56 protein-coding genes and 2 pseudogenes (1 of these 58 only partly in view) are annotated in these 56,079 nt (G+C 60.6%); 40 read left to right on the forward strand and 18 right to left on the reverse strand.

The features are described 5' to 3' along the window. The 5 genes from AWT75_RS10605 to AWT75_RS10620 all read right to left on the reverse strand — a co-directional run. A partial coding sequence (locus AWT75_RS10605; protein WP_153013296.1) for an FAD-dependent oxidoreductase occupies positions 1 to 779 on the reverse strand: 779 nt, incomplete at its 3' end. Between the two features lie 8 nt (positions 780 to 787). Then, the gene (locus AWT75_RS10610; RefSeq protein WP_062789122.1) at positions 788 to 1,603 is read right to left on the reverse strand and encodes a shikimate dehydrogenase family protein; all 816 of its coding nucleotides are present in this window, start codon (positions 1,601 to 1,603) and stop codon (positions 788 to 790) included. Between the two features lie 12 nt (positions 1,604 to 1,615). Then, positions 1,616 to 2,719 carry an FAD-binding protein gene (locus AWT75_RS22150; protein ID WP_239689553.1) on the reverse strand — a complete coding sequence of 368 codons (1,104 nt, stop codon included), beginning with the start codon at positions 2,717 to 2,719 and terminating at the stop codon, positions 1,616 to 1,618. Further along, positions 2,719 to 3,366 carry an FAD-dependent oxidoreductase gene (locus tag AWT75_RS22155; RefSeq protein ID WP_204376956.1) on the reverse strand — a complete coding sequence of 216 codons (648 nt, stop codon included), beginning with the start codon at positions 3,364 to 3,366 and terminating at the stop codon, positions 2,719 to 2,721. Before AWT75_RS22155 ends, AWT75_RS22150 begins: the two co-directional genes overlap by 1 nt. 91 nt (positions 3,367 to 3,457) lie before the next feature. Further along, positions 3,458 to 4,297, reverse strand: a complete 840-nt coding sequence (locus AWT75_RS10620) for a sugar phosphate isomerase/epimerase family protein (RefSeq protein WP_062789123.1) — start codon at positions 4,295 to 4,297, stop codon at positions 3,458 to 3,460. 719 nt (positions 4,298 to 5,016) lie between these two features. On the opposite strand from AWT75_RS10620, the gene AWT75_RS10635 reads away from it, so the two are divergent. Next, entirely contained in the window at positions 5,017 to 6,387 is a 1,371-nt protein-coding gene (locus AWT75_RS10635) for an MFS transporter (protein WP_062789126.1), read from the forward strand. A 23-nt stretch (positions 6,388 to 6,410) separates the two neighbouring features. On the opposite strand, the gene AWT75_RS10640 is transcribed toward AWT75_RS10635, so the two are convergent. Next, on the reverse strand, positions 6,411 to 7,067 hold the full coding sequence (locus tag AWT75_RS10640) for a TetR/AcrR family transcriptional regulator (RefSeq protein ID WP_062789127.1): 657 nt from the start codon (positions 7,065 to 7,067) through the stop codon (positions 6,411 to 6,413). 202 nt (positions 7,068 to 7,269) lie between these two features. Between AWT75_RS10640 and AWT75_RS10645 the strand changes: the two genes are divergently transcribed. The 8 genes from AWT75_RS10645 to AWT75_RS10675 all read left to right on the forward strand — a co-directional run bounded on the left by AWT75_RS10645 (position 7,270) and on the right by AWT75_RS10675 (position 14,413). Further along, a complete protein-coding gene (locus tag AWT75_RS10645) occupies positions 7,270 to 8,376 on the forward strand; it encodes a porin (RefSeq protein ID WP_239689546.1) in 1,107 nt (368 codons plus the stop codon). Between the two features lie 69 nt (positions 8,377 to 8,445). Beyond that, positions 8,446 to 9,846: an MFS transporter gene (locus tag AWT75_RS10650; RefSeq protein ID WP_062789129.1), complete on the forward strand. Its 1,401-nt coding sequence runs from the start codon at positions 8,446 to 8,448 to the stop codon at positions 9,844 to 9,846. Between the two features lie 137 nt (positions 9,847 to 9,983). Beyond that, positions 9,984 to 10,889 (forward strand): LysR substrate-binding domain-containing protein, encoded by a 906-nt coding sequence (locus AWT75_RS10655; protein ID WP_045845032.1) that lies wholly within the window; start codon positions 9,984 to 9,986, stop codon positions 10,887 to 10,889. 104 nt (positions 10,890 to 10,993) lie between these two features. Continuing rightward, positions 10,994 to 11,923 carry an AEC family transporter gene (locus AWT75_RS10660; protein ID WP_062789130.1) on the forward strand — a complete coding sequence of 310 codons (930 nt, stop codon included), beginning with the start codon at positions 10,994 to 10,996 and terminating at the stop codon, positions 11,921 to 11,923. 131 nt (positions 11,924 to 12,054) lie between these two features. After that, positions 12,055 to 12,237, forward strand: coding sequence for a hypothetical protein (locus AWT75_RS22850; RefSeq protein ID WP_239689547.1), 183 nt, complete (start codon positions 12,055 to 12,057; stop codon positions 12,235 to 12,237). Then, positions 12,198 to 12,989, forward strand: a complete 792-nt coding sequence (locus AWT75_RS10665; protein WP_239689548.1) for a TauD/TfdA dioxygenase family protein — start codon at positions 12,198 to 12,200, stop codon at positions 12,987 to 12,989. Before AWT75_RS22850 ends, AWT75_RS10665 begins: the two co-directional genes overlap by 40 nt. Before the next feature lie 377 nt (positions 12,990 to 13,366). Beyond that, a complete protein-coding gene (locus AWT75_RS10670) occupies positions 13,367 to 14,002 on the forward strand; it encodes a peroxiredoxin (protein ID WP_045844923.1) in 636 nt (211 codons plus the stop codon). Positions 14,003 to 14,227: 225 nt separating this feature from the next. Continuing rightward, entirely contained in the window at positions 14,228 to 14,413 is a 186-nt protein-coding gene (locus AWT75_RS10675; protein WP_045844924.1) for a hypothetical protein, read from the forward strand. Between the two features lie 54 nt (positions 14,414 to 14,467). Here AWT75_RS10675 and AWT75_RS10680 read toward each other — a convergent pair whose 3' ends face one another. Together AWT75_RS10680 and AWT75_RS10685 are read right to left on the reverse strand one after the other, a co-directional pair. Next, complete coding sequence (locus AWT75_RS10680) at positions 14,468 to 15,568, reverse strand: PepSY-associated TM helix domain-containing protein (protein ID WP_161937742.1); 1,101 nt, start codon at positions 15,566 to 15,568, stop codon at positions 14,468 to 14,470. Positions 15,569 to 15,649: 81 nt separating this feature from the next. After that, positions 15,650 to 17,758 (reverse strand): TonB-dependent siderophore receptor, encoded by a 2,109-nt coding sequence (locus AWT75_RS10685; RefSeq protein WP_062789132.1) that lies wholly within the window; start codon positions 17,756 to 17,758, stop codon positions 15,650 to 15,652. A 489-nt stretch (positions 17,759 to 18,247) separates the two neighbouring features. Between AWT75_RS10685 and ccoG the strand changes: the two genes are divergently transcribed. Continuing rightward, the gene (gene ccoG, locus AWT75_RS10690) at positions 18,248 to 19,684 is read left to right on the forward strand and encodes a cytochrome c oxidase accessory protein CcoG (RefSeq protein WP_062789133.1); all 1,437 of its coding nucleotides are present in this window, start codon (positions 18,248 to 18,250) and stop codon (positions 19,682 to 19,684) included. 5 nt (positions 19,685 to 19,689) lie between these two features. Here ccoG and AWT75_RS10695 read toward each other — a convergent pair whose 3' ends face one another. Continuing rightward, a complete protein-coding gene (locus AWT75_RS10695; RefSeq protein WP_062789134.1) occupies positions 19,690 to 20,607 on the reverse strand; it encodes an AraC family transcriptional regulator in 918 nt (305 codons plus the stop codon). Positions 20,608 to 20,720: 113 nt separating this feature from the next. Beyond that, positions 20,721 to 21,674 (reverse strand): LysR family transcriptional regulator, encoded by a 954-nt coding sequence (locus AWT75_RS10700; protein ID WP_045844927.1) that lies wholly within the window; start codon positions 21,672 to 21,674, stop codon positions 20,721 to 20,723. A 146-nt stretch (positions 21,675 to 21,820) separates the two neighbouring features. Here AWT75_RS10700 and AWT75_RS10705 point away from each other — a divergent pair, with 146 nt between their 5' ends. The 3 genes from AWT75_RS10705 to AWT75_RS10715 all read left to right on the forward strand — a co-directional run bounded on the left by AWT75_RS10705 (position 21,821) and on the right by AWT75_RS10715 (position 23,978). Further along, positions 21,821 to 22,978, forward strand: coding sequence for an iron-containing alcohol dehydrogenase (locus tag AWT75_RS10705; RefSeq protein WP_062789135.1), 1,158 nt, complete (start codon positions 21,821 to 21,823; stop codon positions 22,976 to 22,978). A gap of 121 nt (positions 22,979 to 23,099) precedes the next feature. Further along, positions 23,100 to 23,402: a DUF1330 domain-containing protein gene (locus AWT75_RS10710; protein ID WP_062789136.1), complete on the forward strand. Its 303-nt coding sequence runs from the start codon at positions 23,100 to 23,102 to the stop codon at positions 23,400 to 23,402. A gap of 27 nt (positions 23,403 to 23,429) precedes the next feature. After that, a complete protein-coding gene (locus AWT75_RS10715) occupies positions 23,430 to 23,978 on the forward strand; it encodes an NAD(P)H-dependent oxidoreductase (protein ID WP_062789137.1) in 549 nt (182 codons plus the stop codon). A 64-nt stretch (positions 23,979 to 24,042) separates the two neighbouring features. Here the strand turns inward: AWT75_RS10715 and AWT75_RS10720 are convergent, their stop codons facing one another. From AWT75_RS10720 to copC, 4 genes are all read right to left on the reverse strand, one after another. Further along, positions 24,043 to 24,234, reverse strand: a complete 192-nt coding sequence (locus AWT75_RS10720; protein WP_045844931.1) for a hypothetical protein — start codon at positions 24,232 to 24,234, stop codon at positions 24,043 to 24,045. 126 nt (positions 24,235 to 24,360) lie between these two features. Further along, positions 24,361 to 25,539, reverse strand: a complete 1,179-nt coding sequence (locus AWT75_RS10725) for an MFS transporter (RefSeq protein WP_062789138.1) — start codon at positions 25,537 to 25,539, stop codon at positions 24,361 to 24,363. 172 nt (positions 25,540 to 25,711) lie between these two features. Then, on the reverse strand, positions 25,712 to 26,593 hold the full coding sequence (gene copD / locus AWT75_RS10730) for a copper homeostasis membrane protein CopD (RefSeq protein WP_204376958.1): 882 nt from the start codon (positions 26,591 to 26,593) through the stop codon (positions 25,712 to 25,714). A gap of 2 nt (positions 26,594 to 26,595) precedes the next feature. After that, a complete protein-coding gene (gene copC / locus AWT75_RS10735; RefSeq protein ID WP_045844934.1) occupies positions 26,596 to 26,961 on the reverse strand; it encodes a copper homeostasis periplasmic binding protein CopC in 366 nt (121 codons plus the stop codon). A gap of 413 nt (positions 26,962 to 27,374) precedes the next feature. Between copC and AWT75_RS10740 the strand changes: the two genes are divergently transcribed. Continuing rightward, a complete protein-coding gene (locus AWT75_RS10740) occupies positions 27,375 to 28,385 on the forward strand; it encodes a GGDEF domain-containing protein (protein ID WP_062789140.1) in 1,011 nt (336 codons plus the stop codon). A gap of 9 nt (positions 28,386 to 28,394) precedes the next feature. On the opposite strand, the gene AWT75_RS10745 is transcribed toward AWT75_RS10740, so the two are convergent. Beyond that, positions 28,395 to 29,753: a PepSY-associated TM helix domain-containing protein gene (locus AWT75_RS10745; RefSeq protein ID WP_062789141.1), complete on the reverse strand. Its 1,359-nt coding sequence runs from the start codon at positions 29,751 to 29,753 to the stop codon at positions 28,395 to 28,397. A gap of 211 nt (positions 29,754 to 29,964) precedes the next feature. Here AWT75_RS10745 and AWT75_RS10750 point away from each other — a divergent pair, with 211 nt between their 5' ends. The 8 genes from AWT75_RS10750 to aroQ all read left to right on the forward strand — a co-directional run bounded on the left by AWT75_RS10750 (position 29,965) and on the right by aroQ (position 37,513). Next, complete coding sequence (locus AWT75_RS10750; protein ID WP_082696048.1) at positions 29,965 to 32,154, forward strand: TonB-dependent siderophore receptor; 2,190 nt, start codon at positions 29,965 to 29,967, stop codon at positions 32,152 to 32,154. Between the two features lie 225 nt (positions 32,155 to 32,379). Beyond that, entirely contained in the window at positions 32,380 to 33,225 is an 846-nt protein-coding gene (efeU, locus tag AWT75_RS10755; RefSeq protein ID WP_062789142.1) for an iron uptake transporter permease EfeU, read from the forward strand. A 35-nt stretch (positions 33,226 to 33,260) separates the two neighbouring features. Beyond that, a complete protein-coding gene (efeO, locus tag AWT75_RS10760; protein WP_082696049.1) occupies positions 33,261 to 34,178 on the forward strand; it encodes an iron uptake system protein EfeO in 918 nt (305 codons plus the stop codon). 109 nt (positions 34,179 to 34,287) lie between these two features. Further along, on the forward strand, positions 34,288 to 34,656 hold the full coding sequence (locus tag AWT75_RS10765; protein ID WP_062789143.1) for a cupredoxin domain-containing protein: 369 nt from the start codon (positions 34,288 to 34,290) through the stop codon (positions 34,654 to 34,656). Positions 34,657 to 34,691: 35 nt separating this feature from the next. Next, on the forward strand, positions 34,692 to 35,972 hold the full coding sequence (efeB, locus tag AWT75_RS10770) for an iron uptake transporter deferrochelatase/peroxidase subunit (protein ID WP_062789144.1): 1,281 nt from the start codon (positions 34,692 to 34,694) through the stop codon (positions 35,970 to 35,972). A 253-nt stretch (positions 35,973 to 36,225) separates the two neighbouring features. Continuing rightward, complete coding sequence (locus tag AWT75_RS10775) at positions 36,226 to 36,795, forward strand: shikimate dehydrogenase family protein (protein WP_239689549.1); 570 nt, start codon at positions 36,226 to 36,228, stop codon at positions 36,793 to 36,795. Between the two features lie 23 nt (positions 36,796 to 36,818). After that, on the forward strand, positions 36,819 to 37,058 hold the full coding sequence (locus AWT75_RS22855; RefSeq protein ID WP_239689550.1) for a Rossmann-fold NAD(P)-binding domain-containing protein: 240 nt from the start codon (positions 36,819 to 36,821) through the stop codon (positions 37,056 to 37,058). 11 nt (positions 37,059 to 37,069) lie between these two features. Then, the gene (gene aroQ, locus AWT75_RS10780; protein ID WP_062789145.1) at positions 37,070 to 37,513 is read left to right on the forward strand and encodes a type II 3-dehydroquinate dehydratase; all 444 of its coding nucleotides are present in this window, start codon (positions 37,070 to 37,072) and stop codon (positions 37,511 to 37,513) included. An 85-nt stretch (positions 37,514 to 37,598) separates the two neighbouring features. Here the strand turns inward: aroQ and AWT75_RS10785 are convergent, their stop codons facing one another. From AWT75_RS10785 to AWT75_RS10795, 3 genes are all read right to left on the reverse strand, one after another. Then, entirely contained in the window at positions 37,599 to 37,799 is a 201-nt protein-coding gene (locus tag AWT75_RS10785; RefSeq protein WP_045844941.1) for a hypothetical protein, read from the reverse strand. 245 nt (positions 37,800 to 38,044) lie between these two features. Continuing rightward, positions 38,045 to 40,483, reverse strand: coding sequence for a two-component system response regulator (locus AWT75_RS10790; protein ID WP_062789146.1), 2,439 nt, complete (start codon positions 40,481 to 40,483; stop codon positions 38,045 to 38,047). A gap of 4 nt (positions 40,484 to 40,487) precedes the next feature. Further along, positions 40,488 to 42,269 (reverse strand): PAS domain S-box protein, encoded by a 1,782-nt coding sequence (locus AWT75_RS10795; RefSeq protein ID WP_062789147.1) that lies wholly within the window; start codon positions 42,267 to 42,269, stop codon positions 40,488 to 40,490. A gap of 511 nt (positions 42,270 to 42,780) precedes the next feature. Here AWT75_RS10795 and AWT75_RS10800 point away from each other — a divergent pair. The 18 genes and pseudogenes from AWT75_RS10800 to AWT75_RS10880 form a co-directional block, all read left to right on the forward strand. Next, positions 42,781 to 44,178, forward strand: a complete 1,398-nt coding sequence (locus AWT75_RS10800; RefSeq protein ID WP_045844944.1) for an amino acid permease — start codon at positions 42,781 to 42,783, stop codon at positions 44,176 to 44,178. Positions 44,179 to 44,208: 30 nt separating this feature from the next. Beyond that, positions 44,209 to 44,403 (forward strand): hypothetical protein, encoded by a 195-nt coding sequence (locus AWT75_RS10805; protein WP_153013297.1) that lies wholly within the window; start codon positions 44,209 to 44,211, stop codon positions 44,401 to 44,403. A gap of 124 nt (positions 44,404 to 44,527) precedes the next feature. After that, positions 44,528 to 46,225 (forward strand): methyl-accepting chemotaxis protein, encoded by a 1,698-nt coding sequence (locus AWT75_RS10810; protein WP_161937743.1) that lies wholly within the window; start codon positions 44,528 to 44,530, stop codon positions 46,223 to 46,225. 1 nt (position 46,226) lies between these two features. Then, positions 46,227 to 46,415 (forward strand): hypothetical protein, encoded by a 189-nt coding sequence (locus tag AWT75_RS21680; protein ID WP_062789150.1) that lies wholly within the window; start codon positions 46,227 to 46,229, stop codon positions 46,413 to 46,415. 277 nt (positions 46,416 to 46,692) lie between these two features. Then, positions 46,693 to 47,283, forward strand: a complete 591-nt coding sequence (gene ssuE / locus AWT75_RS10820; protein ID WP_059285565.1) for an NADPH-dependent FMN reductase — start codon at positions 46,693 to 46,695, stop codon at positions 47,281 to 47,283. Positions 47,284 to 47,297: 14 nt separating this feature from the next. Further along, a complete protein-coding gene (locus AWT75_RS10825; protein ID WP_062789151.1) occupies positions 47,298 to 47,912 on the forward strand; it encodes an aliphatic sulfonate ABC transporter substrate-binding protein in 615 nt (204 codons plus the stop codon). Beyond that, positions 47,888 to 48,232, forward strand: coding sequence for a type 2 periplasmic-binding domain-containing protein (locus AWT75_RS22860; RefSeq protein WP_062789152.1), 345 nt, complete (start codon positions 47,888 to 47,890; stop codon positions 48,230 to 48,232). Before AWT75_RS10825 ends, AWT75_RS22860 begins: the two co-directional genes overlap by 25 nt. 44 nt (positions 48,233 to 48,276) lie before the next feature. Further along, a pseudogene (gene ssuD / locus AWT75_RS10835) lies at positions 48,277 to 49,415 on the forward strand (FMNH2-dependent alkanesulfonate monooxygenase). Between the two features lie 106 nt (positions 49,416 to 49,521). After that, positions 49,522 to 50,217 (forward strand): aliphatic sulfonate ABC transporter permease SsuC, encoded by a 696-nt coding sequence (gene ssuC / locus AWT75_RS10840; RefSeq protein WP_239689551.1) that lies wholly within the window; start codon positions 49,522 to 49,524, stop codon positions 50,215 to 50,217. 7 nt (positions 50,218 to 50,224) lie between these two features. Beyond that, a complete protein-coding gene (locus AWT75_RS10845; RefSeq protein ID WP_062789153.1) occupies positions 50,225 to 51,019 on the forward strand; it encodes an ATP-binding cassette domain-containing protein in 795 nt (264 codons plus the stop codon). Positions 51,020 to 51,042: 23 nt separating this feature from the next. Then, on the forward strand, positions 51,043 to 51,261 hold the full coding sequence (locus tag AWT75_RS10850; RefSeq protein ID WP_045844948.1) for a TOBE domain-containing protein: 219 nt from the start codon (positions 51,043 to 51,045) through the stop codon (positions 51,259 to 51,261). Between the two features lie 224 nt (positions 51,262 to 51,485). Then, positions 51,486 to 52,217 (forward strand): annotated as a pseudogene (locus tag AWT75_RS10855) (methionine ABC transporter ATP-binding protein); the annotation flags it as partial. A 51-nt stretch (positions 52,218 to 52,268) separates the two neighbouring features. Then, positions 52,269 to 52,499, forward strand: a complete 231-nt coding sequence (locus AWT75_RS23835; RefSeq protein ID WP_374556928.1) for an NIL domain-containing protein — start codon at positions 52,269 to 52,271, stop codon at positions 52,497 to 52,499. Further along, positions 52,496 to 53,173, forward strand: a complete 678-nt coding sequence (locus tag AWT75_RS10860; RefSeq protein WP_045844950.1) for a methionine ABC transporter permease — start codon at positions 52,496 to 52,498, stop codon at positions 53,171 to 53,173. The genes AWT75_RS23835 and AWT75_RS10860 overlap by 4 nt, the downstream gene beginning before the upstream one ends. Positions 53,174 to 53,280: 107 nt before the next feature. Then, a complete protein-coding gene (locus AWT75_RS10865; protein WP_153013299.1) occupies positions 53,281 to 54,069 on the forward strand; it encodes a MetQ/NlpA family ABC transporter substrate-binding protein in 789 nt (262 codons plus the stop codon). A 272-nt stretch (positions 54,070 to 54,341) separates the two neighbouring features. Next, complete coding sequence (locus AWT75_RS10870; protein ID WP_045844951.1) at positions 54,342 to 54,887, forward strand: rhodanese-like domain-containing protein; 546 nt, start codon at positions 54,342 to 54,344, stop codon at positions 54,885 to 54,887. A 41-nt stretch (positions 54,888 to 54,928) separates the two neighbouring features. Next, on the forward strand, positions 54,929 to 55,864 hold the full coding sequence (gene epsC / locus AWT75_RS10875; RefSeq protein WP_062789154.1) for a serine O-acetyltransferase EpsC: 936 nt from the start codon (positions 54,929 to 54,931) through the stop codon (positions 55,862 to 55,864). Positions 55,865 to 56,021: 157 nt separating this feature from the next. Further along, positions 56,022 to 56,079, forward strand: the beginning of a protein-coding gene (locus AWT75_RS10880) for a family 2A encapsulin nanocompartment shell protein (RefSeq protein WP_062789155.1). The gene runs 875 nt beyond the window's last position; the window shows 58 of its 933 coding nt (coding positions 1-58); the start codon lies at positions 56,022 to 56,024; the stop codon falls past the right edge of the window.

The raw sequence follows: 56,079 nt of genomic DNA on the forward strand, positions 1-56,079 counted from the left end.
GGGCCGTCCGGCGTGTCCAGCAGCGCACCGCTCACCTTGTCCTGTTCGCGCAGCAACTGGCGCACCGGGCTGGACAGGCGCAGTTCCACCCCGGCTTGCAGGGCCGAGGCCCCCAGCGCGGCGGCCAGCGCATTGCCGTTGACCAGCCGCATGCCACGGCCATGCAGCAGGCAGTCGCGCCAGTAGGCCAGCACGCGCCGGGTGACATAGGCAAAGGAGGCGAGCGAGCGGCTGGCGTTGAGAAAATGACGCAGCTCCACACCGGAGGCAATGCCCATGCCCCATAGCGAAATCACGTCCAGCGGCTTTTTCAGCTGGTGGATGTGCGCGCCCAGCAGTCGGCCATCGAACGGTGCCGCACACACCGAACGCCCGCCGCTGGCCGCCCCGGCACTGTGGCCGTGGAAGTCCGGAATCAGGTTGCCGTCGATGAAGCGCAGCAGGCTGTGGCGCTGGAAGAAGTCCACCATGCGTGGCGCGTGGCTCAGATAGGCATCGGTCAGTGCGGGATCGAAGTCCTCTCCCAGTTCGCTGTGCAGGTACTGGCGCGGCAGGGCCGGGTCTTCGTCTATCCCGGCGGCGATGGCCAGCGGGTTGCGCGGCACCCACAGCCAGCCGCCCGACCAGGCAGTGGTGCCGCCGAATTCGGCTTCTTTTTCCGCCACCACCACCTTCAGCCCCAGCCGGGCGGCGGTGACGGCAGTGGCCAGCCCGCCGGCGCCGCTGCCCACTACCAGCAGGTCGCAGTGCAGGGTGTTGGCTTGTGCTTGCTTGTTCACGGCCAACCTCAGCGCGCCAGCGGACCCTGCGCCAGCAGGAAGTCCAGCATCAGTTCACGCACGGCGGCAAACATGTCGCCCCCCACCACGGTCTGGCAGCCCAGTGCACGGGCGCTTTCAATCAGCGGGGTGACGGCCGGGGCGGTAATCACGTCGCCGACAAACATAGTGTCGTCCAGCTTGCCGGCATCAATTGGCAGCGGGTCGCTGGCCTGCATGCCGGTGGGCGAGGCGTTGATGGCAATGGCAAAGCCGCTGGGGTCGTTGCTGCCTATGCGCAGCTGGCCGGGGAAGCTGGCGTCAAGCCGGGTAATCAACTGGTCGCGGCGGCTGGTGTCGGCGTCGTGGATGGCCAGTTCGCTGACGCCGTTTTCCAGCAGGGCCAGTGCAATGGCCGAACCCGCACCGCCAGCACCCACCAGCAGTGCGCGCTTGCCTTCCGGCTGGCAACCAGCTGCGCGCATGGCGGCTACATAACCGGCGCCGTCACACATGTCGCCGTGCCAGCTACCGTCGTCATTGCGGCGCATCACATTGACCGCGCCCAGGCGGCGCGCCCGGTCGCTGCTGCTGCTGCATTGGGCAAACATGGCGAACTTGTGCGGCACGGTGACGATGATGCCGTCCAGATTGCCCGCCAGGCTGATGCCCTTGACGTAGGCATCCAGATTGGCCGGGCTGACATGGCTGGGCACCAGAATGGCATTACGGCCTTGCTGTTGCAGGGCGGCGCTGACGCCAGCCGGGGATTTCACCTGGGCGATCGGGTCGCCCACGATGGCCAGTACGCGGGTGGCACCATCCAGTTGCAGGGTTTGGGTCATGTTGTGCTCTCCTTATTGGGTAACGGTGACGCGCGTCGGGGCGCGGGTGTGGCGTTGGCTGGCGTGGGTGGCGGCAATGCTGGCAAATACCAGCGCCGGGCCGATGGTGATGCCGGGCGCGGTATACACCCCGCCCATGATGGAATGCATGTCATTGCCCACCGCATACAGGCCGGCAATGGGCTGGCCGTCGAGGCCCAGCACCCGCGCCTGGGCGTCGGTTTGCAGGCCGGTGGCCGCGCCGATGTCGCCCGGATAGAGCCGCACCGCGTAATACGGGGCTTCGGCGAGCGGGCCGATATTGGGATTGGGCTGACCGCGTGAGGGGTCGCCCATGTTTTGCTGGTAGGCGGTTTCGCCACGGTGGAAGTCGCTGTCCACGCCGCTGGCGGCAAAGCGGTTGTTGCGCGCCACGCTGTCCTCCAGCGTGGCTGGGTCCATGCCCAGCTTGCCGGCCAGCTCGGCCAGTGTGTTGCCTGCGCTCAGGTAGCCATCGGCCAGGTAGGGTTCCAGGTTCTTGCCGCCGGGGCGCACCATGCCGATGCCGTACTGGCGCAAGGCGGCAGCATCGCAAATAAGGAAGGCCGGAATGCTGGGCGTGCTGCGGTTGGCTTCCTGCATGGCCAGGCCAAACAGGTGGTAGGAGGTGCTTTCGTTGACAAAGCGCGCGCCACGGGCATTGACGGTAATCATGCCGGGCTTGGCGCGGTCCAGCATGAAGTGCGGAAACACCGCCTGGCTGCCATCGGCACGGCGGCGCAGTGATACCGGTGCCCAGAATGCCGGGCTGAGGCTGCCTTCGGCCAGTTTTGCACCAAGGCCGCGCGCCAGCTGCTGTGCCTGACCGGTATGGCCGGGCGCGCCGGGGCACCAGTCCATCTCTATGCCCGGCAGCAGGCGGGCGCGTTGTTCCGGGTCGCGGTTGAAGCCGCCGCTGGCCAGAATCACTCCCTGATTCACCTTGATGCTGCGGCTGGTCTTGTCCTGGCGCAGGGTGAGGCCGTGCACGCCGCGCTCATCGTGCTGGATGTCGCTGGCCTGGGCTCGCAGTGCCAGCTGCACATTGCCCAGTTTCGACAGCGAATACAGCAGGCGGCCCACCAGCGCATTACCCATCACCAGCCGGGTGCGCGCGGGTAGCTCAGGCGGTCGCTGGCATGGCGCAGCAGCAGCTTGAGCGAGTGCCTGAACGAAGGCAGCGAGGACTTGAGCTTCAGCAGGTGGTTGATGTCGGTGCGGTCCACCATCATGCCGCCCAGCACGGTGAATTCGGGGATGGGCGGGCGCAGTACGGCAAACAGCTCGCCCAAGAGACGGCCATCAAAGGGTAAGGGTTCCAGCGCACGGCCATTGAGGGTGGAGCCGGGCAGGTCGGAAATGTAGTCCGGGTGTTTGGGGTAGGGGCGGAATTTCACCTCGGTGGCGGCTTCCAGCGCAGCCACCGCCGCCGGGCCGGCTTGCAGGAAGGCCTGGCGCAGTGCCGGGTCGGCCCGTTCGCCAATGGCATTGTCCAGATAGCGCGCTGCTTCGGCCAGGGTGTCTTGCGGATTCACCCGCGCGCTATGCAGGGTGCTGGGTATCCAGGTAGTGCCGCCGGACAGGGCGGTGGTGCCGCCCACGTATTCGCTGTGTTCCACCAGCAGCACTTTCTGTCCGGCAAGGCCGGCAAACAGTGCGGCAGCCAGCCCGGCACCACCGGCACCTATGACCACCACATCAAATTCACTGCCTTGTGCAGGCAGGTTTTCCAGTTGCAACAGCATGTCAGTCTCTCCGTATTGCTGTCTTGCGTCCGTTTTGTTGCATAAAAGCAACCAGTCGGTACGTTTTGAGAATTTTTTTTATGGAAGATTGTTACGTGCCAGCCGACTCAAGCGCTGCACCGTAGGTGCGCTGCAATAACTGTTGTGCAGCACTGCGTAGCAGCTTGGCCCGCTCCACGGCACGCAGATGGCCCTTGCTGTGCATCGGCACTTCCAGCGCAATCGGCAGCTCCGGCGGCAAGGCCAGCAGCAGTTCGCCCAGCGCCAGCCCGCCGTGGCCCGGTGGCATGCGCTCGGCGCGGGCCTGGTACAGCAGTTCTTCCATGCTGTCTGGTTTTGCTGCCGGGGCATCGCACAACTGCATGTAGTGCAGGCGCTGGCGCGGCACCTCGGCCAGCATGGCCGGGGCGTCCCCGGCGCGGTCAAAGTGGATGGCGTCCACCAGCAGGGCGGCATTGTCCTGGCCGGCTTGCTCCAGCAACTGCATGGCCATGGCGATGTTGCGGATGTCGGTCCAGGGCATGGGCTCGATATTCATGCTCAGGCCCAGTGGTGCGCCCAGTTCACACAGGCGGGCAAAACTGTCCGCACAGCGGGCAAAGTCCGGGTCATTACCTGCCACCAGTACCTCGTGTGCGCCTAGCCGGGCGGCACTTTCCAGCATGGGCAGATAGCTGGCGACATCCACTTCCGGTTTGAGCCTGAGTATTTCCACATCAGACACTTGCAGGCCGGTGTCCTGCAGGCGCACCAAGGTTTCGCGCAGCAGCGGGCTGTTGCCCAGCATGTCGTGTTGCGGTTCTTCGGCCGTGGCAGGCAGCAGGCGCAGACCGACATGGCTGAAGCCGGCAGCAGCGGCGCAGCTGACCATGTCGGGCGGGGATAGCTCCAGCATGCTGAGGGCAGCAAGGGCGAGCTGGCGTGGTGGCATGAGTCTCTCCTGTGTAGCTGGCGCAGGCGGGTGGGCGTGGTGGCATCCCCCGTGTTGGCCAGTCTGTTTTTCGGTGGCTGATGGCTGGGCAGTATGCAATCGCAAAAAACGGAATGCAATTCAAAAAAATAACTTTGTTTTGATTTTTTGTTTGATGTGCAGTGTCCGGCAGCCATGGCTGACAGGTGGCATGCATGCGCTTTTGCTGTCCGCTTTCAGCCGGAAAATGCAGGACTGGCCTGTATTTGTGGTGTGGCAGGACTCAGGGATTTCCCGCACTGAAACGGGGCAGGGAATGGTGTTTAACTGCTGTTTTCCGGCTGTTGTATTTTTTTAATGTGCTGATTTGGCGTAGGAAAACTACAAAATCAAGGCGCTGGTGCATGCTATGGATATCTGCACATGGATGGGGCGCAGTTATCGTAAATCGGTATAACTGATAGATTTTTTGCGGTATGTTTTGAAGATTCATGCCAAGTCAGAATGCATTCCATGCCCAAGACGCATGGACAAGCATGCCAAGCTCGGGCTGCACCAGGCAGCAAGCAGTGCACGGCCGGACCGGCCAGTCATCACAGGCAGACTCCTCCCCTCAACAGGAAAGAAGCTGGCAAGGGACAGTAGCTTCAACGGCCTGCAGCTGACCGGCAAGGGCAGGGCAGATAGCAAGAACAACAAGGCAGCGATTGATAGTCAGCGCTGCAACAGGAGACAAACAGATGAGTAACGCCAGCAATGTCATCAATGTTCGGTCATTGATCGACGATCGTCCCATCAACCGCTTTCAGTGGCTGGTGGTGTTTTTTGGTTTCTGCATTATCGCGGCCGACGGTTTTGACGTGGCCATCATGGGTTTCATCGCCCCGGAACTCAAACGCCTGTGGCATGTGACCAACCCGCAGCTGGCGCCGGTGCTCAGCGCCGCGCTGGCAGGTCTCACGCTGGGTGCGCTGTTTGCCGGCCCGCTGGCAGACTATCTGGGTCGCAAGGTGGTACTGGTGTTGTCGGTGTTCTTCTTCGGTTTCTGGACGCTGGTTACCGCCACCTCGACCGACATTACCCATCTGGTGATCTTCCGCTTCCTCACCGGCCTTGGCCTTGGTGCAGCCATGCCCAATGTCGGCACGCTGGTGTCGGAGTTTGCGCCGGAACGCCGTCGCTCCTTCCTGGTGACCGTGGTGTTCTGCGGCTTTACCGTGGGTGCAGCCGGTGGTGGCTTCCTGTCGGCGTGGATGATTCCGCACTTCGGCTGGCAAAGCGTGCTGATTTTCGGTGGTGTGCTGCCGATTGCCGTATCCATCGCGCTGTTGCTGTTCCTGCCGGAATCCGTGCGTTTCCTGGTGGTGCGTAATGCCCCGGCCGCCCGTATTGCCAAGATCGTGCAGCGACTGGCACCGGACCTGTCGATGAAGGACGCCAGCTTCACCATGGGCAATGCGGATGCCGCGCCCAAGGGCAATTCCATCCGTACCGTGCTGTCGCGTCAGTACCGCTTTGGTTCCTTCATGCTGTGGCTGGGCTATTTCATGGCGCTGTTCGTGGTGTACCTGATGGGCAGCTGGATGCCGACGCTGGTAAAGGAATCCGGTTACACCCTGGCGGATGCTGCCTTCATTGCTGCCTTCTTCCAGTTTGGCGGCCCGGCAGGTTCCCTGTTCATGGGCTGGTGCATGGACCGTGCCAATCCGCACAAGGTGCTGGCCATCACTTATGGTCTGGGTGCGGTGCTGCTGTTCGGCTTCACCTCGGTAGCTCATGAACTGCCACTGCTGTGCGCGCTTACCTTCGCCGTGGGCTTCTGCTTCAACGGTGCCAATACCGGCATGAATGCACTGTCTGCCGGCTTCTACCCCACCGCAGCACGTGCCACCGGTTCCAGCTGGATGCATGGTGTGGGCCGTATCGGTGCGGTACTCAGCGCCTTTGCCGGTGGCCAGATGCTGGCCTGGGGCTGGACCTTCTCCCAGGTCTTTGCTGCCCTGGCGGTTCCTGCCGGCATCATCGTGCTGTCGCTGCTGCTGAAAAACCTGGCCAGCAAGGGCTTGCCGGTACAGCCGGTGAGTGCTGCCAGCAAGGCCATGCACCACTGATGACAAGCTGACGGGCTGCGGACTCAGTCTGCCGTCCGCTCCAGATAGGCCAATACCGTATCAATGATGATTTGCCGGTGACGGCTGGCGTGTTCGGGCTGGGTGAGATCCCGTCCGAACAGGCTGGCAAAAGTGTGGCGGTTGGATACGCGATAGAAGCACAGCGAGCTGATCAGCATGTGGACGTCGATGGCATCGGCCCGGTCATGGAATACCTTGTCGGCAATGCCACGTGTGAGGATGCCTTCCACCACCTCGATCACACTGCGGTTGCGCTGGCGGATGATGTCCGAGTCGGCAATATGCCGCGCCTGGTGAATGTTTTCGATACTCACCAGCCGACAGAAGTCCGGATGATTGTGGTGGTAGTCGAAGGTGAAGCCGGTGAGCAGGGCCATGGCCTCGCGCGGTGGCAGGCCTTCCAGCTGCAGCTGTTTTTCGATATCGCGGATTTCACCGTATACCCGTTCCAGCACGGCGATGTACAGCTCCTTCTTGCTGTGGAAGTGGTACACCACCATGCGTTTGTTGGTATTGGACTGCTCGGCGATATTGTCCAGCCGGGCACCGCTGAAACCGTGCTGGACAAATTCGGTCTGGGCCGCTTCCAGAATGCGCTGGCGCATGCCTTCGGGGTCGTTCTTGCGTCGGGTGGGCAAGCTGGGGCTGTCTGTGGACATCAAAACCGGATACCAATGAAAGGAGAAGTGGCAATAAAGGCTGAATCTGCCCGCTTTTGATGACAGATGTCAATCTGGCGACAGCCGTCGTTCGGAGCGGGGAGCGCAGGACAGGGTGGGGCCACTTGCATGGGCCACGCCCGCATTGAGAATTAATTTTAAATAAATATGAATCTGTGAATAAACAGAACTGGAGATAATCGTGAAACACAAGACCCAATTGATGCTGCTGGCTTCCCTGTCCCCGCTGCTGGCCAATGCCGCGCTGGCGGACGATTCCACGGTCACTATTTATGGCCGCATCCATGCCGACTTTGAAAACACCAAGTCCGGCGCAGCCAGCACGGCGTTTTCCACCAACAAGGTGCAAAACGACACCTCGCGCATCGGCTTCAAGGGCAGTGAAGACCTGGGCAACGGCCTGAAAGCCATCTGGCAGGTGGAATCCGGCGTAGCCATCGATGACGGTTCCGGCACCGGCTCCAATACCTGGGCCGGTCGTGAAAGCTTCATCGGTTTGAGCTCTGCCCAGTTGGGTACGCTGAAGGCCGGTAACTTCCTGGTGGCCATTGACGACCTGCACTACATTGCCGGCAACAGCTTCCAGTACGCCACCGGCATTTCCAACGATGCCACGCTGTGGGCCAACGGCGGCAGCCTGGCCAGCGGCGGTTTTGATGTACGCGCCGGTAACTCGGTAAGCTATCAGACGCCCAAGTTCAACAATGTCACCGCCCGCATCCAGTATTCGCTCACCACGGGCACTGGCAGCTCGGAAACCACCAGCCATGGTGCAACGCTGGTATCCGGCAACCTGACGTATGACGACGGTCAGCTGCGCGTGGGTTACGGCTTCCAGCAAAACCGTGCGATGCAAGCCATGTCCAGCAACTTCTACCAGAATGGTCTGATGCACATGCTGGCTGTGGGTTACAACTTCGGCAGCATCTATGTAGGCGGCCTGGTGGAACACGACATCCTGGATAACATCAACCAGACCGGTAACAGCCGCAGCCGCAACTACGGCAGCCTGATCGGCACCTACACCAACGGCGCCAACATCTTCTCCGCCCAGTATGGCCAGGCCGCGTCGTGGAAGGGTTCGGCAGCAGTACAGGACAGTGGCGCCAAGATGGGCACGCTGGCTTACAACCGCGTACTGAGCAAGACCACCCAGGTGTATGTGCTGTTTACCGAGCTGCATAACGAAGCCAATGCCACGTATGTACTGGGCGGCAACCCCAGCGCCACGGCCGCCGGTGCCAAAACCCAGCACTCGCTGGCCGTGGGCATGTGGAAAAACTTCTGATCCTGATGCTTCCAGTTCAACTGCAGGGTGGGGACGACCCGTCCTGCGGTTTTATCTGTTTGTCTGCCCATGCGACTTGCTGACCGACCAAACCCTTCCTCGCTGATCGCCTTGCTGGTGGCGGCTGCGTTCTTCATGGAAAACCTTGATGCCACGGTCATCAATACTGCCTTGCCTGCCATGGCGGCAACTTTTGCTGTGCAGCCGGTTGACCTCAATATCGGCATCACCGCTTATCTGCTTACCCTGACCTTGCTGATACCGGCCAGCGGCTGGCTGGCCGACCGGCTGGGCTGCCGTCGCGTATTCATGGCGTCCATCGTGGTGTTCACGCTGGCGTCCTTGCTGTGTGCCATGTCGCAAAACCTGTGGCAGTTTGCCTCGGCGCGCGTGCTGCAAGGGGTGGGCGGGGCAATGATGGTGCCGGTGGGGCGGCTGGCCGTATTGCGCAATACGCCCAAGCATAAGCTGATGCAGGCCATCGCCATGATTACCTGGCCAGGTCTGGTGGCACCGGTATTGGGGCCGGCGCTGGGCGGCTTCATCGCCACTTATGCGTCCTGGCACTGGATTTTCCTGCTTAACCTGCCGCTGGGTGTGCTGGCGTTTGCTCTGGCGTGGTGGCTGATTCCACCCTCGGCGGACGGGATGGCAAGCAGCCGTTTTGACTGGACGGGCTTTTTGCTGTGCGGCACGGCCTGCCTGTTGCTGATGAGCGGTCTGGAGCAGGTGGGTGGCACGGGGCAGCTGATGCTGGCCATGCTCTGCCTGTCAGGTTCCGGGGTGCTGCTTGCGGGGCTGTGGCGACATTGCCGCCGTAGCCATGCCCCCTTGCTGGATGTGTCCATCCTGCGCATCCGCACTTACCGCACCACTATTGTTGGCGGCTCTTTGCTGCGCGCAGCCATCAACACCACGCCGTTTTTGCTGCCGCTGATGTTCCAGCTGGGCATGGGCATGGATGCCTTCCGTTCCGGCCTGCTGTTGCTCACCCTGTTTGCCGGCAACCTGGGCATGAAGGTGCTGACCAGCCGTACGCTGCGGCGCTTTGGCTTTCGTCTGACCTTGCTGCTCAGCGGCCTGGCACTGGTGGTGCTGACCCTGCTGATTGCCACCTTCGGCCCGGATACGCCGTGGCCGCGGCTGGTGCTGGTGTTGCTTCTGTCCGGCATGGCCCGTTCCATGACCTTTACCACGCTGAGCACCCTGGCTTTTGTCGACGTGCCGCCAGCACAGATGAGCCACGCCAACACCCTGTTCAACATGCTGCTGCGCATGGCCTATGGCATGGGCATCGCCATTGCTGCCGTCGGCCTGCGCATGGCTGAATCCTGGCTGCCGCAGGCCAATGCGCTGACGCATTATCATTTTGCCTTTGTCGTACTGGCTGGCCTGACGTTGTTGGCGTTATGGGATGTGTGGCAGTTACCGGGCAATGCCGGACAGTTATTAAGCCGGCAGCCGGAGTAGCGCCACTGATGTTGCCAATATCTGTTTGGACAGACGACAAGGGCAATGCCATGCTTCTGTCTTGGCCGCCGGGCCGGGACAGCATGACAGGCACCGCCTGCAGGGCGGGCAGCAATAACGACAAGAAGGTTGGGTTTATGGATTTGAAACAGTTGCAGTACTTTACCTGCGTGGCAGAGCTGGGCAGCTTCACTCGCGCATCCAATACGCTGAACATTGCCCAGCCCGCGCTCAGCCGCCAGATCCGCATGCTGGAAGTGGAACTGCGGCAGAACCTGCTGATCCGTAATGGCCGGGGTGTTTCCATGACCGAGGCCGGCAAGGTGTTGCTGGAGCATAGCCTGGGCATCCTGCATCAGGTAGAGCGGGTGAAGGAGGAGCTGGGCAAGGTGCGTGGAGCCATGGCCGGGCATGTGGTGGTGGGCCTGCCACCCAGCCTGCTCAAGGTGCTGGCGGTGCCGCTGACCAAAACCTTCCGCGCCCGGCTGCCCAATGCCTCGCTGTCCATCTGCGAGGGCCTGTCCGTCACCATGCACGAGGCGCTGGTAGCCGGGCGGCTGGACGTGGCCCTGCTGTACAACGTGATTCCGTCGGCAGAGGTGGAAACCTTCCCGCTGCTGGAGGAAGAGCTGTTCCTGATGACCGCCCGCTTTGACAATGCCCCGGACAGCATCACCCTGCGTGAAGTCGCCGGCACGCCGCTGATCATCCCCAGTCGCCCCAATTCCATCCGCATGCTGGTGGAGTCAGAGTTGGCCAATATCGGCTGCCGTCCGCATATCGAACTGGAAATCGACGGTGTGTCCGCCATTCTGGAGCTGGTGGCCGATGGCTATGGCTCGGCGGTGCTCACTCGCAGTGCGGTGGCCTCGCTGGCCGATGCCTCGCGTTTTACCGTGCGCAAGATTGTAGAACCGGTGCTGTCCAGCAAGCTGGCCATGGCCATCAGCCTGCGTCACCCCTCAACCCTCACCCAGCAGCTGTTCATCGAGCTGATACGCGAACATATCCGCGAATGGCTGGGGTATTCCTCCGAAACCTGATTGCCTCCGAACCGCTGACAAAATAGCGTAGTGTCCCTGGGGCAAAGAGGCGCAACGCAGCAGCAGGTTTTTTGTTAGCGGTTCCTGGGGCGGAAAGTTGCATTGTGCTGGCTATTGCAAGTATCACCGGACCCATCTTCATCCTGATTGCCCTTGGTTACTGGGTAACCTGGCAGCACTGGTTTGCCCAGGCCAATATTCGTGCGCTGGGGCAGTTTGTCATCACCTTTGCCTTGCCGGCGATGATATTCCGCGCGCTGACCCGGCAGTCCTTTGTCGAGGTGGTGGACCTGCACTACCTGCTGGCCTACGGATTGGGTTCCTTGCTGGCGCTGGGCCTGGGCATGCTGTTTGCCCGCGTGGTGGCAGGGCATGACTTTCGGCTCAGTGCACTGTTCGGGCTGGGCATGTCCATGTCCAACAGCGGTTTCATCGGCTTTCCCATCGTGTCGCAGCTATTGGGGGCCAAGGCAGGCATTGCACTGGCCATGACCATGCTGGTGGAAAACGCGGTGGTGTTTCCGCTGGCGCTAATCCTGCTGGAAAGCCATGATGCCAGCGGCAAGGGCTGGGGCCATCTGTTGCGCCAGGTGGGCGGGCGGCTGCTGCGCTCGCCACTGGTGATCGCCATCAGCGCCGGGGTGTTGTGTTCGCTGGCGGGCTTGCAGCTGCCGGGCGTGTTCAGCAAGGTGCTGGAATTGTTGTCGCAGGCTTCGGTGGCCTTGTCGCTGTTTGTCATCGGCGGCTCGCTGGTTGGCTTGAAAACCAGCGGCATCGTGCGCCGTATTTCGCCCATCGTGCTGGGCAAGCTGCTGTTGCACCCCTTGCTGATCTTCCTGCTGCTGCATTTCCTGCTGCCAGTACCCGCCTGGCTGCAAATGGCGGCGGTGCTGTTTGCCTGCGCGCCGATGATGAGCATCTATCCCATCATGGGGCAGAAATACGGCCACGAAGGCTTGTGCGCGGCCACCTTGCTGGCCGCTACGGTGACATCGTTCTTCTCCATCAGCGGCATGCTCTGGTTACAAGGCTGAGGGAATAAGCAATCCGGTTTTTCTTGGTTGGGAATCATGGCGTGGTTTTTTAATATCCACTCCATGTGCATGGTTATGTCCTGTCATGACAGGCCGTGTTTTCATTCCCCTTGCTTTGAGAGGCTGCCAGGATGAGCTTTTATCAGGATTACAACGACAAGCTGGCCATTGAAGGCTGGAACACCCGCGAACTGAGCCAGTACCAGACGTTCGACCTCAAACGCCTGTCCCGGCACTGGGGGCGGAAATCCGTGGTGTCGACCTCAGCCAGCCCTTGCCACCTGCGCAACTGGCGGAAATTCGCCAGGCCCTGACCGAACATCTGGTGCTGACCTTCCCCGGTCAGGCCATCAATGCCGAACAGCACAAGGCCTTTGGTCGTCTGTTTGGCAGCCTGCACCAGCACGTGCTGGGCGACAGCACCCAGCTGACCGCGCGCAGTGGCGACGCAGAAATCCTGGGCTGGAAAACCGGCCGCACCACCCGTTACACCGCGGGCGACGCCTGGCATAACGATGTGTCTTGCGACCCGCACCCCATCTGGGCGTCTTTCCTGCGCGTCACCCGCCTGCCGGAAGTCGGCGGTGGCGACACGGCGTTTGCCAACCTCTATCTGGCGTATGAATCCTTGTCCGAACCCATCAAGCAACTGCTGCTGGGGCTGACTGCCGTGCATGACGGGCGGGAAGGCTGGAGCAATGGCTATGGTGCCGAACCGAAACCCGGCCAGGTATTCAATGCCAGCGAACACCCGGTGGTGGCACGTCATCCGGTCAGCGGCCGTCCCTTCCTGTTTGTGAACGAGGCGTTTACTTCGCATATCGTGCAGCTGAGCCGTGCCGAAAGCGATGCGCTGTTGCAGCTGCTGTACCGTCATATCGAAAAGCACCAGTCCTTCCAGGCGCGCATTCACTGGCAGCCGGACATGCTGCTGCTGTGGGACAACTGGGCCACCCAGCACCACGCCATCTGGGATTACTACCCGTTCGAGCGTTGGGGCGAGCGTGTGTCGGCCTATCGGGACCACGGCCCGCAGCCTGCCGGCACCATCATCGGCCAGCAGTAAGCCGCAACAATATGCCAACAAGCGGGGCTGTCCTCACGGGCAGCCCCTTTTGCTGCATGCCCCAGGCGGCTGACCACGTTATTAGGTGCGATTGCGATGGACCCGGCACAGCCGGGCCTTTTAACCAAGGGATTGATTTCGCAGCCTTGCCATTCCATCCCGATTCCCCGTCCTTGCCCTGCCAATGGAAATAGGGAGTACCGCTTTCATTGCAGAAAGCCTGAGGGGGGGTGTCAATCATCCGGGGCTGCTTATGCAGCCTTTGCCATGCTTATCCAGCCGCCGCCTGATAAGCAACGCAGTTTTCCTTGGTTCACGGGCAGCGTGGCAGTGCTTACAGTAAGCCCATCACGCAAACACAGTACAAAGGAACCAGCATGACTCTGCGACTTGGCGACATCGCTCCGGATTTCAGCCAGCAATCCACCATTGGCGAACTGCATTTCCACCAGTGGAAGGGTGACAGCTGGGCCGTGCTGTTTTCCCATCCGGCCGACTACACCCCGGTGTGCACCACCGAACTGGGTGCCACCGCCAAATTGCAGCAGGAGTTTGCCCGCCGCAATGTCAAGGTGCTGGCGCTGTCGGTAGACCCGGTGGAAGCCCACCATGGCTGGATTGCCGATATCAATGACACCCAGCAGACCGAGGTGAATTTCCCCATCGTGGCGGACGCGGACCGCAAGGTGTCCGAGGCCTACGACCTGATTCACCCGAATGCCAGCAGCACCCATACCGTGCGCTCGCTGTTCATCATCGACCCCAGCCACAAGGTGCGCTTGATCATTACCTACCCGGCCAGTACCGGCCGCAATTTTGCCGAAATCCTGCGGGTGATCGACTCCCTGCAACTGACCGACCATCACAGCGTGGCTACTCCGGCCAACTGGCAGCAGGGTGAGGAAGTGGTGATCGTGCCATCACTGCAGGATGAAGCACTGATCCGTGAAAAGTTTCCCCAGGGCTACCGTGCCGTACGGCCCTATCTGCGCCTGACGCCGCAGCCGGTTTGATGATTTGTCCGTTGTACCGTTGTCTCTGTTTCTCCTTCTTGCATGTCTCTTCTTCTTGCCGGGTCGGCTGACCCGGCATTTTTTTTGAAACTGGCCATTGGGCCATTAAATGCCGGTGATAGCAGTGCTCAATGGTGGACTTATGCGACCAGAATGACAGATACTGCTGTAATGCATGCTTGACTTACAATAATTTCCCCAACTTCCCCCTGCAGGTATAAAGCGTTGGACGGCAAAAAACCCGATATCGATGCAATGCTGGATCTGGCTTATCAATTGGTGCTCTGTCAGCTGGAAGCGGACGTCTATCGTGCCAAAGAGGAGATTCGCGAGATGGTGGTTCCCATCAAGATTTTGCTGCTCAGGCAAATCGGAGAGGACACCGACATCTGCAATCTCGATGATTTCTAGCCTGCTTCACACTACGTCTTCCCATCCTCCCCGACATCTGATTGCGTGGGCGCATCACTGCTGTGCAGTGCGTGCCCTGGTCGCCACCATGGCCGCTTGCCTGCTGCCTTGCTTGCACCGCCTGGCCTGCCACTGAAACAGGCCACTGCCGCCCAGAATCATCAATACCACGCCGCTGACCGCCATCAGCAACTGGTGCCAGACACCACCCAGGCTGCCGGTGTGCAAGGCCTGTGCCCAGCTGCCGATTTTCCGCCAGGCTTGTGTCTGTTCCGTCCTTTCCACGCTCAATACCGTTCCCCGGTAAGGGTCCAGCCTAATCAGGGTGCTGCCGTTGGGGTGCAACTCGTCGTCCAGCCGCTTGCGCAGTTCAACCGGCTGATTGGCACGCGCGCTGATGCTGATGCTGCTCAGCCTGCCCTGTGGCAGACGGGCATTACCGCGGGCGACCAGTTCATCCAGCGCCAGTTGCGGCCCGGCCGGTGTGATGTGCTTGCCCGTGCGTGGCTGGCCGTGCTTGGCCGGGCTTAGCCATTGGCGGATGGGCTGGTTGAATGCCAGAACCAGGCCACTGAGGGTGCTGAGCAGCAAGAGCAGCAACATGCTGGCACCCAGCATGCGGTGCAGGTCGCCCAGCCATACCGCCAGGCCCTTGTCGCGCCGCAGCCGCCAGGCTTTGCGCCAGTCCTTTGGCCACCAGTGGATGATGCCGCTGAGCAGCACCAGCAGGATGGCAATACCGGCCACGCCCACCCAGGTCTTGCCATCTTCCAGCAGCAGGCGGGCATGCACTTCGTGCAGCCAGCGCCAGCCGGTGCCACGGCCTTCTGGCGTGGCCAGTGGCCGGCCAAATTGCGGGTCCAGCCATAGAAGCTGGTCTGGCTGCTGGCGCTGGCGTACCCGTACTTCGATGGCGTCTGCGGGGTTTTGCGGCAGGCGCAGGGTGAAATCAGCCTGCGGATAGCTGGCGCGCAAGCTGGCCAGTACCACCTGATAGTGCGGGCTGGCGGCATGGCTTGCCACCGGGGCGGGGTAGGTTTTGCCCTGCAGCAGCTGTTGCACGGCCAGCAGGCTGCCGCTCAGGCCCAGCAGCAAGGCAAACAGGGCGGCCAGCAAGCCCAGATAACGATGTAACAGAATGACGATGCGTTTCACTTGGTTTTCCACGGCAAAGCGCTGCGGCTGTTGATATTCAGCCGCAGCGCAGGACATGAGCCGGCCAGTGCCGGCAGGGAATCAGAAACTCAGGCTGGCCTTGACCAGCAATTCGCGTGGGTCGCCCAGCCGCACCGTGGACACGCTGCCGCTGTTGCTGGTGGTGGTTGTGCCGGTGCTGGAGGCGTAATAAGTCTTGTCGAACACGTTTTTCAGGTTGGCCTGGATTTCCAGCTTCTGGCCGTGCAGGCGGGTTTGCCAGGCAATGAAGGCATCGGTCACGAAATAGGACGGCAGCTGGAAGGAGTTGGCGGCGTCCCCCTGACGCTGGCCGACAAAGCGCGTGCCGCCACCAATGCGCCAGTTGTTGCCAAAGCTGTCCTGGCCAAGCCGGTAAGCCAGATTGACGCTGCCGCTGTGCTTGGGCACGTTATAAAGCTGCTTGCCGGCATAGACCGGGTCCTTGGTGACCATGGCATCGGTGTAGGCCCAGGCCAGGGTCATGGACAGGCGACGGGTGATTTCGCCGCTGACATCCAGCTCCACCCCCTGCGAGCGTACCTTGCCCATGGCCTTGTCGATGCCGTCGGTATCGGTGGCCACCACATTGCTCTTGTCGATGTGGAATACGGCCAGGGTGGCGCTCAGGCCGCTTTGTTCCAGCTTGATGCCTGCTTCACGAGCGCTGCCGCGTTCCGGGTCGAAGTGCTGGCCGTCGCTGGCGGTGTTGGGCACAAAGGATTCGCTGTAGCTGCCATACAGCGACCAGTGCGGGTTCAATTTGTACACCAGGCCAAACTGGGGCAGGGCGGTAGTGCCCGCGCTGCGGTCGCTGACGGCATAGGGGCGGCCCACCCCGTCTTCCTGCTGGTAATGCTGGTAGCGCAGGCCGTAGCTGGTTTGCCATTGCGGTGCCAGTTCCCAGTTGTCCATCAGCAGCAGCGACTGGGTGTCGATGGTGCTGCGGTTGTCGCTTTGTGTTGCGCTCAGGCTGGTGTTGGCCGTGCTCAGTACGCCATAAACCGGGTTGTTGACATTCAGCTGGGTGGCGCTGCTGGCGCTGCCGCGGAAGGTGTCGGAGCGCAGCTCGCGTGCGCGGGTGATGTCCAGTCCGATCACCGGCTGGTGACGCTGGCCGAACAGGCTGACATCGCCTTGCAGCTTGCTGCCCAGCACCAGTGTGCTGTTGTTTACCACATTGCCATCCAGACGGCGGGTCAGCACGCCGGTGCGGGCGTTATAGGCGGTGGCGCGGGTTTCGTAGTTGCTGTAGCTGATTTCATTCCATGCCAGGCGAGAGTCCAGTTTCCACTGGCTGTTCAGCATGTGGCTGTAACTGGCGGTGGCGGTCTGGGTGTGGCCCTGTGCCACGTCCAGTGTGTCGCCCAGCCGTGTTTCGCGTGGCACGTTCAGCGGTTTGCCGTTGTAAAACACGGTGCCGCGATCCCACGGCGTGCTGAAGTCACTGTACTGATACGACAGCAACAGGCTGTCGCGTCCGTCGCTCCAGGACAGCGAGGGTGCAATCATGTTGCGCTTGGTGCTGCCAAAGTTGCGCCAGTAGTCGGTGTCCTGCTTGTCGGCAATCAGGCGGTAGGCGAAGTTGGAATCGCCGATCTGCCCGGTGCTGTCCAGCGTGGCCGCGCCGCCGCCAAAGCTGCTGCTCTGGGCGCTGATGGTGGTTTGCGCGTCGCGTTGCGGTTTCTTGCTGATGACGTTGATGACGCCGCCGGGCTCCTGGATGCCATACAACAGCGAGGCCGGGCCTTTGAGCACCTCCACCGATTCGGTGGTGGCGTCGAAATTGCTCATCAGATAAGAGCGCACCCCGTCGCGCAAAATGCTGCCATCGTTGCGCTCGCCAAAACCACGGCGGGTAAAGCTGTCCTGGATGCCTGCCAGGGTATTGCTCTCCACCACGCCGCTGACGGTACTCACTGCTTCGGCCAGGCTTTTTACCTGTTTGTCAGCCAGGGTTTGCGGAGTGACGGACTGTACGGCCTGGGGCGTGTCCAGCGTGCTTTGCGTGTAGCCTGCCACGCTGGTTTGCCGGGTCTGGTAGCTGTGTGTGTTCTGGGTGTCGCTACTGGCACTGACCGACACCGTATCCAGGGTGGCAGTGTCTTCGGCATGGGCGGCGAGGGGGCTGAGGACCAGCAGGGATGTTGAAACGAAGGCGGCAGTATTCATGATGCATGTTGTTATAAATGAGAATCATTATCATACATGACTTGTGAACTGTCTAAAAGTACGGGTTTTCCCGAAATCCATGTGCAGAAAGCCCTCGCAGTGGCAGATGGCATGCCGCCGCAGCACCTCAGCATCCGCCCGCTAGGGGGGGCATGATGTCTGCCTTGGCAGGAATGGGGAGCGAGACGGGCTGATGCGGCTGTGACGCTGCTAGCCTTGGCAGACGGTAGCTCATTATGTTGTATTTAGAATACATATTAATGGCCTGTGCAAGGTCATTGCTCCGGATGATTGCAGTTGCACGCTTGTGCAGGAGTTTTTGCAAGTTATTGACTGTAAATGTTTAATTTCCCATCCGGTCGTGGCGGCGGGCGTCTGTCGGCGCTGTGTCAGGCTGACGGCGCTATTGCCAGATGGCATGCAAAACAATATCGTATTGCGATATTTATGCGCCAGCCGTGGCGCATAACGCCACTTGCCAAGGAATGTATGTCTGTCCCGCCTCGCACCATCCCCATCAAGCCTGTTGCGGCGACTGCCGCAGACGGGTCGGAAGTGGTATCGCTGTATGCTGCTCAAAAGAAAATCTACCCGCGCAGCGTGCATGGTCGTTTCAACAACTGGCGTATTGCCGCCGTTGTGCTTACCCAGCTGGTGTTTCTCGGCCTGCCCTGGCTGCGCTGGGATGGCCGCCAGGCAGTCAATTTCGACCTGGTGGAACGCAAGTTCTATCTGTTCGGCCTGATTTTCTGGCCACAGGATTTTATCTATCTGGCTGCCTTGCTGATCCTGTGCGCCTTTGGCTTGTTCTGGTGGACCACCATTGCCGGGCGGCTGTGGTGCGGCTATTCCTGTCCGCAGACGGTGTACACCGAAATCATGCTGTGGATCGAGCAATGGACCGAAGGCAAGCACAGCCAGCGCAGCAAGCTGGACCAGCAAGGCTGGAGCCTGCGCAAGCTGCGCATCAAGCTGTGCAAGCACGGGCTGATGCTGGCTTTTTCCCTGCTGACCGGTTTTACGCTGGTGGGTTATTTCACGCCCATCCAGCAGCTGCTGGCGGCCTTGCCCCATTTCGATTACGGGCCGTGGGAGCTGTTCTGGATTTTCTTCTACGCGGCTTGCACTTATTTGCTGGCCGGGGTGATGCGCGAGCAGGTATGCCAGTACATGTGCCCTTATGCCCGTTTCCAGAGCGTGATGTTTGATGCCGACACGCTGGTGATTTCCTACGATGCCGCCCGCGGCGAACCACGCGGCGCGCGCAAGAAGGGCAGCGACCTGCAGCAACAGCAGCTGGGGTCTTGCATCAACTGCGGCATTTGCGTACAGGTGTGCCCGGCCGGCATTGATATCCGTGATGGCCTGCAACATGAGTGCATCGGCTGCGCCGCCTGCATTGATGCCTGTGACGAGGTGATGGACAAGATGGCCTATCCGCGCGGGCTGATTCGTTACACCACGGAAAATGCGCTGAACGGCCTGTATCCGGAAAGCGCCATCCTGTCCCGGCTGCGCCGACCGCGGGTGGTGCTGTATAGCTTGCTGTTGCTGCTGGTGAGCGGTGCGGCCATCACCTCGTTCAGCTTGCGCAAGCCTTTCAAGGTGGATGTGATGCGTGATCGCGCCTCGCTGGTACAGGAAACCGGGGAGGGGCTGCTGGAAAACAGCTATCAGCTGAATGTGATCAACACCACCAGTCAGGACCAGCAGTTCATCATCAGCGTCAGCGGGCTGTCAGGCATTGCCATTGCCAAGCCGACCCTGCTGTCCATCCGCGCGGCAGACAGCAAGAGCCTGGGCGTGCGGGTGGTGGTGGACCCGCAAGCCGCCGGGCCGGGCAGTCATCCCATCGTGTTCCGTGTGCAAACCCGGACCCAGCCTGCGCTGGTGGTGGAAGAGAAATCCAGCTTTATCGGGGAGTGATGGCGTCAGCCGCCGGCCTGCGCCAGCTGGCTGATATCGCGCCTGGGTGGCAGACCGAACAGCCTGGCGTATTCGCGGCTGAATTGTGACGGGCTCTCGTAGCCCACGCGAAAAGCCGCGGTGGCGGCTTCCAGCTTGTCGCTCAGCATCAGGCGACGTGCTTCGTTCAGGCGCAGCCATTTCACGTATTGCAGCGGGCTCATGGTGGTGAGCTGGCGAAAGTGGTGATGCAGGCTGGAGCTGCTCATTTGCACCCTTGCCGCCAGTTCCTCGATGCGCAGCGGCTCGGTGTAATGGGTTTTCAGCCAGTCGATGGCGCGGGCAATGCGCTGGCTGTGGCTGCCGGTGGCCAGAATCTGCCACAGGCGCGAAGCCTGGTCGCTCATCAGCAGCCGGTAGTGGATTTCCCGTTTGATCAACGGTGCCAGCACGCCGATGTGCTGCGGTTGATCCAGCAAGTCCAGCAGGCGGCTGAAGGCATCCAGCAATGCGCTGGTGACCGTGCCCAGAGCCATGCCTGGCTGGCTGCTCTGGCTTGCCGGCGGGCAAATGCCACCCTGGGCGATCAGGTCGGCCATGATGCGCAAATCCAGCCGCAGCACCAGACCGAGGCAAGGTGCGGTCGAACTGGCCGACAGCACTTGCGAGCTGGCTGGCAAATCCACCGAATTGAGCAGGAAATGCTGCGTGTCGTAGGCGTAGCTTTGCTCTCCCACCAGCATCTGCTTTTCCCCTTGCACCACCAGCACCACGCTGGGCTCCACCATGCAGGAACAGGGATTGGTCTGTTGTTCGCGGCGGAAGAAGCTCAGCTCGGGAATGGCAGTATCGCAGTCCTCATCGCCATGGGTACGGGCGGCAATGATCTGGCACAGATGCTGCAGTACCGGGCTGCTGGCAGGTGTCTGCGGTGTGTCGGGCATGGGTCGGCTTTCTGGTTGACTGCATTCAGCCTAATGGCTGGGCGGCTGGCTGTCTGCCCGATTTTCCGGCTGACGCAGGATCAGGCAAGGATTGCGCAACATCAGGCAAGCACTCAGGCAGTATGGGCGGCCAGTGCCGCCAATGGCACATGCAAGGCAGGCGTGGCAGCAAACTGTGCCAGCAGGTAGTCGATGCAGGCCTTTACCCGGGGTGCCATCAGCGCACGGTGCGGGTATTGCAGTACCAGTTCGTAAGCGCCGGGGTCGTGCTGGCCCAGCAGCAGCACCTTGAGTTCGCCACGCTCCAGATAAGGCCAGGCGTGGTGCACGCCCACCTGGGTAATGCCGGCATGCTGGCGCGCCGCGTCAGTCAGTGCTTCCGGGGCGGACAGGGTGAGGCAGCTGCGCGAGACATCCAGCGTGGTGATCTGGCCATCGGCATCACGAAAATTCCACGGCGATACCTTGCCGCCCAGAAAGCGCCGGGTGATCAGCCGGTGCTGTGTCAGCTCGGCAGGCGAGCGTGGTATGCCAGCCTGTGCAAGATAGGTGGGCGAGGCCACCAATACCATGCGCAGATGGCAGATGGGGCGCGCAACGAGGGCTGAGTCGGCAATATGGCCGCCGCGGATCGCCAGGTCGTAGCCGCCGCCCACCAAATCCACCACCCGGTCGTCAAAATCCACCTCCACCGCCAGTTGCGGGTAGCGGGTCAGCAGGCCGGGCAGGGCGGGTAGCAGATGGTCGCGACCAAATGCCGCACTGCTGGAAATGCGCACCGGGCCGCTGATTTCCAACCGCTGGGTGGCAATGGCGTCCACTGCCGCGTCCAGCGCATCCAGCGCAATGCGGGCCTGACGCAAGAAGGCGGCACCTTCTTCGGTCAGGCTCAGGGTGCGTGTGGTGCGGTTCAGCAGGCGCACGCCCAGTGCCTGTTCCAGCCCGGCCACGTTCTTGCTGACTGCCGCATTGCTGATACCCAGCTGGCGAGCCGCAGCGGCAAAGCTGCCGGTTTCGACGGTAGTGACAAAGGACAGTACCGAAGGCACCCGTTGCGACAAGTCCATGCTGCGCTCCTGCAGTAAATCACTAGTGAATCAAGGTTAATAAATACTCAACAGGTAGTCTACTTATAGTTGCGAGTACGGGCTTGCATAATGCCTTCCATCTGCTGGCCACGCTGTTGTGACTGGCTTCAAGACAGGAGCGCAACATGTTGAATTTCGAGTATTTCAATCCTGCCCGCGTGGTGTTCGGCAAAGGCAGCATCCAGCGACTTGGCAGCTTGCTGCCGGCGGATGCCAGGGTGTTGCTGCTGTACGGCGGTGGCAGTGCCGAACGCAATGGCACGCTGGCCGAAGTGCGCCAGGCCTTGAGCGGCCATGTGGTGCATGAATTCGGTGGCATCGAACCCAATCCGCGCTATGAAACCCTGATGCGTGCCGTCGCACTGGTGCGCGAGCAGGGCATTGATTTCCTGCTGGCCGTGGGTGGTGGTTCGGTGATTGATGGCAGCAAGTTTGTGGCCGCTGCCGCGCCTTATCAGGGCGACGCCTGGGACATTCTGTCCAGCATGGGGCAAGTGGTGAAAAGCGCCTTGCCGGTGGGCGCGGTGCTCACGCTGGCAGCCACCGGTTCGGAAACCAACCACAACGCCGTGGTCACCCATGAAGCCAGCAAGACCAAGGCATTTTTTGCCTCCCCGCTGGTGTTTCCGCAGTTTGCCGTGCTGGACCCGGAAAAAACCTACTCCTTGCCCGCTCGCCAGTTGGCCAACGGGGTGGTGGATGCCTTCACCCATGTGATGGAGCAATACCTGACCTACCCGGTAGACGCCCGCGTGCAGGATCGCTATGCCGAAGGCCTGCTGCAAACGCTGATCGAGCTGGGGCCAAAGGTGGTGCTGGAGCCGGCCGATTATGATTCGCGCGCCAATTTCATGTGGACCGCCACCCAGGCGCTCAACGGCCTGATCGGTGCCGGTGTGCCACACGACTGGGCCACCCATCTGGTAGGACATGAGCTGACCATCCTGCATGGCCTCGATCATGCCCAGACACTGGCGGTACTGCTGCCTTCCATGCTGCAAGCCCGCCGGGCCGGCAAGCATGCCAAGTTGCTGCAGTACGCCAGCCGTGTGTGGCACATCAACGAAGGCAGCGAGGAAGAGCGCATCAGCCAGGCCATCGCCCGTACCCGTAACTTCTTTGAAAGCCTGGGCGTGAAAACCCGCTTGCGTGACTACGGCATCGGCCCTGGCGACATCGACGCTCTGGTGCGGCAGCTGGAAGTCCACGGCATGACGGCGCTGGGTGAGCAGGGGGACGTTAGCCTGACCCTGAGCCGTCAGGTATTCGAAGCCAGCCTGTAAGCCTGTTATCCGCAGCCGCCAGTCCCGCATGGCTGGCGTTTTGACAAGCCTGCAACCTTCATTCAACACCACGGATGGTGCTGGCCCATATTGCACAGGACTACCCGTTCAGGAGCACATCATGCAGACACCCGCTTATTTCGTTTTCAACGTCACCGCCATTCACGACCCGCAAGGCATGTTGCCGTATCAGGAAAAAGTGCTGGAAACCGTGACCGCCCATCATGGCAGCCTGCTGGTAGGCGGTGGCGAGGTGGACAGCGTGGAAGGCCCGGCCGTACAGGGCAGGTTTTTTATTGTCCGCTTTGACAGCACCGAGGCCGCCAAGGCCTGGTACCACTCGCCGGACTACCAAAGCATCATCGGCCACCGCCATGCCTCCGCCAGTTGCCAGGCCTTCCTGCTGGCCGGGCTGCCCGTCTGACATTTCATTTTTTCAATAGGACATCACATGAAAACCCTCGTCATCGTTTCTCACCCCACGCCGCAACAATCCGTCGCCATCAAGGCGCTGCAACAGGTGGCGGAAGCCCAGGACAAGGTGACCGTGCGTCACCTGGACCAGCTGTACGGCACTGACAGCAATGCAATTGATATCGCAGCCGAGCAGCAGGCACATGAAGCGGCAGACCGCATCATCTACCTGTATCCGACCCACTGGTTCAACACCACGCCCATGCTCAAGGCCTACCTGAACCAGGTGTGGACCTATGGCTGGGCATTTGGCCCGGAAGGCAAGGCACTGCATGGCAAGGAATTGCAGATTGTCACCACCGCCGGTGCCACTGAATTTACTTACAGCCATGCCGGGCTGATCGAAGCCACCATGGATGAAGTGCTGTCGCCGATGAAAGCCTCCGCATTGTATGTGGGCATGAAATACCGTGCGCCGCTGGCGTTCTACAGTGCCATGGGGCTGGATGAGGCCAGCCTTGACGCCATGCGCAGCCGTTTTGCGGCAAACCTGCAGGCTCCGCTTGGCAGCCAGCGCGCCGACTGAATGATCGTCTGATACAACAAGGCCCCCGGCATGCCGAGGGCCTTGTTGCGTCTGTTGTCAGGCTTCAGTGCAGCCCGGCATTGCGCTGCTTCACCACGGCGCAGGGGGTGCCGGCCGTGCAAAAGGCATCGTTCAGATTGGCGGACGGCCCGTTCTGCTGACTGACGGAGCTGGTTTGATCGGCCGCGGTATCGGCCCGGCTGAGCGGGCTGAGCACGAGCAGGGACAGACATAGTGCCAGGGCGTGTTTCATCATGCTTCCTTTCCTGATGTGATCTGGCAAGAGCCAGGGTGGTGTGGGTTTTGACCAGGTTTTGACCGGCGGGTGCGGTGCTGGTCTGGATAAATTGTTAATGAATACAAGGGCTTGTGTTTTTATCGGTCATGCGCTCAGAGGGCGCAGCCGCTTGCCGCCGCCTGCCAGCAAGGTCGCCATCAGCAACAGCCCGGCACTGACAAGAAAAGTGGCATGAATGGACCACTGGTCGAGCAGGACCCCGCCAACCGCACCTCCACACAGGATTGCCAGCTGGATGGCGGCCACCATCAGCCCGCCGGTGCGCTCGGCCTCACCGGCGACACCCTGTGCCATCCAGGCAGACCAGCACACCGGAATGGCAGCATTCACCAGCCCCCACAACATCAGCAGCATGGCAACCGGCCACAACAGGCTGCCGGTCAGCAGCAAGCCCACAGTCAGCAAGGCCAGCAGCAATGGCAGCAGGCCCAGCAACGGGTAAAGATGACGCTCCACCATGGCACTGGCGCTGCGAGTGCCGACAAAACCGGCCAGCCCCAGACCGCACAGCAATAGTGATAACTGCGGCAGGCTGACCCGGGTCAGCTGCTCCAGAAACGGGCGGAAATAGGTAAAGGCGGAAAATGCGCCGCCAAAGGTCAGCATCACTGCGGCCAGTGCATATCGCACATGGCGCAAGGACAGCAGGGTCAGCGGATTGGCGGCAGTTTGACCGGGCGGTGCCGGCAGGTCTGGCAGACTGCGCCACTGCCAGTACAGGTTGAGCAGCACCAGCGGAACCAGCGTCCAGAACACGCCGCGCCAGCCGATGATGCCACCCAGATAACTGCCGGCAGGGGCAGCAAAAGCGCCAGCCACCGCATTGCCCATATACAGTGTGCCCAGCGCCGCGGCCAGTTGCTCTGCAGGCACCAGTCGGCTCACCGTGGCGGTGGCCAGCGACCAGAACCCGCCAATCACCAGTCCCAGCAGGGCTCGCGCCAGCATCAGCACGGCAAAGCTGTCTGCCAGGGCTGTCAGCAGCACCGACAGTAACAGCAGCGCGGTGAGGCAGAGCAGCACCGGTTTGCGGTCATGCTGGCCGGTGAGTTTTCCCACCATCAGGCTGGCAAATACGGCAAACAGCCCGGACACGGAAATGGCCTGACCGGCCATGCCATCACTGGTGTGCAGGTCTGCGGCAATCGGGGTCAGCAGGCTGACCGGCAAGAATTCGGCGGCAATCAGCAAGCCCACGCACAGTGACATGGACAGCACGGCTGCATGGCAGGAGCGGGCGGCAAGAGGGGCTGGCAAAGACATGGCATTCCACGAATCAGAAGGTTGACGCAAGAGCAGGGCCGGCTGCTGACAGCCGGTCCGCAATGTGTGCAAAGCCTAAGGGAGGGGAGGCGGGCGACGGTAGCCCATTGCTGGCGATCTCTTGCCTGATTCGCCAGGGTGCGCTGTCAGATGATAGGGAAGCGGTGCAGCCTTACCAGCTGGCCTGGTGCGGGTCCAGCGTACCCAGTACTGCCAGCAGAGCCAGGGCCAGCAGGCACAAGGCAATTTGCAGACAGATGGCGCGCTTGAGGCAGGGCAGCCCTTGCGGCATGCGGGGCACCAGATGGTAGCGATTGTAGAGCGCCAGCACGGTCATGCCGACCACCAGCAGCAGCTTCAGGCCCAGCAGCATGGCATAGGCGGACAGTGTGTCCGGCAGCAGGCTGCCATTGATCAGGTACAGATTGCCAAGGCCGGTGGCAAACACCACCAGCACCACCGCATGACCGGTGGTAGAGAAGCGGCGCAGGATGCCGGGCAGGGTGGCATGCAGTGCAGCAGGTGGCTGACGCAGCAATTGCAGCACCAGCGGCAAGGCACCCAGCCAGGCTGCAGCGCTCAGCAGGTGCAACCAGTCATTACCCTGGTGTAGCAGCCCCGGCCAGCCCTGCTGCATGGCGGCATGTCCACTCAGGGTAAGACTGGCCAGCAGCAGGGCGCTCAGCCCTGCGGTGGCAGCCAGTGTATGGCGATGGCCCGCACGGCTTGTTACCAGCCACAGTGCCAGCGCTGCCAGCAACTGCCAGCACCAGGCATGGCCAATGCCGCTGTCACGCACCACGGCCAGCAAGCTGGCCGCTTGCCAGCTGTCGGACCAGCCATCACCCAGTATTGCGCTGTGCAAGGGCAGGGCCGACAGGGTGGCCAGCAGCAGGGCGCGAGCGGCACGCCGATTCCAGATGGCCTGCTGCTGCCAGAAGTCCTGGCGCAATGCGGCAGGCAGCAGCGCCAGCACAAACAGGCTGCTGCCCCATAGCCACATGGCTGCGCCATCAGTCAGCCAGCGGCACAGCCACAGCAAGCCTTCAGCCATGCTCACTTGCCAACGCTGAAGCTGTAAGTGCCTTTGGTTTTGTGGCCATCGGTCGACAGCACATGCCATTCCAGCTTGTAGTTGCCGGCAGGCAGCGGCTGGGCCGGTTTGACGGTCAGGGTTTTACCGCCATTGGCCAGTGTGGGTTCACCCAGCGCGATGTCCTGCTTGTCGGCATTGCTCAGCTTGATGCCGCTGAACTTCACTTCCAGTGCTTCGGAAAAGCTCAGGTTCAGGCTGGCCGGGCTGCTGACCACACTGTTGGCGGCCGGTTCGGCAGCTTTCAGATGCGCATGAGCCCAGGCTGCCGTGGTGGTGAGCAGGCTGGTGGCCAGCACCAGCAAGGTAGAGCGGATGGAAGCTTGCATGACAACTCCTGTTATCGGGTAAGTAAAACGGTTGTATATGGCACCCTGGCGCGGAGGCAGGATGCTAACGCATTGACGCTGGCACCGGTAGTCTGTTTCGTCGTCACCGGCGCTGCTGCAGCTGGCTTGTGCAGGCTGCTGGCTGCACCGTGCAGCAGTGATATCCGGTGGCCATTGTAAGAAGGTCACCGCATGCGCGACTGCGGCATATTGTCGCAGTGCTGTGGGCAAGCTGCCGGCAGTGGCGGGGTGCATATCAGTAAAGCCACAGTTGCAATAAGGTTGCTTGGTTCTGTGCACGCTTTTAGGTGAATAAACTAAGTGTTTCTACTAGAATATGTTTATTCCACATCGTGCATGTGCTGGGTGCGGTTTTCCTCGTCATTGAAATTGAATCGGGTATGGGAATGGGAATGGATCGAATCCTGTCGCAGCTGTCCTCCTCGCTGAACACGGCACAGACCATCGATCAGCTGGTACGCCCGATGCTGGAAATGCTGGCGATGATTACCAATATGGAATCCACCTACCTCACCGATGTGGACCTGGACGGCCACAGCCAGCGCATCCGCTTTGCGCGTAATAGCGGCGAGCTGGACATCGCCGAGGGACTTACCGTGCAGTGGGAGGACACCTTGTGCAAGCGTGCGCTCGATAGTGGCCAGCTGGCCTGCAGTAGCGTGCCGCAGCGCTGGGGCGATTCCACCGCTGCCGCCAGTTTGCATATCCAGTCTTATGTCAGTGCGCCGATCAGCAATACCGATGGGCAGCTGCTGGGCACCTTGTGCGCTGCCAGCACCCGGACGGTGCAGATTACCGAGCAGGTGGAAGCGCTGTTCCGCCTGTTTGCCAATATCGTCGGCAATTTCATCGAGCGCGAAGTGCTGATGGAAAAACTGCAGGCTGCCAACGACCAGCTGGCTACCCATGCGCTGACCGATTTGCTGACCGGACTGCCCAACCGCCGCGCCATGGTGGCTGAGCTGGAACGCCTGCTGGCCCAGGCCGAGCGCAGTGGTGTGTCCACTCTGGTGGGGGTGATAGATCTGGATGGTTTCAAGCAGATCAATGACCGTTATGGTCATCAGGGCGGCGACGAATTCCTGCAGGCCATTGCCCGGCGCGTGCAGGGAGGTTTGCGTGGCAGCGACCTCATTGGCAGGCTGGGTGGCGACGAATTCCTGTTCATCGGCCCCGGCCCGCAGCAGGGCGACCCACAACACGCGGCCCTGCGCACCCAGCAAAGGCTGGAGCAGCTGATTGCCGGGCACTACCAGCTGGGCGAGCATCAGCTGGATTACGCCGGTGCCAGCGTCGGTGTGGTGGCACTGCCGCCGCAACGCTGGACGGTGGAAGCCGCCATCGAGCAGGCCGACACCCTGATGTACCGCCACAAGAATGACAGACGGCAGGCGGCGGACTGAGCGGCACATTCAGCCTTGCTCCGCATCCTGTAGCGTCAATGACTGCTGCTGCCGTGCTCTGGCCTGGCTTTGCCGGCCACGCCGTTTCCTCCACCAGATAGCCACGCCAGTCACACTGAGCGAACCCACTACCAGCCCCAGCAGCATGATGAACAGCTTGTAAGGCAGGCCGCCGATTGCCGCCATGTGCAGGCTGGTGAGCCAGCTGCGGATGGTGTCGCCGCTGGCCTCTGTCGTCGGTAGCCATGCCCCGCGTTCGGCGCCGCTGTCGCCGTCAAAGTAAACCAGCGTGCTGCCCCAGCGCCGACTCACATCCAGGCTGCTGCGCGTGCTGAAGCTGTAGAGTCCGCTGCGCGCGTCGTAGCTCAGGTCATCTTCTTCCAGAATGACAAAGCCCTTGCGTGCTGCCAGCGCCGTCATCAGTGCACGGCCCCGCGTGCGGGCAGCATCCCAGCCCAGTTTTGGCGCTTGCCCGCCCGGGCGCACCGCAGCTTGCAGGCCGGGTTCCGGCTGGCTGACAAACAGCGCCTGCATCACCGGCTTGTACACGGCGGGCAGATTGAAGGACACACTGCTCCAGGCCAGCACCAGCAACATGGCCCACAGCCACAGCGAGGCGGCGCGGTGCCAGTCGAATATCAGCTTGTAACTGCCGCCGCCACGACGGATTTTCCAGGACACTGCCCAGCGTTGCCGCCAGCTTTTGCCTGCTTTTGTCGGCAGGGCGGCCGTGCTTTTGCGCTGGAGGGCCGGGAATGTCAGCCAGGCCCCGGCAAAGCAATCGACAGTCCACAACAGGGCGATGATGCCAAACACCGTGCCGGCCCAATCCCCCAGTGCCAGCGAGTAATGCAGGCGGTAAATGAAGGGAATCAGGTTTTGCTTGCCCTGGCTGATGTCGCCCCAGTGCCGTGCACCCTGAATCCGCCCGCTGTAAGGATCGACAAATATCTGGTCATTGGCAGGCTCGCTCAGCGTGCCATCGGCTTGCATCCGGCCGGACAGCCAGAAAATCACGCTTCTGCCTGCTTCCTGTGTCAGCGGCACCGTATTGGCCTGCGCGTCGGGAAATGCCTTTGCCACGTATTGGCGCAGCAGCAAGGGGTCCAGCGGCCGGGCTGCTGCAGTGGGTGCCTTGCTGTAGAACAGCTCCGGGTTCAGCCAGTGATCCAGTTCCTCGTTCCACGCCAGAACGGCACCGGTACAGCCTGCCAGCAGCAGGAAACCAGCCATGGTCAGGCCCAGCCAGCGGTGTATCAGGACCAAGTTCTGTCGGAAATGCGGTTTCATGTCTGCTGCCATCGGGGTGGGGGAGGATTGCTTGCCTGCCTGTGACGGGCGGTGATCATCGGCCTTGCCGTGGGTCATGGCCGGGTGATGGCTGCGCAGTGTATATGCAAATGCGAATCAATAGCAATAAATTCAGCGACATCCACTTGCAGCGCGGCAGAGGGTGTGAATTGCCGATGTAAAGATGATTGACAGCAGGTAAATGTCATGCAGAAAATAAAAACGAGAACCATTCGCATTTGAAGAAGCGTACTCATTTCCGTTTTTTAACATCCTGGATATTTACCCCATGCAAGTTCACCGGCCTGCTGCTGCCCGTCATTCCCGAATTCCCGGTTTTACCCTGCGTCCCTTGTGCCTGGCTGTGTGGCTGGCTGCTGCCGGTGTGGCCGGCGAGGCTCTGGCCGATGATGGAACAACGGCGGCCACATCCAGCGACAAGGCGGGCGGGCTTGCCGTTCTGCCCGCGGTGTCGGTATCGGCCGAGGCGGTCAGCACCCAGCTACCAACCGATCAGCAGGAAACCTACACCATCAAGCACAGCACCTCGGCCACCCGGCTCAACATGAGCCCGCGGGAAACCCCGCAGGCGGGTTCGGTAGTGACGCATGCCCAGATGGAAGATTTCCGGCTGGCTACCATCAACGACGTACTGGCCAATACCACCGGGGTGACGGTGGAGAAGGTGGAAACCAACCGGACGTATTACACCGCCCGCGGTTTTGACATCACCAATTTCCAGATGGACGGCATTGGCGTACCGATGACCTATGGCCTGCAATATGGCGACATCGACATGGCCATGTTCGACCGGGTGGAAATCGTGCGCGGTGCCAATGGCCTGTCCAGCTCCACCGGTAATCCGTCCGCCACGGTCAATTTCATCCGCAAGCGCCCGACTGACGACTTCCAGGCCTCGGCCGGCCTCACCATTGGTTCGTGGGACACCAAACGGCTGGACGTGGACGTGTCCGGCCCGCTGAACGAGGCAGCTACGGTCAGCGGCCGGGTAGTGGCGGCGCATGAGGATGGCCATTCCTATCTGGACCGCTACCAGCCGTCCCGTGATGTGTTTTACGGTGTGCTGGCCAACAAGCTGAGCGACAAGACCACGCTGACCGTGGGCTACAGCTATCAGAAACAGGAAGGCAAGGGCGCCATGTGGGGTGCGCTGCCCATGGCGTACAGCGACGGCACACCGACCAATTACCCGGTAGGCACCAGCACCTCGGCCAGCTGGTCCTATCTGAACACCACGGATCAACGGGTGTTTGCCGAGCTGGCGCATGCGCTGGACAACGGCTGGCAGTGGAAGAGCACGCTGGGCTACAACCAGGCAGATACCGACAGTGCGTTGTTCTATGTATACGGCACGCCCAACAAGAGCAGCGGTGGCGGGCTATATGCCTATCCCTCGCTGTATGACAGCAGTAACAAGCAGGTGTATTTCGACAGCAATCTGGGTGGCAAGTACGCACTGGCCGGACGTCAGCATGACTTCAATTTCGGGGTGAACCTGTCACGCTCACGCATGACGGACATCAGTCATTACGGCGAAGGCATCGGTACCGAACTGTTTGGCAACAGTGCATTCAATGGCAGCTATGCCACGCCCAGCTTTGACGCCAGTGTGGATGGCAGCAGCTATGTGGACACCCGCAAGACCGTTTACGCGGCAACACGCCTGAACCTGGCCGACCCGGTCAAGCTGCTGCTGGGTGCCAATTACACCCAGGCCAGCTCCACTGGTGCCAGCTATGGCGTGGCCCATGCGCTGGAGCAGTCGGCCACCTCGCCCTATGTCGGTCTGGTGGTGGATCTGAGCAGCGAGATTTCCGCCTACGGTAGCCTGTCGAAGATTTTCAATCCGCAAACCCAGACCGATGCCAGCGGTGCCACTCTGGCCGCTGCCCGTGGCACGGGCAAGGAAATCGGCCTCAAGGGTGAATTCCTGCAACGCCGACTGAACACTGCCTTGTCGCTGTTTGAAGTGGAGCAGGACAATATTGCCGAACAGGCCGGTTATGTTGGCAGCAGGGCTTACTACCGTGGCATCTCGGCCAAGTCGCGCGGAGTGGAGTTTGATTTGTCCGGCGAGCTGGCCCACAACTGGCAGGCCAGCCTGGGTGTGGTGGCGCAGCAGATTACCGGCCAGAACGGCGAGGATGTGCGCCTGTATGTCCCGCGCCGTCAGCTAAGGCTGTCCACCATCTGGCGCGTACCGCAGCTGGAGCAGCTGAAACTGGGTGCCAGCCTGAACTACCAGAGCGAAACGCGTTACAGCAGCACGTCCGCCGCTTATCAGGGCGGGTATTCGGTATGGAACCTGATGGCCAGCTACGACGTGGACAAACACCTGACCGTGGCGGCAAACCTGTACAACGTGCTGAACCGCAAATACCTGACCAGCGTGTACTGGGACCAGTCCTACTATGCTGCGCCGGTCAATGCCAGTGTCGCCGTAAAGTGGAAATACTGATTTGGAAGTACAGAAATGGAAATACTGAGTTAACGCTGTAACGGAGCCTGCAGCCCCTGGCTGCCTGCCGGTCGGTCTGGTGCCGACCGGCTTTTTTTATGGCTGTCCGGTTTGGGCTAATTGTTAAGCAGTATTGCAGCGCGGGATGACGACAAGAATTGGCGTTGACAGTTCAATTGATAATGATCATGATTCGCATTTACATGAATCAGCAAAGACATCATCATGCTTATCCCGTTTCTCATCATGCTGCGCGAAGGCATGGAAGCCGCACTGATTGTCGGCATCATCGCCAGCTATCTGCGTCAGTCCGGTCAGCAGCGTTTCATGCCTGCGGTATGGCTGGGGGTGGTGCTGGCCTGCCTGCTCAGCCTTGGCGTGGGCGTGGTGCTGGAGTTGACCGAGCAGGAATTCCCGCAAAAGCAGCAGGAGCTGTTTGAAGCTGTCGTCGCGTTGATTGCGGTAGGCATTCTCACTTCCATGGTGTTCTGGATGAAGCAGGCCGCCCGCTCCATCAAGGGCCAGCTGCAGGACTCCATTGATGCGGCACTCAGCCGTGGCCGCGGCCAGGCTTATGCGCTGGTAGGCATGGCCTTTTTTGCCGTGGCGCGGGAAGGGCTGGAGTCGGTGTTCTTCCTGCTGGCCACCGTGCAGCAGCAAAGCAGCAATCCGCTGGCCTGGCTGGCCGCCTTGCTGGGCTTGCTGGTGGCCACGGCCATGGGCTGGGGTATTTACCAGGGCGGGGTGCGCATCAATCTGCGCCGTTTTTTCCGCCTGACCGGCTTGTTCATCATCCTGGTGGCCGCCGGGCTGCTGGCCGGTGCCGTCAAGGCCTTGCACGAAGCCGGGCTGTGGAACCAGCTGCAAGCAGTGGTGATCGACCTGAGCCGTGTGCTGCCGGTGGATACACCGCTGGGCGTCATCCTCTCTGGCATGTTCGGCTATGACGACACCCCCACGGTCAGCGAGCTGCTGGCCTGGGTACTCTACCTGCTGCCGGCACTGTTTCTGTTCCTGCGTGATGGCAAGCCGGTGGCCGGCGTGTCGTCCGCCTCGCTGTCCTCCCGTTGAAATCCCCGTTTATCCATCCTGAAGAAAGTTGACTGATGAAAAAGACTTCCTTGTGCAAGCTGTCCGTTCTGGCCTTGCTGCTGTCCACGCTGGCGGCATGCGGTAAAACCGGGGATGCGCCGGCGGCTGATGCTGCAGGCAGCGCCCCTGTGGCAGAGGCCGCGGCTTCGGCGGCAGCGGCCTCCGCTCCTGCCGTGGATTACAGCGCACAACTGGCAGCCCCCATTGCTGAATACAAGAAATATGTCAGCAGCGAACTGGAAGGCCTGCTGACCCAGTCCAAGGCCTTTGCCGCCGCCATCAAGGCCGGTGATCTTAAAAAGGCGCAAGGCCTGTACGCCATCACCCGCCAGCATTACGAACGTATCGAGCCGATTGCCGAGCTGTTCTCCGACATGGACTCTGCCATCGACGCCCGTGAAGACGACTTCAAGCAAAAAGCGGCCGACCCCAAGTTCACCGGCTTCCATCGCCTGGAAAAAGCCCTGTTTGGTGACCACACCACCAAGGGCCAGGCCCAGTATGCCGACAAGCTGGTGGCTGACATCACCGAACTGAACAAGCGCGTGGCCACACTGGACATTCCGCCGGCCAAGATGGTGGGTGGCGCTGCAGGCCTGATCGAAGAAGTAGCGAAGACCAAGGTAAGCGGAGAAGAAGACCGCTACAGCTATACCGACCTGTGGGACTTCCAGGCCAATGTGGACGGTGCGCAGAAAATTGTCGAACTGCTGCGCCCGCTGCTGCAACAAGCCAGCCCGGACCTGCTGGCCAAGGTGGATGAAAACTTCAAGACAGTAGACGCACTGCTGGACAAATACCGTAGCGAGGACAAAAAGGGCTTTGTCAGCTACGACAAGGTGACCGACGCCGACCGCACCGCGATGAAGGGCCCGATCACGGCACTGGCCGAAGATCTGTCCAAGCTGCGTGGCGTGCTGGCTCTGGATTGATTCAACTGTCGCCGCAGTGACCTGACCCACGGCGGCAATCAGCCATGCCGGGCAGCCAGCAGTAAGCCGGCTGCCACTAGCAAGCATTGCAAGCATTCAGGAAATACTCATGCTCAAAACCCTGGCACCGTGTGTGCTGCTGGTATTGCTGGCGGCCTGCGGCAAGCAAGGCGCAGCCCCTGCTGCTGCCCCTGCAGCCCCTGTACCGGCCATTCCCGTGGTGAATGTCGGCATCAACGATGAAGCCTGCGAACCCATGCAACTGACCGTCAAGCGCGGCAAAACCCAGTTCCTGATCAAGAACAACAGCGCGCGCGCCGTGGAGTGGGAAATCCTCAAAGGCGTGTATGTGGTGGAGGAGCGGGAAAACATCGCGCCCGGCTTCAGCCAGAAGCTGACGGCAAAACTGGAACCCGGCAAATACGAAATGACCTGCGGCCTGCTGAGCAATCCGCATGGCGTGCTGATCGTCGAGTAAGCATCGAACAAGCATCATCGGGACTGATTTCACTCATGACAGAACAAGTCAATAACCATACCCTGTCCGCATCCGGCAGCCAGCCAGACAGGCAGCGGCGCAATCTGCTGCGTGGTGCCGGCCTGTTTGGCGGCGGTGTGCTGGCGGGGGCAGTGGGGGCGGGCGGCTGGTTGAAGCTGCAGGCATCACCGGACCCTGCAGCGCAGCGCGTGCCGTTTGCCGGTGTGCATCAGGCCGGGGTGACAACCCCGACGCCGCAAGAAGCCATTTTCATCGCCTTTGACGTCCTGGCCCGCGACCGCAAGGGCCTGCAGGAAACCCTGCAATTGCTGACCCGGCGCATTGCCTTCCTGACCCAGGGAGGCCCGGCCCTGGTGGATGCGCCCAAACTGCCGCCGCCGGACTCCGGCCTGCTGGGCGATACCGTGTCGCCGGACGCGCTCACCATCACCGTGGCGCTGGGCGCTTCATTGTTTGATGGGCGCTTCGGACTGCAGGCACTGCGCCCCAGACACCTGACGGCCATGCCTGCCTTCCCCAACGACGCGCTGGATGCCGCCTGGTGTGATGGCGACCTGCTGCTGCAATGCTGTGCCAACTCCCGCGAAACCGTGATTCACGCCGTGCGTGACATCATCAAGCATTGCCCGGACAAACTGGCCGCGCGCTGGAAAATGGATGGCTTCCAGCCAGCCGCAGCGGTACGGCATGCCAGCACGCCGATCAATCTGTTCGGCTTCAAGGATGGTACGGGGAATCCCACGACGTCGGACAAACAACAGATGGATGCGCTGGTGTGGGTGGGCGACAAGGACCAGGAACCCGCCTGGGCCAGAGGCGGCAGTTATGCCGTGGTACGGCTGATTCGTTTCACCATGGAGCAGTGGGACCGCACGCCCCTGGGTGAGCAGCAGGGCATCTTTGGCCGCGACAAGCACAGCGGTGCGCCGCTGGGCAAAAAACAGGAGTTTGACGACCCGCAGTTTGCTGCCGACCCGCATGGCCAGCAGGTTCCGCTGGATTCCCACATGCGCCGCGCCGAACCGCGCCTGCATGGCCGCCACGATGCCAGGTTGCTGCGCCGCAGCTACAGCTATTCGCTGGGGCTGACCAAGTCCGGCCAGCTGGACATGGGGCTGGTGTTTGTTTCCTTCCAGGCCAATTTGCAGACCGGATTCATTGCCACCCAGCAGCGCCTGAATGGCGAGCCGCTGGAGGAATACATCAAGCCCTTTGGCGGTGGCTACTTCTTTGCCTTGCCCGGGGTGGAAGGCAATGGCTGGCTGGGCCAGTCCTTGCTGGCCGCTGCGGGCTAGTGCGCTTTCCCTGCCAAACTGAAAGCCGGTGCGTGCGCCGGCTTTTTTGCGCTTTGTCTCCTTGCTGCCCCAGCGGGCTGCTATGCCTGCAATGACATATTCCCCGGTCGAACAACTGATTTTGCTATATCAGTTAGAGCGATTTTGCTGTTGGATGCCCCGGCCAAACAGCCCATGATGCAGCCATGTCACGGGACGGTTTGATCCCGCCGGATGCAAGCGCATCTCGATAGCAAAACGATTGGAGACATGTGTGATTAGTGGCAAGACAACGCTGATTGCCCATCTGGGTTATCCCACCGAGAGCTTCAAGGCTCCGATGATTTACAACCCCTGGTTTGACAGCAAGGGTATTGATGCCGTGGTGATGCCCATCGGCGTCAGGCCGGAAGACTATGTGGCGGCGATCGCCAGCATCCGCAAGTTCACCAATCTGCGCGGCGCACTGGTCACCATGCCGCACAAGGTCACCACCCTGGGCCTGATGGACGAAATCACCCCCACCGCCGCCATTGCCGGTGCCTGCAACGCCATCCTGGTACGTCCGGACGGCACGCTGCTGGGCGACCAGTTTGACGGTGCCGGCTTTGTGCGTGGCGTGGAGCGCAAGGGCTTTGCGCTCAAGGGCCGCAAGGTGCTGGTATCCGGCAATGGTGGCGTAGGCTGTGCCATTGCCGCTTCGCTGGCGGCTGCCGGTGTGGCCGAAATGGCCTTGTTCGACAGCAATACCGTTTCGTCTGAAGCACTGGCCGGACGCTTGCGTCAGCATTACCCGCAACTGATCGTCAGTGTGGGCAGCAACGACCCGGCCGGTTCGAGCTGATCGTCAACGCCACCCCGCTGGGCATGAAGGACGACGACCCGCTGCCCTTTGACATGGACCGCGTCAGCCCGGACACCTTTGTTGGCGAAGTGGTGATGAAAAAGGAAATCACCCCGCTGCTGGCGGCGGCACGGGCCAAGGGCTGTCAGATCCAGCTGGGTACCGACATGCTGTTTGAAATGATTCCGGCTTACCTGGAATTCTTTGGCTTTGGCAGCGCCACGCCGGAAGAACTGCGTGCCGTGGCCACGCTGAACTACTGAGGGTTGGCATCATGAAGAAAATGCTGATGCTGCACGGCATCAACCACAATATGTTCGGCAAGCGCGACCCGAAGCAGTACGGCACGGTGACGCTGGCTGAAATTGACGCGCGCCTGCAGGCGCTGGGCCGTGAGCTGGGTGTGGAAGTGGAAAGCTTCCAGACCAATCACGAAGGGGAAATGTGCGAGCGCATCCATCAGGCCTATGCCGATGGTGTGGATGCGGTGCTGATCAACGCCGGAGCCTGGACCCACTACAGCTATGGTATTCGCGATGCGCTGGCCATTCTTACCGTGCCCATCGTGGAAATCCATATGTCCAACATCCACGCCCGCGAGCCATTCCGCCACCAGTCGGTGTTTGCCGACATTGCCAAGGGGCAGATCTGCGGCTTTGGCACTGAAAGCTATCTGTTGGGACTGCGCGCAGCTATCGCGGCTACCGCAGCGCAGTAGGTTTTTCTCTGTAGCAATCCGAAACTGACTCAGTCAGTGTTTGACGGGGGAGCCTGGCTCCTCCGTATTTTTTTGTGCGACGCGCTCAGGCCTTGGTATCCACTGTATTACCCAGATGACTGGGATTGCTGGTGGCGTATTCGTAAATGCCCACCCCCAGCGCCACGCCCGCCAGCAGCGGGTGCGCTTCGACAATGGAGGCCGCTTCGGTCACCACGGAGGAGCCTGCCTTGAGCAGGGCCCCGCCCGAAGTGCTGATGAATGAACCGACTGCGCCCAGAAACATGGTTGGATTCCTTATTGCATTTATAAGAACTATCGGTGAAATTCCGGCTTGCTTGAGCTGCTTTACCGGTATTTACATCAATTGACATCGCCATGAAAAACGGCTGGCAAGGGCCAGTCCTCATTTTTGACAAACCCTTCTCGCTTGCTGAAATGAAAGCGAAGCTGCCTTATTCAAATGGCAGGGTAAGGGCAGGGAGATCGGGATTGAATGGAATGGCTGCCGAGTAAACTGCCTGGGAGGTGTCAGCTGTCGGGCTTGGCCGTGCTGGCCTGCCCGGCGCTGAAAGCCTGTTGCAGGTAGCGTTCCAGCGCTGCGGCATCCAGTGGCTTGGCGTAGTAATAGCCCTGAATGGTGTCGCAGCCGTTGTCGCGCAGAAACTCCACCTGCGCGCTTTCCTCCACCCCTTCGGCGGTGATGCCCAGCATCAGGCTACGTGCCAGCATGATGATGGCCTTGCATACGGCGGCATCCTGCGTCTGAGCCGGTGTATTGCAAATGAAGGAGCGGTCGATCTTCAGCCGGTCCACCGCCAGGTCTTTCAGTACTGCCATGGACGAGTAGCCGGTGCCAAAGTCGTCAATCGCCACCGATACACCAATGCGCTTGAGGTCTTTCAGGATGCGCTTGCTGTTTTCCAGTGACTGCAACACGCTCTCGGTGATTTCCAGTTCCAGCAAGTGCGGCTGCAGGCCGCTGTGTTGCAGTTCGCGGGCCACGCCCTCCAGGAAGTCTGATTCGACAAACTGCATCACCGATACATTCACCGCCACTTTCAGCGGATAGTGAAAGCGCTCATTCCAGCGCTGCGCTTCAATGCAGGCCTGTTGCAGCACCCAGCTGCCCAGCTCCTGGATCAGCCCGCATTCTTCCGCCACCGGAATGAACAGGTCGGGCGGAATGTTCACCCCTTCGTCCTGCCAGCGCAGCAGGGCTTCAAAGCCGATCAGGCTGGCGTCATCCACCCGGATCAAGGGCTGGTAGTGCAGGGTGAAGCTGCGCTGTTTCACTGCCTGGCGCAGGCGCTGTTCCAGCCGCAGTCGTTCGTGCACTTTTTCCGCCATGGACTCATTAAAGGTGCAGTAGCGCCGCTTGCCGGCCAGCTTGGCCTGATACATGGCGCTGTCGGCGGCACTGAGCAGTTTTTCGGCGCTGCTGCCATGTTGCGGATACAGGGCAATGCCGATGCTGGCGGTCACCACGATATTGTCCTTGCCCGCCGGCATGGGTTGTTCCAGTTTTTCCAGCAGGCGGCTGGCCATGCTGGTGCAGTCCTGCTCGCTGCTGTGCGGGCAGATGATGAAGAACTCATCGCCGCCAAAACGCACCGGGATGTCTGCCCGGCGGATGGTGTCGCGGATGCGCTGTGCCACCACCTTCAGCAGCTGGTCGCCGGTGGCATGACCCAGGCCGTCGTTGATCAGCTTGAAGCCATCCAGGTCGATGAACACCAGTCCCATCTGGCTGCCATCCCCGGCTGCCCGCGTCAGTTCGATGGCCAGCTGTTCGTTCAGCAAGTGGCGATTGCCAAGGTCGGTGAGGGCGTCATGAAACGCCATGCGGTTCAGTTCGATCTCGGCCTTCTTGATGGAGCTGACATCAGTACAGCCGATGATGTAATGGGCGGGCAGCTCCAGGTCGTAGGACACCAGGCAGATATGCTCCCAGGCGGGAAAGGTTTCGCCATTCTTGCGGCGGCACATCACCTCGCCATGCCAGCCTGCTTCGCCCAGCTGGCTCAGCCCCTGGTAGAAGTCCGGCGTGTGCTTTTTGACATGCAATACCTCGTCGATGTCCTGTCCCAGGATTTCCATCAGGCTGAAGCCGGTCAGGCGCAGAAAAGCCGGGTTGGCCGACTTCACCAGCCGGTCGCTGTCCACCACCACAATGCCTTCGGCGGTGGACTGGAATACCGCACCGGCCTGTTGCAACAGCTGTTCGGACTTGATGCGTTCGGTAATGTCACGCAGCACGCCAATCTGCTTGGCGCTTTCCTGCCATTGCGGCTCGTATTCCTGCACCGACATTTCCACCCATACCGAATCGCCATCGTCCGGGGTGATGGTGGTGATCATGTCCACCCGGCCACGGTCTTTCAGCAGCTGGTTCAGCCGGCTTTGGTCGGCATGTTCCAGCAGGCGCAGGAAGGGCGGCACTTTTTCCTGGCGCGGTGCCATGTCAAGGCCGGTAATCTTGCCGAAGTAGCCCTGGCCGGTGAACAGCGATTGTTGCTGGTCCCATTCCCAGATGCCCAGCTGGGCGGTTTCCACTGCCAGCATCAGCAGTCTTTGCTGTTTGTGGACTTCTATCTCGGCCATGCGGCAGGCCAGCGCCATGCGGATGGTGGCATTGAGTTCGCGCAGCTCGAAGGGCTTGAGCAGATAGCCATAGGGCGCACTTTTTTCTGCCTGCTGCAGGATGTTTTCCTCGGCAAAGGCAGTCAGGTAGATCACCGGGATGTCCAGCGTCTGGCGGATGATGAGCGCGGCTTCGGTACCCGGCATGCTTCCTTCCAGATGAATGTCCATCAGGATGAGGTCAGGCTTGAGTTCCCCGGCACGTGCGATGGCTTCCTCACCGGACGCGCAACTGGCGACCACATCAAAACCCAGGCTTTGCAGCGCCATTTTCAGGTCCAGCGCGACAATGCGTTCGTCTTCGACAATCTGGATGCGGTAAGCCATGCCTTTACTCCCGGATAAGGTCTGGAATGGTCAAGGTGAAACAGCAGCCTTGATCCGGTGCGGTTTCCAGTGTCAATGTGGCTTTCAGCTGTTCGGTCAGCATGGGCAATAACTGAAAGCCAAGCGTGTTGGCATGCCCCAGTGACACGCCGGGCGGGCAGCCGCGCCCGTTGTCACGAATCTGCAGCTGTACCTGCTGTTCGGTATTCATGTGGATTTTCACCTGACCGGGCTGGCCGTGCGTGAAGGCGTGCTTGCAGGCATTGACCACGATTTCATTGAGGATCAGGCCAAAGGGAATGCTGTTTTGCAGTTCCAGAAAGGCCTCGGGGCCGGTGCGCTCGAACACGAAGGCAATATGGTTGCCGTAGCCGGTGCTGACGTCGCGCAGCAGATGGGTCAGTCTTTCTATGTAGACCGACATCGGAATCCGTGAAAAATCATTGCGCTCATACAGCAATTGGTGAATCAGCGCCATCGATCGCACATGGTTCTGGCTGTCCAGCAAGGCCTTGTTGGCATCCGGGGTGGCGGTGCGTGCTTGCAGGTTCAGCAGGCTGGAAATCACCTGCAGATTATTCTTCACCCGGTGATGCACTTCGCCCAGCAGCACGGTTTTTTCCTGCAGGGCCTTTTCCAGTTCCAGCTTGGCATAGTAGCGCTCGGAAACGTCGGAAATGCAGGCCAGCGTCAGCACTTCATCGCCCACCCGCATCGGGTTGAGGCCGATTTCACAGGGAAACTGCGAACCGTCACGCCGCAGGGCAAAGAGGGGTTTGCGATTGGCCATGCCGCGGGCTTGTGGTGCGGTAAAGAACTGCGTGACATAGCTGTTGTGAGTGGCGCGAAAATCATCCGGCAGAAGGCTGGACAGTTGTTCCCCCACCAGCTCGCGCCGGCTGTAACCGAACAGCTGCTCCATGCGGGTGTTGATCAGGCGGATGACGCCGTGCTGATCCACCATCATCAGTCCGTCCGGCGTGGATTCCACCACCTCACGGAAATAGGTTTCACTGATTTGCAGCGCCAGTTCGTTTTGCTTGCGCGCGGTAATGTCGATGCCGGAGGCAATCAGGTTGCTGATGACGCCGTTTTCATCCTGCAAGGGGCGCAGCATGAAGTCGATGACCATGCGGCTGTCGTTTTTCATGCGCACCACCACGTCGTAGCGCACGGTTTCGCCTCCGGCAGCACGGGTAATGGCCTGTTGCAGCTCGCTTTGCACCAAAGGGTCGTGGTTCCACCAGTAACACTCCCAGAACAGTTTGCCCTGTACGTCGGCCAGTTCCAGCCCGGCCTGTTCCAGCGGCGCACGGTTGGCTTCCTCCAGTACGCCATCGGTACTCAGTACCCCGACAAAGGTGAACAAGGCATCCAGCACCTTGCGGATGCGCTCGTTGCTGGCACGGATGGCCAGTTCGGCCCGCTTTTTCAGCGAGACATCCTCCACCATGGCGATGATGCCGCAAGGCTCGCCCTGCTTGTCAAAGCGCGGGTGGTAGCTGGCATTCCAGTAGGTGATGCAGCCCGAACCGGGGGGGATTTCGGCGCTGGCTTCGAAATTGCACTCGGCAAGGCCGCTGGCCATCACCGTGCGCATGATGTCTTCCAGCCCGGGGCCGACATCGGGCAGCACGTCACGCGGGGTGCGGCCGATATGCTCTTCCGGGCTCAGGCCATTGGAATCGGCCAGCTGGCGGTTGATGTGGACATAGCGCAGCTGGCTGTCCAGCACCGCAATGCCGATGGGAGAGGTTTGCAGTAAATCCGCGAGCAGTTTTTCCATACGTCGGGTCCGCCCTGCCTGGGGTTGCGAGCAATTATCCATTATGGGTAACGAAAATGCGTATTGAAAGTAATAACTCGCAAAGCCAGACCACCTTGCTGTGGCGCAGCATCGCAAAGGCCGCTGCGGGAGCTGTCATGGCAAGCAGGGCGTGAGGTGGAGCAGGGCAGGAATGCCACTGTGCAAGCGGCCAGTTTGTCTGGTGACATGTAAATTTTGTTGGTGAGCTTATTTATGCATTTGCGACATGATTAATCATTTGGCTGATATTAATTGTTTGTTTGTTGCGAATTGGTATTCGAATAACCGAATAAATACCGTTTTTGTTGTTCGGGTTTCCGAATTGCAAATTTTCCCTTGTTTTAAAGGGGATTCCCTTTATTGCGACAGTGAAATGAAGGGTTTAGCATTGTCCCGTAGTCAGATCAAAGAATAAGCAATCCGCGTTTGTCAGAATAAGCGTCAGGATTGGATATTCGATAAATATGTGAAACCAACGGGAATAAAAATCGTGTCAGAAAATCAGAGTGACAAAAAGCTGCAGCGCGGGCTTGAGGCACGACATATCGAACTGATTGCCCTTGGCGGGACAATCGGTGTCGGTCTGTTCATGGGCTCGGCCAGCACGCTGAAATGGACGGGGCCTTCGGTCTTGCTGGCGTATGCCATTGCCGGGGTCTTCATTTTCTTCATCATGCGCACCATGGGCGAGATGCTGCACACCGAGCCGGTGGCAGGCTCCTTTGCCCATTACGCTTACAAATACCTCAGCCCCTACTGGGGCTACCTCACTGCCTGGGCTTACTGGCTGATGTGGATTGCCGTGGGCATTTCGGAAATCACCGCAGCCGGGGTGTATGTGCAGTACTGGTTCCCCACCGTGCCGCAGTGGGTGCCGGCCATTGCCTTTGTCGCCATTCTGGCGGCCTCCAACCTGCTGGCGGTACGTTTGTACGGCGAGTTCGAGTTCTGGTTCGGCCTGATCAAGATCTCCACCATCGTGGTGATGATTCTGGTGGGCCTGAAGCTGATCCTGGTGGGTGGCGGTGACATGCCGGCAGTCGGCTTTGGCAACCTTACCGCGCATGACGGCTTCTTTGCCGGTGGGGCCAAGGGCTTTTTGTTTGCGCTCTGTCTGGTGGTGGCCGCATATCAGGGTGTGGAACTGGTCGGCATTACCGCTGGTGAAGCCAAGGACCCGCAAGTCACCCTCAAGCGTGCCATCAACAACATCATCTGGCGCATCCTGATTTTCTATGTCGGTGCCATCTTCGTGATCGTGGCCATTTATCCGTGGAACCAGATCGGCACCAGCGGCAGCCCCTTCGTGCTGACCTTTGCCAAGGTGGGCATTGCCGCCGCAGCGGGTGTCATCAACTTCGTGGTGCTGACTGCCGCGCTGTCCGGCTGCAATAGCGGCATCTACAGCTGTGGCCGCATGCTGTATACCCTGGCGCAGAACAAGCAGTTGCCGTCTTTCCTGGGCAAGGTGTCCAAGGGTGGGGTGCCGGTCAACGCCATCTGGGTGACCATTGCCTGCATCGGCCTGGGTTCCGCACTCAACTACATCATCCCGAATCCGGAACGTGTATTCGTGTACGTGTACAGCGCCAGCGTATTGCCGGGCATGGTGCCCTGGTTTGTTGTCCTGCTGTGTCAGGCCCGTTTCCGCCTGGCGCACAGCGAAAAGATGCACAGCCACCCGTTCAAGTCCATCCTGTTCCCCTTCACCAACTGGCTGACCATTGCCTTCCTGGTGTGCGTGCTGTTCGGCATGCTGGTGAACCCGGATACCCGCGTATCGCTGTTTGTCGGTACCGGCCTGTTGCTGGCGGTGTCGGTGGTGTACAAGATGTTCAATCTCGGCCGTCATCACCAGCCTGCATTGGCGACAGTGAAGCGTGACTGATTGAGAATATTGCAGTTCCAGCAAAAAGGCGTGCGCAAGCACGCCTTTTTTAATGCGCAAGAAAATTGTGCATTTCGGCAAAAAAATGCCATTCAGCCGAGACATGCTGCCATGCCGGATGATGCACGCTTGATCCTGATCAGCCAGCTGTCTGCGGCCTGCTTGGAAAATGCACTGGTCAGTATCGATGACATGCGGAATACTGTGCGCAAATTCGTGCGGTGACACGAATGCAAACATAATAAATGGAGGTGGTATGGCAGTGTCAGCATTGTTTGGCGGAGGAATCAGGAAAAAACTGTTCCTTACCTCGGCAGCCTTGGTCATTGTTCCCATTATCAGCATTATCATGCTGATCAATTATTCGGTTACCCAGAAATCGGAGCAGGACTTCCTGGCCCGTGCCGACGGCGAGTTGCATCAGGTGGACAACGTCATTTCCATCCTGCTGGATAATGCCACGCTCAACCTGGAAATGATGAGCCAGCCGGCAGTACACAAGGTGGATGCCAGCATCACGTCCTATGCCGACAAAAGCGCGGTCACCGAACTGAAAACCCTGAGCCGTGCGCCGCTGGAGCAGGGCCTGTTCAACCACTTCAGCCTGATCAGCGCCACCCACCCGGACTATGTCGAGCTATACATGGGCACCAGGTTTGGCGGCTTCATCACCAGCGACACCGGCACGGTGAAGGCCGGTTACGACCCGCGCAAGCGCCCCTGGTACGCCGATGCGGTGTACAACAAGGGCAAGGCCACCATCGCCAAGGCTTATCGCTCCACCAGTGGTGAGAATGTCACTGCCGTGGTGAAGGCCTATACCGATACCGCCGGTAATGTGGAGTTCGCCAGCGGCATCGACATTTCCCTCAAGCATCTGTCGGAAATCATGGATGCCATCAGGATTGGCGACACCGGTTATATCTTTCTGGTGGAACGCGATGGCACGGTGCTGACCCATCCCAAGCTGAAAGACCTGATTGCCAAGAATGTCGACAGCCTGAACATTCCGGAGTTGACCGAGGCGGTCAAGAACAACAAGGAAACCTTCCGCTACACCCTGAACGGGGTGGAAAAAGAGGGCAAGGTACTGGCCGCTTCGCGTGGCGGCTGGAAGATCGTGGCAGTGATCGAGCGCAGCGAAATCCTGTCCAGTGCCCATCAGCTGATGCTGCAAGTGGGCCTGGTTGGCCTGGCCTTTACCGTGTTGGCCATTATCCTGGCCTATGCCATGTCCAATGGCATTACCTCGGGTATTCGCCGCATCAATGTGCTGATGCAGGAAATAGCTCAGGGTGGCGGTGACCTGACCCGTCGCATCCAGCTGGATGGCAATGATGAAATCAGCGAAACCGCAGCGCATTTCAATACCTTCCTGGAAAACCTGCGCCGCCTGTTCCTGGATATCCGTACCGAAGCGGCCCGGCTGACGGACGGCGTGCACAGCGTCAACCAGGTGCTGGCCACCATGTCCGATGATTTCCGTGCGCTGGCCGACCAAAGCTCCAGCAATGCCGCCACCATCGAACAGATCACCGTCAGCATTTCGCACATTGCCGACAACGCCAACGAAGCGGACAACCTGGTGAAGGATACCAACCAGTTGTCCGGTGAATCTGCCGAGACCGTAGCCGAAGTGGCACAGAAGGCCGGCCAGTCCGCGCGCGATGTGGAAAGCCTGTCCACCCTGCTGGAAGAACTCAGCAAGAGCTCGCAGCAGATCAGCGGCATCACCGGTGTGATCAAGGATATTTCCGACCAGACCAATCTGCTGGCCTTGAATGCGGCTATCGAGGCAGCACGTGCCGGCGAACAGGGCCGCGGCTTTGCCGTGGTGGCCGACGAGGTGCGCAAGCTGGCCGAGCGCACCAGGCAGCGCCACCCAGCAGATTGCCCGGATGACCGAAAGCATGCAGGCGCAAACCAATGCCGCGGTCAGCGACATGAAGCAGACGCTGGAATCCACCCACGCCGGTTCGACTTGCTCCGAGCAGGCGGCGCTGAAGATTGCCTCCATCCAGCAGAACATGGAAACGGTAAGGCGTAAGATGGAAGAAATTGCCCTGTCCACCAGCGAAGAGCAATCGGCCACCACGTCCATGGCACAAAGTGCCGAGCAAATGACCGGCCGCATGCAAAAGTCCGAGGCCGACCTGCAGAATGCTACGGATACGCTGGCCGAGCTGGACCGGCTGGCCGCCGGTTTGCAGGACAAGTTCCGCTCCTTCCAGATGTAAGCCTGCACGGCCCCTTGTCCTGCAAGGGGTTGCGTCTTCAGCACTGAAGACGCGTCAAGCAGTCCTGTCTGGCAAAGCCAGTCCCTTGTGGGCTGGCTTTTTTCATCTCTTGCTCCCTCTTGGCCCCGCTGACCATGCGCGGTTTTACGGCAAAGCATATCTGCATTTTCCATAAGCATTTTTGCTGATAACAAGTTCGTTTTTTCTTGCTTATGGATATAAAACAGCTCTGCTAAGGTGCAGTCCATTGCCATGACGCACTGCGGAAAACCCACCCATGACCGTTCTCGCCATTCTCGGCAGCCCCAGTAAAACCTCGCGCACAGCGCGCCTGATCGAGCGCAGCCGCGTTGCGCTGACTGCACTGGATATCGAGCTGCAAACCATCAGCATTCACGACTTTCCGGCCGATGCACTATTGCATGGCCAGTTTTCCCATCCGCAAATCCAGGAATTCCAGCAGCGGGTCGGTGCGGCCAGCGGGCTGATCATCGCCACCCCGGTGTACAAGGCGGCTTATGCCGGTGCGCTCAAGGTGCTGCTGGACCTGATTCCCGAAGGCGGCCTCGCCGGCAAGCCGGTGTTGCCGCTGGTAAGCGGCGGCAGCCCCGGCCATTTGCTGGCGGTGGATTACTCCATCAAGCCGGTACTGGCAGCGCTCAAGGCCAGCGCCATCCATCAGGGCGTGTATGCGGTGGAGTCGCAGATTGGAGCCAATGCCAATGGCGAGGCCGAACTGGCCGAGGAGCTGGAACAGCGCCTGCAAACCGCCGTGCATGAGTTTGCCGCCCTGCTGGGGGTGAATGCCCCGGCCCCGCATGCCCCGCGCTATGCCAACGATTTCATTTCCCGGCTGATCAGCCTGTAATTCCGGACTTCATCATGACTGTATCTATCCTGAAAAAAACGCTGGGCCTTGCCGTGCTGGCGGGCTGGTCGCTGGCAGCCCTCGCGCTGGACCTGAACGTGGGCTACCAGAAAAGCGCTATCAATCTGGTTTCGCTCAAAGCACAAGGCACGCTGGAAAAACAGCTGGCACCGCTGGGCGTGACGGTGAAATGGTATGAGTTCCAGGCCGGCCCGCCGATTCTGGAAGCCATGAATGCCGGCAGTGTCAGCATCGGCATGACCGGCGATTCGCCGCCGGTATTCGCCCAGGCTGCCGGGGCCAATATCGTGTATATCGGCCAGGAACCTTCCAAGCCGGAATCCTCCGCCATCCTGCTGCCCGCCGGATCGCCCATCAAGAAGCTGGCCGATCTCAAGGGCAAGCGTGTGGCCTTTACCAAGGGCTCCAGTGCGCACTACCTGACGGTGGCTGCACTGAAAAAGACCGGCTTGCAGTACAGCGACATCACCCCGGTTTACCTGACACCGTCCGAGGCGCGTGCCGCCTTCGAGCGTGGCAGCGTGGATGCCTGGAGCATCTGGGACCCGTACTACGCCGCGGCCACCCGCGCGGTGGTGTGCGGGTGCTGTCCACCGGCAAGGGCCTGAGTGCCAACAACACCTTCTATCTGGCGGCACGTGACTTTGCCCAGGCCAACCCCAAGGTGATTGCCATCGTGTTCAAGGCGCTGACCGACAACAACAAACAGCTGCGTGGCGATGTGCAGCAAGTAGCCAAAACCCTGTCCGGCTACACCGGACTGGAAGCGGAAACCTATGCCGCCATGCTCAGCCGTCACCCGGACTACAGCGTCAGCTATGTCAACGCCAAAACCATCCAGCAGCAACAGCAAGTGGCCGATACCTTCCACGCACTGGGCCTGATTCCCAAGGCCATCAAGGTGCAGGACGCGGTGTGGAAGCCCTGAGCGCAATTCAAGAACAAGCAAAGAACAAGACAGGAATAATGGACATGCAGATTTTCTGGTTTTTCCCCACCCATGGTGACGGACGTTATCTGGGCAGCCCGGAAGGGGCACGCACCGTGGACCTGGACTACCTCACCCAGATTGCCCGCGCGGCAGACAGCCTGGGTTTTGATGGCGCGCTGATTCCCACCGGCCGTTCTTGCGAAGACCCGTGGGTGACCGCCGCCACGCTGATTCCGGCCACGCGCAAGCTGAAATTCCTGGTGGCAGTGCGCCCCGGCATCATGTCGCCCACGGTGGCCGCGCGCATGGCCTCCAGCTTTGACCGCCTGTCGCAAGGCCGCTTGCTGGTGAATGTGGTGGCCGGGGGCGACCCGGTGGAGCTGGCCGGTGATGGCAGCTGGCTCAGTCACGACGAGCGCTACGAAGCCGCCAGCGAATTCCTACATATCTGGAAGGGTGTGCTGGCCGGTGACAAGGTGAATCTGGACGGCAAGCACATCAAGGTGAACGATGCCCAGTTGCTGTATCCGCCGGTGAGCAAGCCTTATCCGCCACTGTACTTTGGCGCTCGTCCGATGCCGCGCATGATCTGGCGGCCGAGCATGTGGATGTCTACCTCAGCTGGGGCGAGCCGCCAGCGGAAGTGGCCAAGAAGATTGCCGATGTGCGGGCGCGGGCCGCAAAACTGGGCCGCACGGTGCGCTTTGGCATCCGCCTGCACATCATCGTGCGCGAAACCAATGAGGAAGCCTGGGCTGCAGCCGACCGGCTGATCAGCCGTCTGGATGACGCCACCATTGCCAATGCGCAGAAAACCCTGGCACGTGCCGATTCGGAAGGCCAGCGCCGCATGGCTGCGCTGCATGGCGGCAGCCGCGACAAGCTGGAAATCTCGCCCAATCTGTGGGCGGGCATCGGTCTGGTGCGCGGCGGCGCAGGCACGGCGCTGGTGGGCGATGGCCCCACCGTGGCAGCACGCATGCAGGAATACGCCGAGCTGGGCATCGAAACCTTCGTGTTCTCCGGTTACCCGCATCTGGACGAGGCCTACCGTGTGGCCGAGCTGCTGTTCCCGCATCTGCCGGACCGTCTCAAGGCCAGTATCGGCCAGCAACCGGCAGGCGAGGTGATGGCCAACCAGCTGTTGCCCAATGAAATCCGCCAGGCGGCGGCCTCCTGAGGAGCATGCCCATGTCACGTACACATGCATTGGCACAAGGCCTGTGGCAGCGTTTGCTGCCCTGGCTGGTGCCCATCCTGTTGCTGCTGTTCTGGCAGCTGGCCTCGTGGCCGGCTGGCTGAACCACCGGGTTCTGCCCGCACCCACCGAAGTGCTGGTGGCCTTCTGGCAATTACTCAGCAGTGGCGACCTGTTCCGTCATCTGGCGGTCAGTTTTGGCCGCGTGGCCAGTGGTTTTGTCATCGGTGCCGGCCTTGGTCTGGCATTCGGCCTGCTGGCCGGGGTATCCCGGCTGGGCGAGGCATTGTTCGATACCACCTTGCAGATGCTGCGCAATATCCCGCCGCTGGCCATCCTGCCCTTGGTGATTCTGTGGTTCGGCATTGATGAGTCCGCCAAGGTGTTCCTGGTGGCCTTCGGGGTATTGTTCCCGGTCTACCTGAACACCTATCACGGCATTCGCTCGCTGGACCCGCAGCTGCTGGAAATGGCGCGCAGCTATGGACTGAGCGGTAATGCCCTGTTCCGTCAGGTGGTGCTACCCGGTGCCTTGCCGTCCATTCTGGTGGGCATCCGCTACGCACTGGGCATTGCCTGGATCATCCTGATCGTGGCGGAAACCCTGTCTGCCACCAGCGGCATCGGTTATCTGGCATCCAATGCGCGGGAATTCCTGCAAACCGACATCGTGGTGCTGTCCATCCTGCTGTATGCCGCACTGGGCAAGGTGGTGGATGTGGCCGCCCGGGCGCTGGAAAAGCGCTGGTTGCGCTGGCATCCGTCCTATTTCAAGGCTGCCTGAGGAGAACATGATGAAACTGGATGATCTCAAGACGGCCAGCCCCATCGTGCTGCAAGGCCTTATCCGCCGCTTTGGCGAGCGCGTGGTGCTGGATGCGCTGGACCTGCACATTCCGCAAGGTCAGTTCCTGGCCATTGTCGGCCGCTCCGGTTGCGGCAAGAGCACCTTGCTGCGTTTGCTGGCCGGGCTGGATCAGGCCGATGGCGGCCTGTTGCAGCAGCCGGCCGGGCAAAGCGTGCGGGTGATGTTCCAGGAAGCCCGCCTGCTGCCGTGGAAGAGCGTGCTGGACAATGTGGCACTGGGTTTGCCGGCCAGCCGCCGTGGCGAAGCCGAGCAGGCCTTGGCCGAAGTAGGGCTGGCTGACCGGGCGCAGGAATGGCCGGCCAGGCTGTCCGGCGGTCAGCGCCAGCGGGTGGCACTGGCGCGGGCGCTGGTGCATCAGCCCTCGCTACTGTTGCTGGACGAACCCCTGGGCGCGCTGGATGCGCTCACCCGGCTGGAAATGCAGGGCCTGATCGAGCGCTTGTGGCAGCAGCATGGCTGCACCACGGTGCTGGTGACGCACGATGTCAGCGAAGCCGTGACCCTGGCCGACCGCGTGGTGCTGCTGGAAGAGGGCCGGGTGGCGCTGGATTTGCCGGTGGAGCTGCCACGCAGCCGCGACCCGGCTGATAGCCGCTTTGTCGCGCTGGAGCAGCACATCCTGCAACGCGTGCTGCAAGGGCCTTCCTTCAATGCGCCGCTTATCAATGAAACACCGCTCGCGTCGCTGCATTTCTCGCAGCTGCACTGGGCCTTGTAACTCCATTACACAGAAAGCAGATCATGAGCATTCAATCCATCAATGTCCGCAACCAGTTCAAGGGCGTGATCAAGGAAATCATCGAAGGACCGGTATTGTCCGAAGTTGACGTGGAAACTGCCTCCGGCATTGTCACCTCGGTGATCACCACCCGTTCGGTGCGCGAATTGCAGCTCAAGGTGGGCTCGCCGGTGGTGGCCTTCGTCAAATCCACTGAAGTGTCGATCGCCACGCTGGCCTGATCTGACACCTGTCTTCCGCCGCAAGCTGGCTGCGCGCTGGCGTGCGGCGGAGGATGAGCGCATGCAGTTTTCTGTATCCAATATTCTCCAAAACGATATACAACGAAATTTTTATTATTTTTGGTTTGTGCTTGCAGCCGCTAGACTTGCCACTCCTGACGGGTTATCCCCCGTCGCTCACCCGCTTTCTGCCCGATCAGGGCAGGGGATAGAACGCAGACGGTATGATAGAAGTACGCAATCTCAGCAAGCATTTCAGCCATGAAGGTCGCCGCATTGCCGCACTGGACGATGTTAGCCTGCAAGTGGCTGCCGGAGAAATCTACGGCATCATCGGCCGCTCGGGGGCCGGTAAAAGTACCCTGATTCGTTGCCTCAACCTGCTGGAGCGTCCGGATAGCGGCACCGTGACACTGGGCGAGCAGGAACTCACCGCCTTGCCGGAAGCCGAGCTGCAGCTGCGCCGCCAGCGCATCGGCATGGTGTTCCAGCATTTCAATCTGCTGCGCTCGCGCACCGTGGGTGGCAATGTGCGCTTCCCGCTGGAGCTGGCAGGTACCCTGAGTCCGGCACAAATGGACGCGCGGGTGGACGAATTGCTGCAACTGGTGGGCCTGGCCGATCACAAGGACAAACGTCCGTCGCAATTGTCCGGTGGGCAAAAGCAGCGCGTGGGCATTGCCCGTGCACTGGCCAATCATCCGGACCTGCTGCTGTGTGACGAAGCAACGTCAGCACTGGACCCGGAAACCACCGATTCGATCCTGGCCCTGCTGGCCGACATCAACCGTCAGCTCAATCTCACCATCGTGCTGATTACCCACGACATGCGCGTGATTCGCCAGCTGTGCGATCACGTGTCGGTGATGGATCACGGCAAGGTGGTGGAAAAGGGCAGCGTGCTGGACGTGTTCCTGCAACCGCAGCATGCCGTTACCCGCAGCCTGCTGGCCGAAACCGGTTTTGGTCAGGGCGAGCGGGTGGAGGCCTGGCGTGCGCGCATCGGCGTGCCGCTGCTCAAGCTCACCTTTGTCGGTGAACCCACGCTCAGCCCGGTACTGGACAAGGTGGGCCGCGAAACCGGCCTGCGCGTCAACCTGCTCAGCGGCACCTTGAGCGAAATCCGAGACACGCCTTGCGGCCAGCTGCTGGTGGGCGTGGTGGCGTCTGATGTGGAACTGCCGGCCTTGCCGGAGATTTTTGCCCGCGAGGGTGTACGTTGCGAGGTGCTGGCATGAGCGGATTCGACCCAAGCCTGTTGTTGACGGTGGACTGGCCGGAAATCGGCACCGCCACCCTGGATACCCTGACCATGCTGGGCGTGTCCCTGCTGTTTACCATCGTTTTCGGCCTGCCGCTGGGCGTACTGCTGTACATCAGCGCACCGGGCCAGCTGCGCGCCCGCCCGCGTCTGTATGCGGTGCTGTCTTTCCTGGTGAACGTGCTGCGCTCGCTGCCGTTTGTCATTTTGCTGATTGTGCTGATTCCGCTCACCCTGTTGCTGGTGGGTACCTCCATCGGCGTGGCCGGTGCCATCGTGCCGCTGGTGGTGGGGGCCATTCCCTTCTTTGGCCGCCTGGTGGAAAACGTGCTGCGCGAAATCGACCGTGGCGTGATTGAAGCCAGCCAGTCCATGGGGGCCAAGCTGCCGCAGATCGTGTTCAAGGTACTGCTGCCCGAAGCCATGCCCGGTCTGATTGGCGCGGCTACCGTCACCGCCGTGGCGCTGGTGGGTTATACCGCCATGTCCGGTGTGATCGGCGGCGGCGGTCTGGGCGATCTGGCCATCCGCTACGGCTATCAGCGCTTCCAGACCGAGGTGATGATCGTCACCGTGGCCCTGCTGCTGGTGCTGGTACAAGCCCTGCAAACCGCAGGCGACGCCCTGGTGCGCCGCTGTCGCTTCGGCTGATTCAGCCGCCAGCACATTACTGTATTCCCTTTGTTGTGAATCCCTGTGCAGCCGGATCTGACCGGCTGTATGGACCCCCTTTGCCCATTGATCTGGAGAAATAAACGATGAAACGCATTTCCAAGCTGTTTGCTGCACTGAGCCTGAGCGTGGCCGCCCTGGCCGTACACGCCGAGAATGTAAAACTGGTTGTTGCTGCTTCCCCGGTACCGCATGCCGAGCTGCTGGAAGCCCTGAAGCCCACCCTGGCCAAGCAAGGTGTGGATCTGCAAGTCAAGGTGTTCAACGACTACGTGCTGCCTAACACCCAGGTAGAAGAAAAGCAGCTGGATGCCAACTTCTTCCAGCACATTCCGTACCTGGACAAGTTCAACAAGGACCGTGGCACCCATCTGGTGGTGGCTTCCAAGCCGGTACACATCGAGCCGTTTGCCGCTTACTCCAGCAAGTACAAGAAAGTGGCTGACCTGCCGCAGGGTGCTACCGTGGCCATCCCGAATGACCCGACCAATGCCGGCCGTGCGCTGCTGCTGCTGGATCAGGGCGGTGTGATCAAGCTGAAGGACCGCAAGAACATCTACCCGACCACCAAGGACATCGTGTCCAACCCGAAGAACATCAAGATCAAGGAACTGGAAGCTGCTACCCTGCCGCGCGTGCTGAATCAGGTTGATGTTGCGCTGATCAACGCCAACTACGCGCTGGAAGCCAAGCTGAACCCGAAGAAGGATGGCCTGTTCACCGAAACCACCTCGCCGTATGCCAACCTGCTGGTAGCCCGTCCGGACAACAAGGACAGCGCCGCCATCAAGAAACTGGCTGCTGCGCTGAACAGCCCGGAAGCCAAGAAGTTCATCGAAACCAAGTACCAGGGTGCGGTGATTCCGGCTTTCTAAGCCTGAAGCGCACGATCTGACTGCCCCGGACGGGATGGCTACGGCCATCCCGTTTTTGTTTTTTCAAGCCATGCATTACCTGCTTTCAATCGTTTTGTAAGCACCTGCCTGCTCAGAACATGAAGATTCTTTTTGTTATGCCAGAAAATGCCATAAGAGCGGCATGGTTATCTATTTTCTTCATAATCACTGCAGTTTTTCTTGCTTAGTCAGCGGCACGCTGCCGCGTATATTGGTCTGCAAGCCAGATGGCACCAGTCAGGGAGACCAAGATGACGCAACTGCACACCAACACCACCTCCAGCATCACCCCGAATACCAACCAGGCCGGGCCTAGCGGCCATCAGCTCAGTGCCACCGACGCAGTCAGTGCCAGCGAAGAGCTGCTGGAAATTGCCCGCCTGCGTGCGGCAGACAGCGGCCTTGCCTATACCGGCGCGCTTTACCCGCTGGAAGCCTGGTCGCTAGTGGAGGCCGGTGTGGCCACGCTGGTGGATGTGCGTACCGCAGAAGAACGCAAATTCGTTGGCCAGGTACCAGGCTCGCTGCATGTGGCCTGGCAGACCGGTACGGCGCTGATCAAGAATCCGCGCTTCCTGCGCGAGCTGGAAAGCAAGACCGGGGGCAAGGACAGCATCGTGGTGCTGCTGTGCCGCAGTGGCAAGCGTTCCGCCGCCGCGGCCGAGGCAGCTGCCAAGGCTGGCTTTACCCAGGTGTACAACGTGCTGGAAGGTTTCGAAGGGGACCTCGACAGCCAGAACCAGCGTGGTGACGTGGGTGGCTGGCGCTACTGGAACCTGCCTTGGCAGCAAGACTGAAACCCGGCACAGGCCCGACTGACGATAGAGCGAGTACAGCCATGAATGATCTGGTCCGCCCCTTTGGTCCCTCCCAGCCGGTGGTACATGACTGGCATCTGGACAGCGTAGTCAGCGCCCTGCATGCGGCGCGTGCCGACTGGCGGCAAAGCCAGGGCCGCTTGCGGGATTTTTCCACCAGAGAATTTCCGTCTCGTGCCGCCTTGCGCGACATCGTGGCTACGCTGGCTGCCGCGCTGTTTCCGATGCGGCTGGGTCCGCCGGGACTGCGTGACAGCAGCGAAGACTTTTTTGTCGGTCACAGCCTCGCGGTGGCGCTGGATGCGCTGGCGGCGCAAGTGGTGCTGGAGCTGCGCTACAGCGCCCGCTTGAACGGTTTGTCGGCAGATGACAGCGAGGCGCAGTCGGTGGCAATTGTTCAGCAGTTTGCTGCCGCCTTGCCCGATCAGCGCCGCCTGCTGGATGCCGACATCACCGCCGCCTGGCAAGGCGATCCGGCAGCGCGCAGTGTGGATGAAGTCCTGCTGTGCTACCCCGGCATCAACGCCATCCTGCATCACCGCCTGGCGCACCTGCTGTATCGCGCAGGCCTGCCGCTGATAGCGCGCATCATCGCCGAAATCGCGCATGGTGAAACCGGTATCGACATTCACCCTGGGGCGCAGATCGGTGCCGGCTTCTTCATCGATCACGGCACTGGCGTGGTGATAGGCGAAACCGCTGTCATCGGTGAGCGGGTGCGGCTGTATCAGGCCGTCACCCTGGGTGCCAAACGCTTCGAACAGGGCGAGGATGGCAGCCTGCTCAAGGGCCAGCCGCGCCATCCCATCGTGGAAGACGATGTGGTGATTTACGCCGGGGCCACTGTGCTGGGGCGCATCACCATCGGGCGTGGTTCCAGCATAGGCGGCAATGTCTGGCTTACCCGCAGTGTGCCGCCGGGCAGTCAGATTACCCAGGCCAGCTTGCAAGGCTGATTCAGGCCCTCTCTTTTACTCATTTAAGACAATTCCGATGAATTACCCCACCGCGCTACGGCATGCTGCCGGGCTGGGCGGAGTATTGCCTGCAGGTTGCCGGCAAGGGGTTTGTGCAGCCTGCAGATTGATTTTTTAACCACCTTATGGAGCAGACATGTCTCAACATCAGGACGTCAAACAGGCACTGGGCGACAACGCAGCGCGCCAGCTAG

Source organism: Aquitalea pelogenes (assembly GCF_001515305.1).
Classification (GTDB): Bacteria; Pseudomonadota; Gammaproteobacteria; order Burkholderiales; family Chromobacteriaceae; genus Aquitalea; species Aquitalea pelogenes.

Excerpts from the sequence above, each read along its gene's own strand:
- AWT75_RS10740 (WP_062789140.1), top strand. The coding sequence starts at position 27,375 with ATGGATCGAATCCTGTCGCAGCTGTCCTCCTCGCTGAACACGGCACAG.
- AWT75_RS10700 (WP_045844927.1), bottom strand. The coding sequence starts at position 21,674 with ATGGACTTGTCGCAACGGGTGCCTTCGGTACTGTCCTTTGTCACTACC.
- ssuE (WP_059285565.1), top strand. The coding sequence starts at position 46,693 with ATGACCGTTCTCGCCATTCTCGGCAGCCCCAGTAAAACCTCGCGCACA.
- AWT75_RS10795 (WP_062789147.1), bottom strand. The coding sequence starts at position 42,269 with ATGGAAAAACTGCTCGCGGATTTACTGCAAACCTCTCCCATCGGCATT.
- AWT75_RS10845 (WP_062789153.1), top strand. The coding sequence starts at position 50,225 with ATGATGAAACTGGATGATCTCAAGACGGCCAGCCCCATCGTGCTGCAA.
- AWT75_RS10785 (WP_045844941.1), bottom strand. The coding sequence starts at position 37,799 with ATGTTTCTGGGCGCAGTCGGTTCATTCATCAGCACTTCGGGCGGGGCC.
- epsC (WP_062789154.1), top strand. The coding sequence starts at position 54,929 with ATGAATGATCTGGTCCGCCCCTTTGGTCCCTCCCAGCCGGTGGTACAT.
- AWT75_RS10695 (WP_062789134.1), bottom strand. The coding sequence starts at position 20,607 with ATGCCCGACACACCGCAGACACCTGCCAGCAGCCCGGTACTGCAGCAT.
- AWT75_RS22850 (WP_239689547.1), top strand. The coding sequence starts at position 12,055 with ATGAGCTTTTATCAGGATTACAACGACAAGCTGGCCATTGAAGGCTGG.
- efeO (WP_082696049.1), top strand. The coding sequence starts at position 33,261 with ATGAAAAAGACTTCCTTGTGCAAGCTGTCCGTTCTGGCCTTGCTGCTG.
- AWT75_RS10670 (WP_045844923.1), top strand. The coding sequence starts at position 13,367 with ATGACTCTGCGACTTGGCGACATCGCTCCGGATTTCAGCCAGCAATCC.
- efeB (WP_062789144.1), top strand. The coding sequence starts at position 34,692 with ATGACAGAACAAGTCAATAACCATACCCTGTCCGCATCCGGCAGCCAG.
- AWT75_RS22155 (WP_204376956.1), bottom strand. The coding sequence starts at position 3,366 with ATGCTGTTGCAACTGGAAAACCTGCCTGCACAAGGCAGTGAATTTGAT.
- AWT75_RS10685 (WP_062789132.1), bottom strand. The coding sequence starts at position 17,758 with ATGAATACTGCCGCCTTCGTTTCAACATCCCTGCTGGTCCTCAGCCCC.
- AWT75_RS10655 (WP_045845032.1), top strand. The coding sequence starts at position 9,984 with ATGGATTTGAAACAGTTGCAGTACTTTACCTGCGTGGCAGAGCTGGGC.
- copC (WP_045844934.1), bottom strand. The coding sequence starts at position 26,961 with ATGCAAGCTTCCATCCGCTCTACCTTGCTGGTGCTGGCCACCAGCCTG.
- AWT75_RS10810 (WP_161937743.1), top strand. The coding sequence starts at position 44,528 with ATGCTGATCAATTATTCGGTTACCCAGAAATCGGAGCAGGACTTCCTG.
- AWT75_RS22150 (WP_239689553.1), bottom strand. The coding sequence starts at position 2,719 with ATGGGTAATGCGCTGGTGGGCCGCCTGCTGTATTCGCTGTCGAAACTG.
- AWT75_RS10620 (WP_062789123.1), bottom strand. The coding sequence starts at position 4,297 with ATGCCACCACGCCAGCTCGCCCTTGCTGCCCTCAGCATGCTGGAGCTA.
- AWT75_RS10865 (WP_153013299.1), top strand. The coding sequence starts at position 53,281 with ATGAAACGCATTTCCAAGCTGTTTGCTGCACTGAGCCTGAGCGTGGCC.
- AWT75_RS10650 (WP_062789129.1), top strand. The coding sequence starts at position 8,446 with ATGCGACTTGCTGACCGACCAAACCCTTCCTCGCTGATCGCCTTGCTG.
- AWT75_RS10635 (WP_062789126.1), top strand. The coding sequence starts at position 5,017 with ATGAGTAACGCCAGCAATGTCATCAATGTTCGGTCATTGATCGACGAT.
- AWT75_RS10640 (WP_062789127.1), bottom strand. The coding sequence starts at position 7,067 with ATGTCCACAGACAGCCCCAGCTTGCCCACCCGACGCAAGAACGACCCC.
- AWT75_RS10710 (WP_062789136.1), top strand. The coding sequence starts at position 23,100 with ATGCAGACACCCGCTTATTTCGTTTTCAACGTCACCGCCATTCACGAC.
- AWT75_RS10860 (WP_045844950.1), top strand. The coding sequence starts at position 52,496 with ATGAGCGGATTCGACCCAAGCCTGTTGTTGACGGTGGACTGGCCGGAA.
- AWT75_RS10790 (WP_062789146.1), bottom strand. The coding sequence starts at position 40,483 with ATGGCTTACCGCATCCAGATTGTCGAAGACGAACGCATTGTCGCGCTG.
- AWT75_RS10850 (WP_045844948.1), top strand. The coding sequence starts at position 51,043 with ATGAGCATTCAATCCATCAATGTCCGCAACCAGTTCAAGGGCGTGATC.
- AWT75_RS10765 (WP_062789143.1), top strand. The coding sequence starts at position 34,288 with ATGCTCAAAACCCTGGCACCGTGTGTGCTGCTGGTATTGCTGGCGGCC.
- AWT75_RS10725 (WP_062789138.1), bottom strand. The coding sequence starts at position 25,539 with ATGTCTTTGCCAGCCCCTCTTGCCGCCCGCTCCTGCCATGCAGCCGTG.
- AWT75_RS10750 (WP_082696048.1), top strand. The coding sequence starts at position 29,965 with ATGCAAGTTCACCGGCCTGCTGCTGCCCGTCATTCCCGAATTCCCGGT.
- copD (WP_204376958.1), bottom strand. The coding sequence starts at position 26,593 with ATGGCTGAAGGCTTGCTGTGGCTGTGCCGCTGGCTGACTGATGGCGCA.
- AWT75_RS10870 (WP_045844951.1), top strand. The coding sequence starts at position 54,342 with ATGACGCAACTGCACACCAACACCACCTCCAGCATCACCCCGAATACC.
- AWT75_RS21680 (WP_062789150.1), top strand. The coding sequence starts at position 46,227 with ATGGAAGAAATTGCCCTGTCCACCAGCGAAGAGCAATCGGCCACCACG.
- efeU (WP_062789142.1), top strand. The coding sequence starts at position 32,380 with ATGCTTATCCCGTTTCTCATCATGCTGCGCGAAGGCATGGAAGCCGCA.
- AWT75_RS10715 (WP_062789137.1), top strand. The coding sequence starts at position 23,430 with ATGAAAACCCTCGTCATCGTTTCTCACCCCACGCCGCAACAATCCGTC.
- AWT75_RS10720 (WP_045844931.1), bottom strand. The coding sequence starts at position 24,234 with ATGATGAAACACGCCCTGGCACTATGTCTGTCCCTGCTCGTGCTCAGC.
- AWT75_RS10705 (WP_062789135.1), top strand. The coding sequence starts at position 21,821 with ATGTTGAATTTCGAGTATTTCAATCCTGCCCGCGTGGTGTTCGGCAAA.
- AWT75_RS10610 (WP_062789122.1), bottom strand. The coding sequence starts at position 1,603 with ATGACCCAAACCCTGCAACTGGATGGTGCCACCCGCGTACTGGCCATC.
- AWT75_RS10825 (WP_062789151.1), top strand. The coding sequence starts at position 47,298 with ATGACTGTATCTATCCTGAAAAAAACGCTGGGCCTTGCCGTGCTGGCG.
- AWT75_RS10745 (WP_062789141.1), bottom strand. The coding sequence starts at position 29,753 with ATGACCCACGGCAAGGCCGATGATCACCGCCCGTCACAGGCAGGCAAG.
- aroQ (WP_062789145.1), top strand. The coding sequence starts at position 37,070 with ATGAAGAAAATGCTGATGCTGCACGGCATCAACCACAATATGTTCGGC.
- ccoG (WP_062789133.1), top strand. The coding sequence starts at position 18,248 with ATGTCTGTCCCGCCTCGCACCATCCCCATCAAGCCTGTTGCGGCGACT.
- AWT75_RS22855 (WP_239689550.1), top strand. The coding sequence starts at position 36,819 with ATGAAGGACGACGACCCGCTGCCCTTTGACATGGACCGCGTCAGCCCG.